Annotated in this window: 34 protein-coding genes and 1 pseudogene (1 of these 35 running past the window's edge); 18 read left to right on the forward strand and 17 right to left on the reverse strand. The window is 45.7% G+C overall.

The features are described 5' to 3' along the window. Nucleotides 1-1042: hypothetical protein (locus tag AAE02nite_RS26405; RefSeq protein WP_170252661.1), on the forward strand; the 1042-nt coding region annotated here is incomplete at its 5' end. A gap of 35 nt (nucleotides 1043-1077) precedes the next feature. Here AAE02nite_RS26405 and AAE02nite_RS21280 read toward each other — a convergent pair. From AAE02nite_RS21280 to AAE02nite_RS21305, 6 genes and pseudogenes are all read right to left on the reverse strand, one after another. Beyond that, nucleotides 1078-3480 carry an ABC transporter permease gene (locus AAE02nite_RS21280; protein WP_146902872.1) on the reverse strand — a complete coding sequence of 801 codons (2403 nt, stop codon included), beginning with the start codon at nucleotides 3478-3480 and terminating at the stop codon, nucleotides 1078-1080. Between the two features lie 343 nt (nucleotides 3481-3823). Then, on the reverse strand, nucleotides 3824-6247 hold the full coding sequence (locus AAE02nite_RS21285) for an ABC transporter permease (protein ID WP_146902875.1): 2424 nt from the start codon (nucleotides 6245-6247) through the stop codon (nucleotides 3824-3826). A gap of 400 nt (nucleotides 6248-6647) precedes the next feature. After that, a pseudogene (locus AAE02nite_RS21290) lies at nucleotides 6648-7007 on the reverse strand (ABC transporter permease); the annotation flags it as partial. 200 nt (nucleotides 7008-7207) lie between these two features. After that, on the reverse strand, nucleotides 7208-9580 hold the full coding sequence (locus AAE02nite_RS21295; protein WP_146902882.1) for an ABC transporter permease: 2373 nt from the start codon (nucleotides 9578-9580) through the stop codon (nucleotides 7208-7210). A 92-nt stretch (nucleotides 9581-9672) separates the two neighbouring features. After that, the gene (locus AAE02nite_RS21300) at nucleotides 9673-12051 is read right to left on the reverse strand and encodes an ABC transporter permease (RefSeq protein WP_146902885.1); all 2379 of its coding nucleotides are present in this window, start codon (nucleotides 12049-12051) and stop codon (nucleotides 9673-9675) included. A 215-nt stretch (nucleotides 12052-12266) separates the two neighbouring features. After that, nucleotides 12267-12956, reverse strand: coding sequence for an ABC transporter ATP-binding protein (locus AAE02nite_RS21305; RefSeq protein ID WP_146902888.1), 690 nt, complete (start codon nucleotides 12954-12956; stop codon nucleotides 12267-12269). A 105-nt stretch (nucleotides 12957-13061) separates the two neighbouring features. Here AAE02nite_RS21305 and AAE02nite_RS21310 point away from each other — a divergent pair, with 105 nt between their 5' ends. Beyond that, on the forward strand, nucleotides 13062-13421 hold the full coding sequence (locus AAE02nite_RS21310) for a four helix bundle protein (RefSeq protein WP_146902891.1): 360 nt from the start codon (nucleotides 13062-13064) through the stop codon (nucleotides 13419-13421). A 75-nt stretch (nucleotides 13422-13496) separates the two neighbouring features. Here AAE02nite_RS21310 and AAE02nite_RS21315 read toward each other — a convergent pair whose 3' ends face one another. Then, complete coding sequence (locus AAE02nite_RS21315) at nucleotides 13497-14759, reverse strand: efflux RND transporter periplasmic adaptor subunit (RefSeq protein WP_146902894.1); 1263 nt, start codon at nucleotides 14757-14759, stop codon at nucleotides 13497-13499. 952 nt (nucleotides 14760-15711) lie between these two features. Here AAE02nite_RS21315 and AAE02nite_RS21320 point away from each other — a divergent pair. The 5 genes from AAE02nite_RS21320 (at nucleotide 15712) to AAE02nite_RS21340 (ending at nucleotide 30346) form a co-directional block, all read left to right on the forward strand. Then, nucleotides 15712-23961: a T9SS type B sorting domain-containing protein gene (locus AAE02nite_RS21320; protein ID WP_146902897.1), complete on the forward strand. Its 8250-nt coding sequence runs from the start codon at nucleotides 15712-15714 to the stop codon at nucleotides 23959-23961. Between the two features lie 46 nt (nucleotides 23962-24007). Then, nucleotides 24008-24967, forward strand: a complete 960-nt coding sequence (locus tag AAE02nite_RS21325) for a PorP/SprF family type IX secretion system membrane protein (RefSeq protein ID WP_146902900.1) — start codon at nucleotides 24008-24010, stop codon at nucleotides 24965-24967. Nucleotides 24968-25332: 365 nt separating this feature from the next. Next, nucleotides 25333-26709 carry a sigma-54-dependent transcriptional regulator gene (locus AAE02nite_RS21330; RefSeq protein ID WP_146902903.1) on the forward strand — a complete coding sequence of 459 codons (1377 nt, stop codon included), beginning with the start codon at nucleotides 25333-25335 and terminating at the stop codon, nucleotides 26707-26709. Continuing rightward, nucleotides 26699-28051, forward strand: a complete 1353-nt coding sequence (locus AAE02nite_RS21335; RefSeq protein WP_146902906.1) for a sensor histidine kinase — start codon at nucleotides 26699-26701, stop codon at nucleotides 28049-28051. The genes AAE02nite_RS21330 and AAE02nite_RS21335 overlap by 11 nt, the downstream gene beginning before the upstream one ends. A 243-nt stretch (nucleotides 28052-28294) precedes the next feature. Then, nucleotides 28295-30346, forward strand: coding sequence for a M13 family metallopeptidase (locus tag AAE02nite_RS21340; RefSeq protein WP_146902909.1), 2052 nt, complete (start codon nucleotides 28295-28297; stop codon nucleotides 30344-30346). Nucleotides 30347-31089: 743 nt separating this feature from the next. Here AAE02nite_RS21340 and AAE02nite_RS21345 read toward each other — a convergent pair. Next, entirely contained in the window at nucleotides 31090-31809 is a 720-nt protein-coding gene (locus AAE02nite_RS21345) for a DUF4397 domain-containing protein (protein WP_146902913.1), read from the reverse strand. A gap of 452 nt (nucleotides 31810-32261) precedes the next feature. On the opposite strand from AAE02nite_RS21345, the gene AAE02nite_RS21350 reads away from it, so the two are divergent. The 3 genes from AAE02nite_RS21350 (at nucleotide 32262) to AAE02nite_RS21365 (ending at nucleotide 37587) form a co-directional block, all read left to right on the forward strand. Beyond that, on the forward strand, nucleotides 32262-33176 hold the full coding sequence (locus AAE02nite_RS21350; protein ID WP_146902916.1) for a cation diffusion facilitator family transporter: 915 nt from the start codon (nucleotides 32262-32264) through the stop codon (nucleotides 33174-33176). 250 nt (nucleotides 33177-33426) lie between these two features. Beyond that, on the forward strand, nucleotides 33427-34488 hold the full coding sequence (locus tag AAE02nite_RS21355) for a hypothetical protein (protein WP_146902920.1): 1062 nt from the start codon (nucleotides 33427-33429) through the stop codon (nucleotides 34486-34488). An 837-nt stretch (nucleotides 34489-35325) separates the two neighbouring features. After that, nucleotides 35326-37587, forward strand: a complete 2262-nt coding sequence (locus AAE02nite_RS21365; RefSeq protein ID WP_146902924.1) for a helix-turn-helix domain-containing protein — start codon at nucleotides 35326-35328, stop codon at nucleotides 37585-37587. Here the strand turns inward: AAE02nite_RS21365 and AAE02nite_RS21370 are convergent. Continuing rightward, the gene (locus tag AAE02nite_RS21370; protein ID WP_146902927.1) at nucleotides 37544-37927 is read right to left on the reverse strand and encodes a hypothetical protein; all 384 of its coding nucleotides are present in this window, start codon (nucleotides 37925-37927) and stop codon (nucleotides 37544-37546) included. The genes AAE02nite_RS21365 and AAE02nite_RS21370 overlap by 44 nt on opposite strands. A 306-nt stretch (nucleotides 37928-38233) precedes the next feature. On the opposite strand from AAE02nite_RS21370, the gene AAE02nite_RS21375 reads away from it, so the two are divergent. Both AAE02nite_RS21375 and AAE02nite_RS21380 read left to right on the forward strand, forming a co-directional pair. After that, nucleotides 38234-38734: an MOSC domain-containing protein gene (locus AAE02nite_RS21375; RefSeq protein WP_146902929.1), complete on the forward strand. Its 501-nt coding sequence runs from the start codon at nucleotides 38234-38236 to the stop codon at nucleotides 38732-38734. A 419-nt stretch (nucleotides 38735-39153) separates the two neighbouring features. Next, the gene (locus AAE02nite_RS21380; RefSeq protein WP_146902931.1) at nucleotides 39154-40176 is read left to right on the forward strand and encodes a rod shape-determining protein; all 1023 of its coding nucleotides are present in this window, start codon (nucleotides 39154-39156) and stop codon (nucleotides 40174-40176) included. Nucleotides 40177-40397: 221 nt separating this feature from the next. Here AAE02nite_RS21380 and AAE02nite_RS21385 read toward each other — a convergent pair whose 3' ends face one another. Then, a complete protein-coding gene (locus AAE02nite_RS21385; RefSeq protein WP_146902934.1) occupies nucleotides 40398-41072 on the reverse strand; it encodes an MCP four helix bundle domain-containing protein in 675 nt (224 codons plus the stop codon). 259 nt (nucleotides 41073-41331) lie between these two features. Between AAE02nite_RS21385 and AAE02nite_RS21390 the strand changes: the two genes are divergently transcribed. Further along, nucleotides 41332-42426 (forward strand): AI-2E family transporter, encoded by a 1095-nt coding sequence (locus AAE02nite_RS21390; protein WP_146902936.1) that lies wholly within the window; start codon nucleotides 41332-41334, stop codon nucleotides 42424-42426. Further along, nucleotides 42410-42553, forward strand: a complete 144-nt coding sequence (locus AAE02nite_RS26410; protein ID WP_170252662.1) for a hypothetical protein — start codon at nucleotides 42410-42412, stop codon at nucleotides 42551-42553. The genes AAE02nite_RS21390 and AAE02nite_RS26410 overlap by 17 nt, the downstream gene beginning before the upstream one ends. 33 nt (nucleotides 42554-42586) lie before the next feature. On the opposite strand, the gene AAE02nite_RS21395 is transcribed toward AAE02nite_RS26410, so the two are convergent. Next, nucleotides 42587-43456 carry a glycerophosphodiester phosphodiesterase gene (locus AAE02nite_RS21395; protein ID WP_146902938.1) on the reverse strand — a complete coding sequence of 290 codons (870 nt, stop codon included), beginning with the start codon at nucleotides 43454-43456 and terminating at the stop codon, nucleotides 42587-42589. Beyond that, entirely contained in the window at nucleotides 43446-44012 is a 567-nt protein-coding gene (locus AAE02nite_RS21400) for a hypothetical protein (protein ID WP_146902940.1), read from the reverse strand. Before AAE02nite_RS21400 ends, AAE02nite_RS21395 begins: the two co-directional genes overlap by 11 nt. Nucleotides 44013-44601: 589 nt before the next feature. On the opposite strand from AAE02nite_RS21400, the gene AAE02nite_RS21405 reads away from it, so the two are divergent. Both AAE02nite_RS21405 and AAE02nite_RS21410 read left to right on the forward strand, forming a co-directional pair. Next, nucleotides 44602-45054, forward strand: a complete 453-nt coding sequence (locus tag AAE02nite_RS21405) for a hypothetical protein (protein WP_146902942.1) — start codon at nucleotides 44602-44604, stop codon at nucleotides 45052-45054. A gap of 402 nt (nucleotides 45055-45456) precedes the next feature. Beyond that, the gene (locus AAE02nite_RS21410) at nucleotides 45457-46479 is read left to right on the forward strand and encodes a Gfo/Idh/MocA family protein (protein ID WP_146902944.1); all 1023 of its coding nucleotides are present in this window, start codon (nucleotides 45457-45459) and stop codon (nucleotides 46477-46479) included. A gap of 50 nt (nucleotides 46480-46529) precedes the next feature. Here AAE02nite_RS21410 and AAE02nite_RS21415 read toward each other — a convergent pair whose 3' ends face one another. The 5 genes from AAE02nite_RS21415 to ettA form a co-directional block, all read right to left on the reverse strand. Then, on the reverse strand, nucleotides 46530-47417 hold the full coding sequence (locus AAE02nite_RS21415) for a S1 family peptidase (RefSeq protein WP_146902948.1): 888 nt from the start codon (nucleotides 47415-47417) through the stop codon (nucleotides 46530-46532). Nucleotides 47418-47590: 173 nt separating this feature from the next. Beyond that, the gene (locus tag AAE02nite_RS21420) at nucleotides 47591-48088 is read right to left on the reverse strand and encodes a DinB family protein (protein ID WP_146902951.1); all 498 of its coding nucleotides are present in this window, start codon (nucleotides 48086-48088) and stop codon (nucleotides 47591-47593) included. 302 nt (nucleotides 48089-48390) lie between these two features. Further along, nucleotides 48391-50670 carry a TonB-dependent receptor gene (locus tag AAE02nite_RS21425; protein ID WP_146902954.1) on the reverse strand — a complete coding sequence of 760 codons (2280 nt, stop codon included), beginning with the start codon at nucleotides 50668-50670 and terminating at the stop codon, nucleotides 48391-48393. A gap of 187 nt (nucleotides 50671-50857) precedes the next feature. Further along, nucleotides 50858-53779 carry a TonB-dependent receptor gene (locus AAE02nite_RS21430; RefSeq protein WP_146902957.1) on the reverse strand — a complete coding sequence of 974 codons (2922 nt, stop codon included), beginning with the start codon at nucleotides 53777-53779 and terminating at the stop codon, nucleotides 50858-50860. A gap of 453 nt (nucleotides 53780-54232) precedes the next feature. Then, nucleotides 54233-55897 (reverse strand): energy-dependent translational throttle protein EttA, encoded by a 1665-nt coding sequence (ettA, locus tag AAE02nite_RS21435; RefSeq protein ID WP_146902961.1) that lies wholly within the window; start codon nucleotides 55895-55897, stop codon nucleotides 54233-54235. A 315-nt stretch (nucleotides 55898-56212) separates the two neighbouring features. Between ettA and AAE02nite_RS21440 the strand changes: the two genes are divergently transcribed. Then, nucleotides 56213-57517, forward strand: coding sequence for a DUF349 domain-containing protein (locus AAE02nite_RS21440; protein ID WP_146902963.1), 1305 nt, complete (start codon nucleotides 56213-56215; stop codon nucleotides 57515-57517). A 63-nt stretch (nucleotides 57518-57580) separates the two neighbouring features. Then, a protein-coding gene (locus AAE02nite_RS21445; RefSeq protein WP_146902967.1) for a porin family protein crosses the window boundary here: on the forward strand, nucleotides 57581-57671 show its start. The gene runs 707 nt beyond the window's last position; 91 of the gene's 798 nt are visible here — the first part of the coding sequence; the start codon lies at nucleotides 57581-57583; the stop codon falls past the right edge of the window.

Raw genomic sequence — 57671 nt, forward strand, 5'->3', positions numbered from 1 at the left:
TGTTTATGGGAGCGAGTTTAAAAAGAATTTACTTATTGAAATTGAAGATTATACAAACGATAGAATAGGCACAATTGGAGATTTGTACATTTCTGATACTAAGTTCGGGAATGGTTTTATACTTAAAGGGGCTAATAAAATAATCAACACCTTGCATTTAAAAGCTTCACCAATTTTAGCTGGCACCGTTTTATTCGATGGCTGTCTTTTTAATAAAGTGAAGATAAGTGGTGATAATCATAAAGGAAACATTATTTTTACAAGTAGCAAGTTTGAAAGCGTATCGTTTAACCACTTTTCCAATTATGGCAACATTTTATTTTCATCATGTGAGGCAATTTCAAAAGAAAATTCTGAGTTAAGAATATGGTTTTCAAATTTAGGTAAGGGCCAATTTTTTAACTTCTCATTCGATTCCTTTTCAAAAGTCGCTATTTTCGATTCCCAATTAAGTGAAATTATTACTACAGGAGTCACTTGGTTTAGTGATGAGAAATTAATTGTAGAATCTTATCCAAGACAAGACTTTTATATAAAAAAAAGAGAAGTATTCCGGCAGCTAAAACAATCTTCAGAGAAGCAAGGAGACAAAATACAAGCACTAGAATTTCAAGCATTAGAATTAAAAGCATTTAAACAATCTATTAAAACGAAAGAACATTTTTTTAAAAATGATAGAATGATTCTGTTGTTAAGCCAAACAAATGATTTTGGCTTAAACTGGCGAAAACCACTTTATTGGGTTACTGGAATCACAACATTATTCTTTATACTAATTGCAATTGATATATCACCAGAACTTGAATGGTTACCAGCTAGAAGTCTTCCAGATATTACAACAACGATTCAATGTATATCTGATAAACTTTTCATTTTTCCTCAACTTTTTAATCCTGCTAGATCTATTAACAGGATGTTTGACGGAATGAAAATAAAAATAGAATTAACTGCTTCATTATATTTTCTCGATGCACTACATAGAATTATTCTCGCTTTCTTTATAGTCCAAATTGTTTCAGCATTTAGAAAATATGTTAAGTAAATGATTAACCATGGAGGCAGAAGAATTAATACTACTTACTCATTCCGCAAGGCTTTTACCGGATTAGCCAAAGCCGCTTTTAGCGCTTGGTAACTCACCGTCAATAAAGCAATAATTACTGCCGCTAGACCAGCCAAAGCAAATATCCACCAGCTAATATTGGTACGGTAAGCATAATCCTGGAGCCAGCGGTGCATAGCCCAGCCTGCCAACGGCCAGGCAATTATATTAGCCAGTAAAACCAGCCGCAGAAAATCGGTGGTGAGTAGCCGAATAATAGTGGCGGACGAAGCGCCTAAAACCTTGCGGATGCCTATCTCCTTTGTCCGTTGCGCGGTGGTAAAGGAAATGAGGCCGTATAAACCCAGGCAGCTGATAAAAATAGCCAGCCAGGTAAAAACCTGCACTAGTTTAGCCAACATTTCTTCGGTGGCGTAAAAGCGGGCAATTTGCTCATCTACAAACTGGTATTCAAAAACTTCGGCCGGATAGGCGGCCTGCCACTTATCCCGGATTACCGGCAAGGTGGCGGCTAAGTTGTTTCCCTGCAGGGTAATGGCGGCAAATTGGTAGGTTTGGGGCGCGTTACCTATTACGCAGGGATCAATATCGGTGTGTAAAGAGCGCAGGTTAAAATCGCTCACTACGCCCACTACTTTACCCGGCTTGTCGCCCAACTCCCCGATAATTAGTTGTTTGCCAATTATTTCGTTAGCGTCCCGGATTTGCAATTTGCGCAGTAACGCTTCATTTACCAGAAGCTCCAGCGTGGAATCCCGGTCCGTAATATTGCGGCCGGCCAGCAGCTTCAGGCTGAAAGTAGCCAGGTATTCCGAATCGGCCCATTTGGACCGCACCGGGAAAATTTCCCAGTCGGGTCGGTTGTGGTACTTAAAGCTGCCCCCGTTATAAGTAGTAGAAGCCGGCGGCCGGAAGCAGAAACTAACCTGGCGCACGCCAGCGTGCTGTTTTAATTCGTGGTGGAAGGCTTCCATTTTGCTCGTATTTTGCGCCGGCAAAGGCACCATTACCACGGCCTCGGTCTCAAAACCCAAATCGGTAGTCCGGAAAAGCTTCATTTGGTTGGCTACCACCAGCGTACAGATAAGGAGCACCTGGGCAATGACAAACTGGGTTACCACCAGCGTCCGGCGCAGAGCCGCCATACTTATTTGGGGGGTGGCCACCTGGCCTTTTAAAGCCGCTACCGGGTTAAAGCCCGACAAGACAAACGCGGGGTAAAAACCCGCCAGCAAAATAATTATTAAAACCAGTACCACCAGGAAAAGCCACAGCAGCGGGTCTGTGGCCAGGTTGAGACGTAACGGGAGGTTAGTTAAGGCGTTCAGGTAAGGCAAAAAGACTTTGGCTAAGAGCAGCGAGGTAAAAGTAGCGGCTATTATTAGCAAAGCAGTTTCGGACATAAACTGCCCGAAGAGCTGGGCCGGCGAGCTGCCCAAAACCTTACGGACGCCAATTTCTTTGGCCCGGCGGAACGATTGCACCGTAGCCAGATTTACAAAATTAATGCCCGCAATTACCACCAGGAAAACCCCAACCAGGCTTAAGCCCCAGAGCAAAGGTTTCCGGATAACGCCTTTGTAACGTTCGTTAAAATGAATATCACTCAGGGGCTGCAAATGGTGGTGGTATACCTGGTCAAGTTCGCCGTGATATTTCCGGGAGAAGGCCGGCATAGCGCTATCAAATTCGGCGGCGGTGAAGTCAGGCGGCAGCAGCACAAAGGTTTCCTTGTTGCTGTCAATCCAGCCCCAATCGTTTTCCGGAAACTCCGGCCTTATTATCTTGTAGGTACTCAGCGACACCAACATATCGGCTTTTGTACCGGTATTTTCCGGATAATTCTGCAGCAAACCTGTTACCTTGAAAGTAAACCGGTTATTTATCTGCAATATCTTACCCACCGGGTTTTCGCGGCCGAAATATTTCCGCGCCCATTTTTTCGTGAGCACCACCGCGTTGGGTTCGGCCAGGGCGTGCTGCGGGTCGCCGGCCAGCCATTGGTAATCAAAGAGGCTAAACCATTCCGGGCTGACAAAGCTGATGCCTTCTTTTTCGAGGTAGCGATTGGGTTTATTTACACTGGTAGCCGGCACCTCCACGGTCAAAGCCTGGTTCCGGATAATAAAGGCGGTGGTATCAATATGCGGAAAATCGTTTTGAATGGCGCGACCCATCGGGTACGGACTGCCGGGGCCATATTCAATATTCCCTGCTTCCAGGTGTAAATCCGTAACTACCCGGTAAATACGGTCGGCTTTGGCATGGTAGCGGTCGGTACTCAAATGAAATTTAACCAGCAAAAAAATAAGAATTGCCCCCGTAATGCCCAGTGCTAAACCCAGAATATTTATTATTGAATGGCTGCGGTGCCGCAGCAGGTTGCGGAAAGCTATCTTGAAGAAATTGTACAACATGCTACGGTCAGGTTTATTAAAAGGTAACCACTCCACCCCCTCCGAAGCTAATTTTGTAGGGAAAACTGGAGACTCAACGTATAGTCAAATACTGCTTTTAGCGCTAGTGCGAGCTTGTAGCTCGTACTTATTTATCAGCCCGACCCTTTAAAAAGAATACGAACAAAGGTGAATTTAATTAAAAAGCTTCAACAATACTGCCATGTCCCGTTGTAAAATGGTGATACGAGCTACAAGCTCGCACCAGCAATTGTCTTTTCCTTTTTCCCTACCGAATTAGATTTAGGATGGGCAGTTATCCGGTTAAACCAGTATTATCATTACCCAAGTACCAAAATATTACTTACTCGCTTCGCAGAGAATTTACCGGGTTAGATAAGGCGGCTCGCAGGGCCTGAATGCTGATGGTGAGCAAGGCTACCAGCAGGGCGGCCATTCCGGCCAGCGCAAAAATCCAGAGGCTGATATGGATGCGGTATTCAAAATCCTGCAGCCACTGGTGCATGGCGTACCAGGCCAGCGGCCAGGCAATAATATTGGCTATTAAAACCAGCTTTAGGAAATCTTTCGAGAGTAAGGCTAAAATATTGGTTACCGAAGCCCCCAGCACCTTGCGGATGCCGATTTCCTTGGTGCGCTGCTCGGCCATAAAAATGGCTAAACCCAACAGGCCCAAACAGGCAATAAAAATGGTAAGTCCGGCAAAAATGGCCAGGATGGTACCAGTTTTTCTTTCGGTTTCGTAAGTAGCCTGGAAACGTTCATCCAGAAAAGAGTAAGTGAACGGAGCATCGGCAGTTAAACCTTTCCAGTTATTCTCCATAGAATTAAGCAAACCCGCCATATCGGTGGTTTTGGCTTTTACGATTACGGAACCGGAGTGCCGGCCCAGCACCATCATGAGCGGCGAAATGCGCTCGTGCAGCGATTTAAAATGAAAATCCTTTACCACACCAATAACCTGGTAATTCTTTTTTTCACCCTGGTTATTTACAAAATCAGTCAGGCGCCGGCCCAGCGGGTCTTTTTCCCAGCCGTAAGTGCGCACGGCGGTTTGGTTTAGAATTACCCCGAGCGAGTCGCTGGCCAAATCTTTAGAAAAATTACGGCCGGCTACCAGGTGCATGCCCAACGTAGGAATATATTGGTGGTCTACTTCGTACTTCAGGGTTTTGACTAATTGATTCGGATTGTCTTCGGTGTAGATCATGTTGTTGTTGCCGTAGGTAGGGCCAGCCGGCAAATAACCCGAAGCACTCATACTCACCACTCTAGGATCCTGGGCCAGTTGGTTCAGAAATACTTTCTCCTGTTGGCCCAATACCCAGGTTTCGGGCAGCACCAGCACCTGATCTTTGTTGTAGCCCAGTTCCTTGTTCCAGATATACCGCAGTTGCTGGTATACCAGCACCGTACTAATCATGAGGGTAATGGAAACGAAAAACTGAAAAACTACCAGGCCGCTACGTAAACTCAGGCTGCTCTTAGCCGTGGTTAGTTTCCCTTTCAGTACGGCTACCGGCCGGAAAGACGACAAAAAGAAAGCCGGGTAAGAACCCGCCAGCACCCCAATAAACAAGCCGAAAACCAGCAGCCCCGGCAACAAACCCGGATGCGCCAGCAGATTAAACGCTAAAATTTTACCGGCCAGTTGGTTAAATATTGGTAAGGCCAATTGCACAAACAAAACAGCCAAGCCTAAAGCCAACATCGTTACCAGGATAGATTCTAGCAAAAACTGCCGCACCAATTGCAACTTTACCGAGCCCAGCACCTTGCGGATACCTACCTCCCTAGCCCGTTTAGAAGCACCAGCCGTAGATAGATTCATGAAATTGATGCAGGCAATTAAAAGCATAAAAACCGCAATGGCACCGAAAACATACACGTACCGGATATCGCCTTTGGGCTGCATATCGTTGGTAGATTCTGAATGCAAATGAATACGGGTAACTGGTTCCAGGAACAAACCAATCTTGTTGCCTTTCTTACGAAACTCGGCCAGGTTCATGCCCATGGCTTCTATCATTTGGGGGCCCATGTATTTTTCTATGGCCTGCGGCAGCTTGGCTTCCAGCTTTTTGTAATCGTACCCTTTAGGCAGCACCAGGTAGGTGTAATAGTTCGATGTCATCCAGGAAGAAGATTTGGCATCCAGATCGGAGGCCAGCGAGGCAATCAGGTCGAAGTGGAAATGGGTATTGGCGGGTATTTTATCGAAAACGCCAGTAACGCGGTACGTTTTTTCCCAGGTTTTAAAGTTCAGCACCTTGCCAATAGGGTCGGCATTTCCGAAATATTTTTGCGCCGTAGCCCGGGAAATAACCACCGTATAAGGCTGCACTAGGGCCGTTTTCGGGTCGCCTTGCAGCAAGGGCAGCGTAAATACCTCGAAAAAGTTAGCATCTACGTGGGCCAGGGATGTTTCTTTAAAAGCTTTGTCGCCGTAGGTTACCATGGGTTCGCCTGCGTGGCGAATGCGGGTAGCGGCCTGCACTTCGGGGTAATCAGCCAGCAGGGTTTGGGCAACCGGCGGCATCACCACCGCTTCTTTTATTTTATCGCCCTGAATCGAGGCCCGGAACACGACCCGCACCAGCCGATCCGCTTTTTCGTGATAAAGGTCGTAGCTGAGTTCATGCGCTACAAACAAGGTAATAACCAGGCAGGTGGCAATACCAATGGCCAGGCCCAGAATATTGATAGCCGAGAAGGTTTTATTGCGCCACAAGTTGCGAAAAGCAATTTTGAGGTAATTTTTGAACATGGCCGTAAATAATTTAAATTGTCTTAACCAGGATTAAGCTGATTTTTATGATTAATATGATTTTTATTTATGTATTTAGAATTTGTACTGGATTTTTATTTAAATAAAAGATTACTTGAAACCTATGCTTTATAGCGATAACGCAGAAAGCTTTTTTATCTTAGTTGCGTAAGTTCCTCCCCTACCCCCTCCAAAGGGGGACTTTCGCAGGCTGGGCAATATTTCCTCGGAAAATTTTGCAAAAAAAATTCATAATCAATTCAATACCTTTTATCAATGCGTTTTCTTCAAAAACCGCATTACCCGAAAGCCCCCCTTTGGAGGGGGTAGGGGGAGGTTCAATTGACCATCATCCCCTTTTAGCGAAAAATCCCATTATTCACAAACTCTAATAATTTACTTACTCACTCCGCAGCGATTTTACCGGATTAGCAACCGCCGCCCGGATGGCCTGAAAGCTAACTGTAAACAAAGCAATTAAAACACCTAAGCCGCCAGCCAAAGCAAATATTCCCCAGCCCAAATCAATGCGGTAAGCAAAATCCTGGAGCCACTGGTGCATGGCGTACCACGCCACCGGAAACGCAATAAACGCCGCAATGAAAACCAGTTTCAAAAAATCTTTTGAGAGCATAATAACCACACTCTGGATGCTGGCCCCTAACACTTTGCGGATACCGATTTCTTTCGTGCGTTGCTCGGCGGCAAAAGTGGCCAACCCGAATAAACCTAAGCAACCAATAAAAATGGCCAACGCGGCCTGTACCGAATTAAAACTAAGGTTGAGTAAAGCAATTAATGCTTTCTGGCTTCTGGGTTCACACCAGATAAGTTTTACCATCAGATTCATTAAGACCACTTTCAGGCGCTGGGAACTAACCATCGGCAAAGTAATGCCGTCTGTAGCCTGCCAAATAATGGTTTGTAGTCCTGCCATTTTTTAATGCTCGAATTCACTGCTTACTGTTTTAAGCCATTAACCGGATTTGCCCTTGCCGCTTTATAAGCTTGTATGCCGACGGTTAACAAAGAGAGTACGGTAATAAACAAGCCGGCTTTGAGGAAGAGCAAAGGCGTGAGCGGAATCCGAAAAGCAAAGTTCTGGAGCCAGTGCCAAGCGGCGTAATAACTAAACGGAATGGCAATGATGAACGCAAAACCGAGAAGCAACAGATAATTTTTCGTGAGTTGTATTACCACCGTTAACTCGCCGGCACCCAGCACTTTTCGGATGCTGATTTCCTTGTACTTTTGGGTGGTATTATAAACTACTAAACCAAAAAGGCCGAGGCAGGCCACAAAAATGGTAAAGCCCGTAAAAAAGGTAAACAGCGTAGCCAGCTTTTCTTCCGATTTGTACATTTTATCGAAGTTCTCGTCCAGAAACCGGTAATCAAAAGGCCATTTGGTGTTAATTACTTTCCAGGTTTCTTCTAGATGCGCCAGGGTGGCCGGAACTTCCGTAGGCTTAATCCGCATGATTAAGGAACTATAATTACCCGGCGTAACATGCAGCACCACCGGTTCCAGGTTGTCCCGCATGCTGTTGAGCTGGATATCTTTTACAATCCCCACCACCTTTCCTTCTTTGGGCGCATCGTCGTCGGGCCAGGCAAGTGGGTGGTTTAGGGCATCGGCCGGATTGCTATAGCCCAGCACCTTTGCAGCGGCCTCACTCAGGATAAAAGCCTCGCGTGCATCGGAAGAAAAGTCTTTGGAAAAGCCCCGGCCGGCAACCAGTTCCAACCCCATGGTTTTTACGTAATCATGGTCTACGAACAGCATTTTTATACCCAGTTCCTTGTTTGTTGCCTTATCCACAATTGTCTCACCGGCATAGGCTTCGCCCGGCAGACCGTAACAGAGGGAAGCACTGAGGATGTTCGGGTGATTGGAGAAGAGCGCCTTGGTTGTTTCGGGTTTCTGGTTCATCTCATCCGTGAGTTGCACCACCAGGAGGTTATCTTTGTCAAAACCCATGTCCGTAGTACGCATGAACTTAAACTGCTGCGATACGGTAAGCGAGGCAATAATCAGGAAGAAGGAAAGGATGAACTGCAGCACAACCAGCCCTTTTCGCATCAGAGCCTTGCCCGCCCGCCCCGATTGTTTGTGCAACAGAATATGCGCCGGATTATAGCCCGAAATGTAAAAGGCTGGATAAGCCCCGGCCGCTATACCAATTATCAGGGCAAATATTAGGAGCATCAGCCCAAATTGTGGCTGGAGAAAAACGTCTATTGGTATGTTCTTGCCCGTAAAGGCATTCAACGAGGGCAATATAACGGCCGTGATCAGTCCGCCCGTTAGCAAAGCAATCAGCGCAATAACCATAGATTCGCTGATGAACTGATAGATGATTTGCAACCGGAATGCCCCCACTACTTTGCGCAGGCCTACCTCTTTCACGCGACTTACCGCCCGCGCAGTCGAAAGATTTACGAAGTTGAGGATGGATATGATTAGAATAAAAATGGCAGTGGCCACTAGGATGTAAACCGTCTGGATATTACCCCGTACGGCTATGTCCCATAACTGATCAGTAGCATGAAGATGAATTTTAGCAAGGGGCATTAAATGGGGTACATAAAAATTTTCTTCCCGGGCATTGCGTTCCACGAAGTCTTTCAGTTTGGCTTCCAGCAGCTCTGTATTGGTGCCTGGTTTTAGTTTGATATAGGTAAAAAACTGCGTCCATCCCCAGTCCTGCATGCGCTCAGGTTGTTGCTGCGCCAATTCTGCCATGGGGAGAAAATAATTCAACTGCAAGTGGTCGTGCGAAGAGAAATCTTCGAACACGGCCGCCACCCTAACGTTCTCGTTGTTTATTTTAATGCTTTCGCCCAAGGCCGGTTTATCGCCAAAATATTTTTGTTTCAACGTTTGGTTGATAGCAATGGTACCGGGTTCCTTTAAAGCCGTGTTCCTGTTTCCTTCCAGCAGTTGCAGGCTAAACATGTCGAAAATAGACGGATCGGCGAAGCCTCCTTTATCTTCGGTTACCTTTTTTTCGCCCACCTCAAATAAAGCCGGATCTATCGCATTTAAATATCTCGTGTAGAATTCTACTTCGGGGTATTCGGCAGTTAACCGCGGACCAACGGGGGGCGGTACCATGGAAAAAGGCTTGCTATCCTTTTTAAATTCTCCGTAAACCCGGTATTTAAGTTCGAAGTCCGCTACGTGTTTATCAAATTTCAGCTCATCATAGATAAAGAATGAAATAATGAGGCAGGAGGCCATGCTGATTGCCATTCCACCAATATTGATCAGACTAAAAAGTTTGTTTTTCAGCAAATTCCGAAAAGCAATTTTGATATAATTTTTCAGCATAAGTTTGTATGATAAACATTAAACTTTTAAACTTCTGTAATAGCTATGGGGTTAGCAGCTGATTTCAATTTCGCTAGTTTAAAGCTTGCTTTTTACTCCGTCCGCAGGCTCTTTACCGGGTTGGCTACCGCGGCTTTAATGGCCAGGAAGCTTATGGTGATTAAAGCAATAAATATTGCCAGTACCCCAGCCAAGGCAAACATCCACCATTGTATTTTTATCTGATAGGCAAAATCCTGCAGCCATATATGCATGGCGTACCAGGCAATGGGAGTAGCAATTATTATAGCAACCAATATTATCCGCACAAAATCTTTAGAAATAAGGGCTGTAATATCCAGCACACTCGCTCCTAACACCTTACGAATACCTATTTCCTTTACCCGGCGGCGCGTAGATAAAGCAATAAGCCCCAGCATACCCATGCAGGCAATGGCAATGGTAAGAAAGGCGACATAATTGGTTATTTTTAAAATGCCCGAAAGCAGATTATACTGCTCCCCTACCAGGTCATTCATATAATGGTAAGTAAAAGGTCTTCTGGCCGGCATACCTTTAAACTGCTTCTCGATGCTGGTCAAAACCGCTTTACTATGGCGCATATCCAGGTTTATGCTTAAATATTTACTATAGTCCAGGCCGGGTTTGCCGCGATACGCATGCACCAAAGGTTCGATAGGTTTTTGTAAATCACTGTAGTGAAAATCTTTCATTACTCCCACAATGGTCAATACTTCGTTGTCTCCGCCGTCCGGTCTTATTTGCTTCCCAACCGGATTGGTCCAGCCAAATGCTTTTACCGCGGTTTCATTCAGCATGATGCTTCTGCCTTCACTGGCCGCTAAATCATCCTTAAAGTTTCTACCTTGCGCAACTGGTATCTCATAAGTTCGGGCAAATCCGGCATCTACATTTGGTTGCCGTAGCTTTACCTTTTTGTTCGTTTCTACATCTATGTAATCATTATAATTCGACCAGTATTGGGTGGGGATTTCCCGGGTAGTTGAAAATGAATTTACATAAGGGTTGTTTCGCAATGAATTCAGGATTACCTCAAACTTGCCGGCTGCCGTCTTGGGATTTTTAAAAGCCAGATCCAGATTAATTACCACCACATTGTCTTTGTCAAAACCCAGCGAGGCCATTTTCATGAAACCTATCTGCTGATTTAAGATCAAGGCCGCGCCAATGAGAATAATTGCCAGAGTAAATTGTAAGCCTATAAAAGTATTCCGGACTGATTTTTTATCTCCCTTACTACTAATATTTCCTTTTATGGTATCGGTTACTTTTACGGAGGTTAAATGAAGGGCCGGATAGGAACCGGCTATCACAATCAGGACCAGAATACATAAGGCAAATAAGAGTACCAGCAAATAATCCTGTTGCCACTGAAATATTACCTCCCCGAAATTGGGGCTTATTATTTTATTCATTTGGGGCAGCAGAAAATTGGTAAATACCAGATAACCTGCCAGTAAGGAAACCAGCATAATCAATGCATTTTCTACACAAAACTGGATGATGATACTCCGTTTGCCCGAACCGAGCATTTGCCGCACGGCTACTTCTTTGGTCCGGGTAAACATGGTAGCGGCGTTGAGATTGAGGAGATTAACCATTACAATTAGCAAGATAAATACCGCCGCCGCCACGGCAACAATGGCGCTTATATTGGTATCTCCTTCCTGGGTAATCTGCGCAAAGGGTACCGTTTTAACCGTATTGGACTTTACTTCGGGAGGAGAATATTGCTGAAAAATGGTGTTTATTTTCTGATCTAACCTTTTGGGGTCGGAACCTTTATGAAGTAGCAGGTAATTAGAGGCAAAGGTATTGTACCAATTAGACCCTTGTTTAAAATCTTCTGTATCGCTAAGAAGCGCCATAGGAAGCAAGACCTCGGCCTTTATAGAAGAATTAGATGATATTTTTTCCAGTACCCCGGTAACCGTAAGCAGAATAGAATCATCGGCGGCTACAATTTTACCTAAACCTTTGCCTGCACCAAACAATTGCTTTTCTAAAGCTTCCGAAATAACAACGCTGAATTTCTGGCTTAATGCCGTTTCCCGGTTTCCGGACTTTAGTTTATAAGAAAATACTTTAAAAAAATCGGTATCTACATAAGCGGTATTTCCCTGCGCCTCGCGGCTACCATATTTCAGCCAGGGCCAGTTCCAACTTTGAATATGCGTAGCGGCTTCTACTTCCGGAGCGACTTTTTGTATTTCGTATAATAAAGGAAATGAAGTTTGGCTATAGCCGTTTCCATCGGGCGCATACGTTTTCAGGTAATACATCCGGTCTTTGTTTACCTGAATGCTATCTATGGTATAATACTGATAAACCAGTAACCCTAACGCCATTACGCTGGCTAACCCCAGAGACAAGCCGAGAATATTGATAAAAGCGTAACTCTTCCTTTTAACAAGGTTACGCACAGCAAATTTCAGATAGTTTTTGAACATAACAGCAGGCAATAAAGATCCGGGGAAGCGCCACCCGGTGCCTCCGGTATTATTTAACCAAATACATAAATATTGATTTTCAGGGCTTTATACCTGACAAATATCTATAGGGCTTTTGCCAATTGAGAAAGTTTACAGATTATCATCTCTTGTTTGTCCTCCCCCTACCTCCTCCAAAGGGGGACTTTTCAAATGCTTTGGGTATATTTTAGCTATCAGACTGTAAACTGCTCGCGCACGTTTTCCATTACTACTTCACCGTCGAGTAAGCGAATGATGCGGTGGGCATAACGGGCATCGTGCTCGGAGTGCGTAACCATAATTACCGTAGTACCGGCTTCGTTCAGCTCCGTCAGCAGTTCCATTACCTCGTTGCCGTTGGTCGAATCGAGGTTACCGGTGGGCTCATCGGCCAGGATTAATTTGGGGTTATTGATTACCGCCCGGGCCACCGCCACCCGCTGTTGCTGCCCGCCCGATAACTGCTGCGGGAAGTGGTTGCGCCGGTGCATGATCTGCATTTTCTCCAGTACTTTCTCTACTTTTTCTTTGCGCTCGGCGGCACTTACACCCAAATAAATTAATGGCAGCTCCACGTTTTCAAACACCGTCAGTTCATCAATCAGGTTGAAGCTCTGAAACACGAAACCAATATTTTTCTTGCGCAAATCGGCCCGGTTTCGCTCATTAAACTTACTAATTTCAGTACCAATAAATTTAAAGCTGCCGCCATCTGGTTCATCCAGCAAACCCAAAATATTCAGCAGTGTAGATTTACCACACCCCGAAGGGCCCATTATGGCTACAAATTCGCCTTCGTTTACCTCAATGGATACTTTATTCAGCGCTTTGGTCTCCACTTCTTCGGTCCGGTAAACCTTTTCCAAGTTTTCTATTTTAATCATTGCTAAGTGATTAGTAGTTAGTTATTAGTGGTTAGTTCTTCTAACCATTTTATCTGTTTTGAATTTTATTTTTCCCTTTTTGTTCTGTCCTCAAACGCTACTGTAATGAAGAATTTTAAGGATTTGTTAATCTGGCAACGAAGCCATCAGCTTACACTTAATATCTATAAAACTTCTGCATCTTTCCCCGCAGAAAAAAAATTTGGCCTCACGAGTCAAATTCGCCGTGCCAGCGCTTCCATTCCTACTAATATTGCCGAAGGTAGTGGCCGCCAAAGCTATGCTGAATTCCATAGATTTCTAACCATTGCCATGGGTTCTGCTTCCGAGCTAGAGTATCAACTTCTATTATCAAAAGACCTTTCATACCTTTCCGACTCTTCCTTCTCTTTGCTTAATAATGAACTAATGGAAATTAAAAAGATGCTAAATTCCTATATTCAAAAAGTAAAGAGTAGTTGTTAACTGTGAGTGATTAGATATTAGTAATTAGTGTTTAGTTGGGAAATTTTCGAAAAACTAATCACTAACAACTAATTACTAATTACTAGAATCATTAATCACCAACTCACCCATGTCTTCGTAGCTTTCGTAGCTGCTGGTTACTACTTTGTCGCCGGGGCTCAAGCCTTCCAGTACTTCGTAATATTCCGGGTTCTGGCGGCCCAGGCGGATGTCGGTGCGGTAAGCTTTTTTGCCGTTTTCGTCTACTTTAAATATCCAGTTGCCGCCGGTTTTCTGGTAGAAGCCGCCTTTGGCTACTAATACGGCCTGGGTCTGATCGCTCAGGGCTAAACGTACCTGCAGGGTTTGGCCGCGCCGGATGCCTTGGGGTACCTCTCTGGTAAATTCCATGTCTACCTGAAACTGGCCGTTGGTAACCTGAGTAAATATTTTCTTCACGCTGAGTTCGTAGGTTTTGCCGTTAAAAGCAAACTCGCCTTTCTGGCCGGTAAAGATGCGCGAGATGTAATGTTCGTCGATGTTGGCGCGTACTTTAAAACCATTCAGTACGTCTATCTGGCCAATGCGCTGGCCGCGGGTTTTGGATTCGCCAATTTCGGCGTTTAGAGAAGTAATCTGACCGGCCACCGGGGCTTTTATGGTTAAGTCGTCCATCTTTTTGCGCATCAGGTCCAGGTTGCTTTTCATGCGGGTTACCGATTCCTGCATCTGGCTGATTTGGTGCTGCATCGATACAGAATCCTGCCGTAGGGTTTGCCTGGTTAACTGGCGCTTGCGCATCTGATAATTGTAATTATTCTGACTTTCTAAATATTCCTGCCGGGGAATTACTTTATCTTCGTACAGCTTTTTATTCATGTCAAATACCCGTTTCGCTTCGGTTAGCTTAAAATCGATATCAGCCAATTGGTTTAATTGGGCTATCCGGTTTTGTTGCATCAGGTTGCGGGTGTGCTGCAAGTTGTTAATCAGGTCAAAAACAGCAGTTTCGCGGTTCACCATTTCCAGTTGCAAATCGGTGTTGGTTAACTGAATAATAGGTTGCCCCTGGGTAAGCGTGGCACCGTCTTCTACTAAAATATTTTGTACTTGTCCGCCTTCGGTAGCATCCAGGTAAATGGTTTTAATGGGCAGCACCACACCGTCGATAGGAATAAATTCCTGGAAATTGCCTTTGGTTACCTGACTAATGGTAATGCGTTGGGTATCAACATTTAGTTTAGATTTGCCGGTGGTGGAAAAGAAGCTGGCCAGAATAAGTACCGCCAACAGGGCTACCCCTGTAATGGTCAGGATTCTTTTGGTAGTCCATTTCTTCTTTTTGATGATAGTATCCATGGTAATGGTTTATAAGTGGGTATCGTTGCTTACCCGAAGAGTATATAGTAAGAACAATGCCAAAACAGCAAAGCTTTGTTTTTCAATCCATTAAGGCCTATTTTTTTATTATCTGCTTAAATATTGTCCGGTTTTGATACAACTGCATGTCCGCTTCTGAAACACCGTAATAAAGAGATAATTAAAGGAGCCGCTTTTGATTAAAAAGATAAAGTTAGTTATAAAGAATAATTGGCAAAACCCCTGCTAATTTTAAAACAAGTACTGTCGACGCAACAACCAAACTGCCGGGGCCTAGCCGCAAAGAAGCAAGTAAGGTTCCGTCTGATGCAGGTAAGTTATGCTATTGAAGAACGAAATTTAGTAAATGCTGCCTTTAGAATTACGGACCTAATCGCTGCCTAAAATTATTATAGCTGTTTTGCTAAAATATTTAAAGGGGTGCATCCTTAACTCTACAAGTATCTTCCTCTTACTACTCAAACCAGCTTCATTCTCCGATTAAAAAATAGCAATTGTCTCAATCGACTCTTAATTATATTTAAAGAATATATCTAAACCCGAACCTAGTTTATATCTGCTGTTAATTTTTAACATTAAGCAACCCTCATATTTAAACCTGTTCCTTATCCTGATTTATCCTTTAGGCAAACACACAATTTAAACAATTCAATTATTATAAGCTTAAATTAAAATCCACAAATATACATTGTCATAAAAATATTCATATTTAATACTGCTCTATATCAAATTATAAGCATTATAACATAGATTTAATTATTTTTTTATTTAGATTTTTAAAATCCTTTTTAAATTTAACTATATTTATACAGCAAAATATTAATTTAAATTCACCTACACTTCACAGATAGGAAAAACACCAAGAAGAGTGAATTATTTCTACCCCATAGTCCATGATTAATGCCTTAGTTACAATATTATTTTTTTGTGTATGACAATAACCTTTACTCGTGCATCTTCTTTAATATATTCAACTTTATTGTTTTGGTTCCTGCAACTGATCGTTACTCAGGAATTGTGCGCCCAGGGCAATAATAGTACACCCACCTTTAATGTAGATTTAACCGGCGACCCTAATGGCACCTGGACTTCGGAAGAGCTAACCAGAAGAGGACAATTATGCGGAGCCAGCACCAATGATAACTGTGTTCAGTTTAATATTACGCTGGATAAAAATGCCGGTGGGCTAGAGTTTGTTATCCTGAGCGGACCTGTGCCGTCCGGCTCCATGGGTTACCAGTTGGAATGCGGCATTCAGCAGCGGGTTGGTCAGCCTATTTGTGTAGATGGTCCCGGACCGCATAAATTAACTTTATGTATGCCGGGCAATGCCAAAGGCAGTTTCCAGATTAAATCTATTGCGGCGTTTTACCCGGCAGCCGATGTTTCGGTAACCAAAGGGTGTACGGCGATGCTGGAAGCACCTGCGGCTTTTCGGGCAGCAACCATTACCTGGAAAGACATTACCGGCAGCGGACAATATGATAAATATCTGAGTTTTCCGAATGGTAAAGCAAACCCGGTTATTACACCCGATGCCGATGCGCCGGCCTTTATAGATTACCAGGTTTGCGGAACCTCCCAAACATCGGAATGTGCTACCCTGCCCTATTGCGATGTTTTGCGGGTATATTTACACCCGGAGCCCATAGTTACCATTGGGCCACAGCCGGCCATCATTTGCCCGGGTACAAACGGGGTTTTGTTAGAAGGAAATGTAATAGGCGGCAATGGCAGTTTTAATTATATCTGGACCGATAACAACGGTAACCAGGTAGCCACCACTAAAAATTATTTAGCCACCACTGCGGGTATATATCACCTGGAGGTAAGAACCGAAAACTACCCCAATTGTAAGAAATTTTCCAGTTCTATTGCGGTAGTAAATAATTTGGCGGTAAATGCCGGACCTGACCAACAGGTTTGTTCATTAAATAATGTAACGCTGGCGGGTACGGTAACCGGTGCTACCGGCGGTATCTGGAGCGGTGGTGCCGGAACTTTCCGCGCCGGGAATACAGCTTTAAATAATGTTTATGAACCTACGCCTGCCGAACTGCAACAGGGATTTGTTAAGCTCTCCTTAACTTCTACGGGTAATGGTTCCTGCCCGGCGGTTAAAGACGAAATACTAATTACTTTTTATTCGGTAGAAGTAAGTATAACCGGGCCTGCCATTATTTGTGCGGGTAGTACGGCCAGCCTTAGTGCCCAGGTAACTGGTGCCGAAAGCCCCACTTACGCGTGGAATAACGGTGAAACCACGGCTACCATTACAGGAAAGCCCGCCGGTACTTATACCGTAACTATCCGGGATGGGAATAGCTGTACCGTAACCAAATCCTTTACCATAACCGCAAAGGCTGGTCCATCCTTTTTGGGGGCTACCCTAAAAGCTTCTACCTGTGACGCCAGTAACGGCGAATTAAAGATAACAGATGTAGCCGGCGGCACAATGCCATACATGTATAGTAAAGACGGCACCAATTTCCAAAGCCCTACTGCCTTCACCGGGCTTTCAGCAGGAGATTATGCCATTACCGTAAAAGATGCCAACGGCTGTACTTTCGTTAGAAGCTTTACCCTAACCAATATTGCCGGACCAACGGCAGTAACTGCTACCGCTCAGGCCACCAGCTGTAAAAACAACGACGGCACCCTTACCGTGGGTACGGTAACGGGCGGCACGGCCCCTTACACCTATGCCATCACCGGCAGCGGTTTTCAGACTTCTACCGCTTTTACGGGACTCGCGGCTGGCACCTATACCGTAACCGCCAAAGATGCCAACGGCTGTACCATAACCACAACGGTTGCCGTCGGGATGAATATTCCTACCAGCTTTACCAATTCTACTACGGCTGCCACCTGTGGCAGTAATAATGGCCAACTAACTGTTACAGGTGTAATTGGCGGTACGGCTCCTTATACTTACAGCAAAGATGGCACTACTTTCCAGACCGCTGCTACTTTTACTAGTTTAATTGCCGGCACTTATACCATCACGATAAAAGATGCCAACGGCTGTATTATTTCCGGAACAGTACCAGTAAATAATATTGCCGGGCCATCGGATTTAGCGGCATCGGTAAAAGCTACTACCTGCGGCGACAGCAACGGCGAACTGAATGTAACCAGTACTACCAGTGGTACGGCTCCTTATACCTTCAGTCTTAACGGAGCTCCTTTCCAAGCCTCGGATAATTACACCGGCCTGACTGCCGGCACTTACCAGGTGCGGGTAAAAGATGACAACAATTGTATTTATACCGAAGAAGTAGTAGTGCCAAATATTGCCGGTCCTGCTTTTACGCTAACTACCCAATCTACCACCTGCGGTAACAGCAATGGCAGCATTGCAATTGGTACGGTTACCGAGGGCATCGCGCCCTACACCTATAGCAAAGATGGTACAAACTTCCAGTCAGGCACGGCCTTTACAGCCCTGGCCGCGGGCGAGTACACCATCACTACCAAAGATGCCAACGGTTGCCTGGCTACTAAAAAAATAACCCTGAATAATATTGCCGGGCCAACTAACGTAAACCTGACCGCTGCTGCCGCTACTTGTGGCAGCAGCAACGGGACCATTACGGTAGGTGTTGTAACCGGCGGCACGGCCCCTTACACTTACAGCAAGGATGGCACCACCTTTCAGGCAGGTACTTCTTTTACCAGTTTACTTGCCGGAGAACACACCATAACCGTAAAGGATGCGAACGGCTGTTTAACTTCTAAAAAAGTAATGATTAGTGATGTAGCCGGTCCGACTGATTTAACAGCCTCCTTCAAGGCATCTACTTGCGGTAGCAGCAACGGCGAATTAAGCATTACGAGTGTTCCTGGTGGTACCGCACCTTATACTTACAGCAAAGACGGCACTACTTTTCAGGTTTCGGCTTCTTTTACGGCCCTGGCAGCCGGGAATTATACCATTACCGTGAAAGATGCCAACGGCTGTACTTTCGTGAAAACCTTTACCATAAATAATATTGCTGGGCCAACAGCTGTAACAGCGGCTGCCCAACCGGCTACCTGCGCCGATAATGACGGCACTATTACGGTTGGTACGGTTACCGGGGGTACGGAGCCGTACAAATTCGCCATCAACAACGGCAGCTTCCAGGCAGGCGTAACCTTTACCGGTATGGCTTCCGGTACTTATACCCTTACCGCCAAAGATGCCAATGACTGTACCGTAACCACAACGGTCTCGGTGGGCAAAAATATTCCTACGGGCTTTACCAGTGCTACTACTGCTTCTACCTGCGGCAGCAGCAACGGTGGGTTTACCATTACGGGCGTAAGCGGGGGCACTGCACCTTTTACGTATAGTTTAACCGGCGGCAATTTCAGCCCTACCACCACTTTTACCTCTTTAGCGGCCGGCACTTACCAGGTGCACGTGAAAGATGCGAATAATTGTACTTATGCCGGCACCGTACAGGTAAGCAACATCGCCGGGCCTGCTTTTACAACAACAACGCAGGCTAGTACCTGCGGTAATAGTAACGGCCGCATCAGCATTAGCCAGGTAAACGGGGGCACCGCCCCATATACTTATAGCAAAGACGGCACCAACTTTCAGGCTTCCTTAACCTTCGATGGACTAAAAGCGGGGGAATATACCATGGTTATTAAAGATACCAATGGATGCCTCAGCTCCAAAACAGTGCAGGTTCAGGATATTGCCGGGCCCAGCAGCTTTGCCCTAATAATTACATCAACCACTTGCGGTAACCGGAACGGCAGCATAGCCATAGGTGCGGTAACCGGGGGCACGGCACCTTACACGTATGCTATAGATAATGCTACGTTCCAGAGCGCGGCTACCTTTAACGCCGTAGCGGCCGGCGAACATACCCTAACCGTACGGGACGCCAACGGTTGTACCGCAGTAAAACAGGTTCTTATAGAAAATATTGCGGGGCCGTCGGATTTAACGGCCAGTACTATTTCCTCAACCTGCGGCGGCAGCAACGGAAAACTGGAAATGACCGGCGTAACCGGCGGCACTGCGCCTTACCTGTTCAGCCGGAACGGCGGCACTTACCAGTCTGCCCCCACTTTTACAGATTTAGTTGCCGGTCAGCATACCATCACCGTTAAAGATGCCAACGGCTGCACGTACACCAAAAGCTATACCATCTCGAATATTGCCGGCCCGACCGCAATAGCCGCTACAGCCCAGCCTGCTACTTGCGCGGACAATGACGGTAGTATTACGGCTGGAGAGGTAACCGGCGGTACCACGCCTTACCAATATTCTATCGATGGTATTAATTTTAAACCCGCTGTTTTATTCGGCGGACTGGCGTCCGGCACCTACACCTTGCTGGCCAAAGACGCTAATGGCTGCTTGATAAGCCAGCCAGTAAGTGTTGGGAAAGTTACGCCTACCCAGTTTAGCAGCACCACGGTATCATCTACCTGCGGCGGCAACGACGGCAAAATAACCATTACGGGCATAACAGGTGGCACCGCGCCTTATTCTTATAGCTTAGGCGGCACCACCTTCCAAAACAACAATACTTTTACCGCCCTGAACGCCGGCGCCCATGCGGTAACAATAAAAGATGCCAATGGCTGTACTTACACCGGCCAGGTACAGGTAAATAATACGGGTGGCCCGGCCGATTTAGTAGCAGCTGTTAAATCAACTACCTGCGGTAGCAGCAATGGCGAAATAAATATTACCCGTGTGAGTGGTGGTACGGCCCCGTACACCTATTCTTTGGATGGCCTTATCTTCGGAAGTACCGCTGTTTTCACAGGACTGACCAAGGGCAAATACCAGGTAAGTGTACAAGATGCCAACGGTTGCCGGTATACCGAAGAGGTCGCAATCGTAGATTTAGCGGCTCCTACTTTCACGGCAACAGCCCATAATTCTACCTGCGGCGATAGCAATGCCAGCATTATCATCAGTAACATAACCGGCGGCACGGCACCGTTCAGCTTCAGCAAAGATGGCCAGAACTTCCAATCCGGACTTACTTTAAGTGGCCTGGCGGCCGGCGATTATACTATCACGGCAAAAGATGCGAACGGCTGCGTACGTACCGTTTCGGTAAATATCCAAAATATTGCCGGGCCAACTGGCTTTACGCTGGCTGCAACTTCCTATACCTGTGGTAGTAACAACGGTCAGATTAGGGTAAGTGCCATCGCAGGCGGAACCTACCCTTATACCTACGCCATCGACGGCGTAAACTTCCAAACAGCCTCTGCTTTTGAAACGGTGTTTGCCGGTGAATACACGGTAACGGTGAAAGATGCCAACGGCTGTATGGTTACTAAAAAAATAAGGGTTGATGATATTGCGGGTCCAAATGGATTAGCCGCTTCAGTAAAATCTACTACCTGCGGCAGCAGCAACGGCGAGTTAACCATCACGGGGGTAACGGGTGGCACCAGCCCTTACCTGTACAGCAAAGACGGTGTAACTTACCAGGCTGCCGCTACTTTCGGTACGCTGGCTGCCGGTGAGTACGCCATTACGGTAAAAGATGCCAACGGCTGCACGTTCGTAAAAACCTTTACCCTGAGTAATTTAGCCGGTCCAACAGCTCTGGCAGCCAATACCCAGGCCGCCTCTTGTGCCGATAACGATGGTAGCATCAGCGTTGGCAGCGTAACGGGAGGCACGGCGCCCTACACGTACGCAATTAATGGCCAGGATTATCAGGCCAGCGCTACTTTCTCGGCTTTGGCTTCCGGTAATTACACCCTCACGGTAAAGGATGCCAACGGTTGTACCGTAAGTGCACCGGTTATAGTAGAAAAAAATATACCTAGCGGTTTTACCAGCAACACAACTGCCACTACCTGCGGCAAAAACAACGGACAGGTTACCATAACGGCGGTAAATGGCGGTACCGTTCCTTATATCTACAGCCTTGATGGAACAACTTACCAGCAGGCGGCTACTTTCACGGCCCTGGCGCCGGGTGAATACCAGGTAAGGATTAAAGATGCGAAAGGCTGTTTATACACCGGCAAAGTGGAAATAAATAGCATTGCAGCTCCTGCTTTCACGGCTACCGCGCAGACTGCTACGTGCAGCAACGATAACGGCCGGATCAGTATTGTTCAGGTAACCGGCGGTACCGCGCCTTATACTTATAGCCTAGATGGCACCCCTTTTCAGGCCGTTACCTCTTTTAGTAACCTGGCTGCTGGTACCTATAATGTTACTCTCCGGGATGCCAGCAATTGTACTTATACGGTTTCGGTAAAAGTAGAGAATATTCCCGGACCTACCAACTTCAGCCTGACTGCTACTACTGCTACCTGCGGAAATAACAACGGCCGCATCAGCTTTGGCCGGGTAACCGGCGGCACGGCGCCATACAGTTATGCTATCCAGTCGAGTACGCTGAGCGCTAATCCGTTCCAAAGCAGTCCTGATTTTGCAGGAGTAGCTGCCGGCACTTACACGGCTACCGTAAAAGACGCAAATGGCTGTATCTTACAAAAACAAGTAGAAGTAGGTAATACGGCCGGTTTGGCCAACCTGCGGGCAACAGCTACCCCATCGGCCTGCAGTTCCAACACCGGCAGCATTATCGTAGAAGCGGTAAATGGCGGCACTACGCCTTACACTTATTCGGTGGATGGCGTAAATTACCAGGCATCGGCTTACTTTGCCGCCCTGGCTCCCAAAACCTATACGGTATATGTAAAAGATGCAACCGGCTGCAGCACATCGGCCAACGTAACGGTGAGCACCAATGGTCCGCAGGATGCAACTTTAGCTGCTACCCCAACCACTTGTGCTAGCAACAGCGGCACGCTTACGATTACCGCAGTAACCGGCGGCACGCAGCCTTATACCTACAGCATTAACGGAAATACCTTCCAGACATCAGCCCAGTTTACCAACCTGGCCGTTGGTTCTTATACGGTTACCATCCGGGATGCCGGCGGCTGCACGCTTACCCGCACCCAGGCGGTAGGAACCATGGGAGGCGCCAACGCCTTTACCATTATTACCACAGTGGCTAATTGTAGCGGCACCAATGGCCAGCTTACCATCAGCAACATCAGCGGCGGCAGCAGTCCTTACACTTATAGCATCAACGGCACTACTTTCCAAAACAGTGCTTCCTTTAGTAATTTGGCTACCGGAGATTACCGGGTGTCGGTTAAAGATGCCGGGGGTTGTGTTTATACCCAGGCTGCTACCATTACAGGCAGTCAGCCCCTGGCCATTTTGCAGGTAAGTGTAACCCCGGTAGGCTGCAGCCAGAGCAGCGGCCAGGTGCTGGTACAAAACGTAAGCGGCGGCGCCAGCCCTTACACTTACTCGCTGGATGGCGTAAACTTCTCTGCTTCCGCCACCTTCAACGGGGTGCAGCCAGGCAAATATACCCTAACAGTTAAAGACGCCGGCAATTGTAGCATTACCGCGGCCGTGGAAGTAACCAGCGTGAGTAGCTCTTTGGCGCAGGTGAAAGATGTAAGTTGCTTTGGAGCGACCGACGGGGAAATTGCCATTGCGGCAATCGGCATAACCGACGAAACAGCATACAGCATCGACAATGGGGTAAGCTTCCATAAAAAAGCGATCTTCTCTAACTTAACCAAGGGCATTTACCAGGTTATTACCCGCTTCTCAGCAACCTGCACCATTACTATTGGCCAAGTTGAAATAAAGGGGCCGGAGAAAATCCGGGCAACGGTAACTCAACTCACCAAAACCAGTGGGCAGGAGAACAACGGCAGTGCTGCCGTTACCGAAATAGCAGGCGGTGCGAAACCTTACACTTACCAGTTAGATAACAGCGGTTTTACCCCAAACACCGAGTTCAAAAATCTGAGCGGTGGGGCGCATACATTGCTGGTGAAAGATGCCAATGGCTGTACCACGTCGGTTGACTTTACCGTTGAAGCCGCTACCGGAGCCATCACCGACCTTGAAATTCCGAACGGATTTACGCCTAACGGTGATGGCATAAACGATACCTGGGCCATCAAAAACCTTTCCCAGTTGTACCCCCGCTGCAAAGTATCGGTGTACAACCGCTGGGGCAACCTGGTATTTGAATCGGTGGGTTATTCCTGGGAGTGGGATGGCACTTACAATACCCAAAAACTACCGGTTGGCACTTACTACTACACCATAAAGCTCGACGACACCAAGCCGGTTCTGAGAAAATCGGTAACCATTATGCGCTAATCCTATTCGGCACCAAACCATTGTTTCGAAAAAATCAATAATCTGAATGAAAAAATTAAGTATCCTGCTTTTCTTCTCGCTGCTGGCTACAGTGGCAGTTGCCCAGCAGAAAGCCCTGTACAGTCAGTACATGAGCAATTATTACCTGCTAAACCCGGCCGTGGCGGGTTATAGCAAAAACCTGAATTTCAAAATGGGCTACCGCAACCAATGGGTCGGTTTTGAAGGGGCTCCCTCTACCATTTACCTGAGCGGCGAGGGTGCACTTTTTCAGAACAGCCGCAGCCGTAAACGCCGCGGCCGAGGAACACAGGCCTTTCACGGGGCCGGCGGGCACCTGTATAAAGATGCCACCGGCCCTACCAGCCGAACTGGTATTATGGCATCTTATGCCTACCATGTACCGCTTTCCAATACCGTTTTTCTTTCTTCCGGCTTATCTGCGGGCGTACAACAATATCTTTTTGATGAAAACAAAATTCACCTCGCCGATAACTCCAACGACTTGGATCCGGTTACCAGCGGCGGCAGTCAGCGTGTTTTTAAGCCTGATTTAAATGTGGGCACTTACCTGCACGCCAGCGAGTTCTATGTAGGGGTATCGCTGTTTCAGGCCCTGGGCAATAAGTTATTTAAATTCGATGACACGGCCGTTCCCAGTCGCCTGGCCCAGCATTGGTTTATCTCGGGCGGGTATAACCTGGCGGTAGACAAAAATTTTACACTGGCGCCTTCGGTGCTGCTGAAATATGTAAACCCCGCGCCGCTCCAGGCCGATATTAACCTGAAAGGTATTTACACTTTTAATAATCGCCGTAAAACCGAATACGATGACCAGTTTTGGGCTGGGGTGTCTTACCGGACCAAGGACGCCGTGGTCGCGCTAATGGGGCTGCAATTTATGGAGCAGTACCAATTTAGCTATTCTTACGATATCACGGTATCGCCCATCAGGCACTACAGCTCAGGTTCCCACGAAATTATGTTTGGCTTTCGTGTTAAATAAATGATAGCGGTCCGAAGTATTAAAATATTATTCCGAATTTGAGTTTACCTCTACCTAACAACCCTTAACTAAAATGCCTTTCTGCCCACTCTTGACGGTCATAAAACGCGGCAAGAGGGGGCAGAAAAGCTACCATCTACGCTTTTCCGGCGCTGAATAAATTTACTTTAGCATCAAGCCAACTCCTATATTTTCTTGTGCCACCCGGACTTTATGCCCTATCGAATATTCCCCTATTTGCCACTAAGCAGCTAATAGGCTCGGTTAAAATCCATAATAATTGCCATTACCCCGCCTTATTATTACATTTCGCGTGAATTTTTGTATATTGTTCTGATTTTTTCCATCCCTGATAAAACTAACCCATGATTTCCAAAAATGCGCGCGTGCTGGTAGTAGACGACGAAAGCGATGTGCTTTTTGCGGTAAAAATGCTGCTTAAAACCGAAGTAAAAGAGGTCGTAACCGAAAAAAATCCGGAAAACCTGACGTCGCTGTTAAACAAACAAAACTTCGATGTTATTTTCCTGGATATGAACTATAAAAGTGCTTTAAACACCGGCAACGAAGGCTTTTACTGGCTCAACCGGATTCTGGAGCGCGATAAAGAAGCTACGGTTATTATGATTACCGCTTATGGTGATATTGGTACGGCTGTGCGGTCTTTGAAAGAAGGCGCCACCGATTTTATTGTAAAACCCTGGCACAACGATAAACTTTTGGAAGCGCTGGAAACCGCCTTGCAGAAAAAGGCTGGCAAAGGTAAAAGCAATGCAGGTGCGCCTAAAACCGCTGGTACCCTACCCGGCTTTGATATGCTCGGCGAATCGGAAGCGATGCAGGATGTGTTTCATAAGATAGATAAAATTGCGCCTACCGAAGCCAATATTTTAATCCTCGGCGAAAACGGCACCGGTAAAGAACTAGTGGCCCGTGCGCTACACCAGAAATCGTTCCGCTCGGCCAAACCATTTATTACCGCCGACTTGGCTGCCATGAGCGAAGGCATTTTCGAAAGCGAACTATTCGGGCACAAGAAAGGCTCTTTTACCGATGCGAAAGAAGACCGGGTGGGCCGATTTGAGGCGGCTTCGGGCGGCACGTTGTTTTTAGATGAGATTGGGAATATTTCGTTGCCGCAGCAAGCTAAATTATTAACGGCTTTGCAAAACCGGCAGGTTATTCCGCTGGGCAGTAACGCTCCAATTCCGATTGATATTAGATTGGTATCGGCTACCAACGTACCTATTTACGAACTGGCCGCCAAAAACCAGTTCCGCAAAGATTTAATTTACCGCATTAATACCGTAGAAATTACCTTGCCGCCCTTGCGTGAGCGCGGCGACGATGTGCTGATGCTGGCGAAACATTTTGCCGGAATTTATGCCGAACGCAACCACAAACCTACCCCCGATTTCGACCCGGCTACCTTTAAAAAACTAAAGCAGCACACCTGGCCCGGTAATATTCGGGAACTGCAGCACGCCGTGGAGCGGGCCGTAATATTGGCCGAAGGCAACGTACTGAAACCGCAGGACTTCAGCTTCTCGGCCATGGAACAGCCCGTGCCGGTTACCGGCATACCGGTAATGGCGGATGGCCCGCTGCAATTAAACGAAGTAGAAAAAACCACCATTTTACGGGTAATCGAACGCAACAACGGCAATATTACCAAAGCCGCCAAAGAACTAGGTATTACCCGCACCGCCCTTTACCGCCGCCTCGAAAAACATGACATTTAAACGCCTCGAAATCGGAATATTTATCCGGCTGATTCTGCTTTTTGGCCTGATGTACGTAGCCGTTTATTACCTGGTGCACCCTTCGTACGTGCAGGTAATATTTGCGGCCTTTCTGATGGTTTTGCTGGTAGTGGAATTGGCGGGTTACGTAACGCGCAGCAACAACGAACTGGCTAAATTTATTCTGGCCGTTAAGTACCGCGACTTTTCGCAACAGTTTAACGAAAAACACACGAATCCCTCGTTAAAGCAACTGCACCACGCTTTTAACCAGATTAACAACACGTTTAAGCAACTCAGCTCCGAAAAAGAAGCCCAGTACCAATATTTGCAAACCATTCTGGAACTGATAGATACGGGTATTATTTCGTACGACGCCGAGGGCCAGGTAGAGTGGGTAAACGAATCGTTTAAGCAAACCATTGAGCTACCTTTCCTCAAAAATATTCATTCCCTACGCAAACGGAACGAGGTTTTGTACGAGGCGCTCATGAACCTGAAACCTGGCAACAGCACTTTGGTGAAACTAACCATCGGTAAAAAAACGATGCAGTTGTTATTATCGGCTACGCTGTTTATGCTGCACGGCCGGCAACTAACGCTGATTGCGTTTAAAAACGTAAGCCACGCCCTTGATGAGACTGAGACCGAAGCCTGGCAAAAGCTGCTCCGCGTGATGACGCACGAAATCATGAACTCCGTAGCGCCCATTGCCTCTTTAGCCGATACGCTCCGCCGCCACGTGCGGCTGGAAAAAGAAAAGGTAACCGAACCGCCCATGTACAATACCGACCTGCTCGACGATGTAGACGAAGGCATTGGCATTATTCAGCACCGCAGCGAAGGCTTGTTAAAGTTTGCCCAGATTTACCGCAATTTCAGCAAAATAACCAACCCTAATTTAACTACGGTTTACGTAGCCGAGCTCTTTAACAGCATCAGTGCGCTTTTAAAACACCAGCTCGAAGAAAAGAATGTAAAATTAGTTACTACCGTTACGCCACCCGATTTGGTTTTTCAGGCCGATTCGCAGCTCATGGAGCAGGTATTAATTAACCTGTTACTGAATGCCGCCAAAGCCGTACGCCACCGTGAGAACCCGGTAGTGCAACTGGTCGGCCGCATCGGCGAAAACGAACGCGTTGCTATTGATGTCATCGACAACGGCACCGGTATTCCGCCCGAGTTGCTCGACAGCATTTTTATTCCGTTCTTCACTACCCACAAAGATGGTTCGGGCATTGGCCTGAGTTTAGCGAAACAAATAATGCATCTGCACAAAGGAAATATACAGGTAGAATCTGTGGAAGGTGAAGGAACGGTGTTTCGGTTGCAGTTTTAGTTGTAGTAAGCCAATCGGGAGATTGGCTTACCGGAATATGCGTAGAGCGCTGTGCTAACTCCACGCATAACGAGGAGATTAGCTTTCTGATAAATGCGTAGCGCGTTGCGCTAACGATACGCCTAACCTGAAAAAGTGAATATGCTAAACCAATAGAATAAAGCGTTTTTATATGGCACTTTGGTATTTAAATAACCAACTACCAACTTTGCCTTTAAATCTTTTTTAAACTAAACCTAAAAGATGCTGAAACACCCCATTAAAATTTCAGGGATTGCCTTTCTGGCAGCAAGTTCCCTCTTAACCGTAAGCTGCAACAAATCGGGCACTACGGCGCAAAACAAAGAATTGCACTCCGGTATTATTCGCACCAACATGGATACCACAGTAGCCCCCGGTGATAATTTTACGGCTTACGTAAATGGCAACTGGGTAAAGAAAACCGCTATTCCAGCCGATAAATCAATGTACAACGTTTTTCTAATTCTCAACGACAAAGTACAGGAAGATGTAAAAGCAATTATTGAAGCTTCGGCTAAAGGCGATTTTAAGGAAGGTTCCGAAGAACAAAAAATCGGTAATTTGTACGAGTCGTACATGGATACAAAAACCCGCGATGCATTGGGCACAAAGCCCCTGGCGCCGGAAATGCAGAAAATCCAGGCGATTAAGGATTACAAAGATTTAGCCGGGTATTTTGCACACGCTAACAAATACGGCCTCCTGGTGCCGTTTAGTGTGGGCGTAATGGAAGACTTTAAAAATCCGAAGCAATATATGCTGTATACCTGGCAAGGCGGATTGGGCTTACCGGAGCGCGAATATTACTTCCTGAATGATGCCAAATCGAAAGACACCCGCACCAAGTATGTAGCCCACATCGAGAAAATGTTAACGCTGGCCGGAATTGCCGATGCCAAAGCGAAAGCAGCTAAAATAATGGACCTGGAAACCCAATTAGCCGCCAAGCACATGAAAAAGGAAGATACCCGTAACATTGTGGCGCTTTACAACAAATACGCGGTAAAAGACCTGAACAACTTAATGCCCGATTTTGATTGGAATACTTTATTGCAGCAAACCGGCGCCAAAGAAGACAGCATTGTAATTACGCAGGTAGCTTATACCAAAGATTTAAATAATATTATTAAAAACACTTCCCTCGATACCTGGAAAACTTACCTGCAGTGGGGCTTAATTCACGCGGCCGCCCCTTATTTATCAACCCCGCTGGACCAGGAGAATTTTGAATTTTACGGTAAAACCCTGAATGGTACCCAAGAACAGCGGCCACAGTGGCGACGGGCTGTAGATGCGGTAAACGGCAGTTTAGGCGAAATGGTAGGCAAAGTGTACGTCGAAAAACATTTCCCGCCGGAAGCCAAAGAACGGATGGATGCCCTGGTGAAAAACTTGTTAAAAGCTTACGAATCGAGTATAAAAGAACTGGATTGGATGAGCGAAGATACCAAAAAGCAGGCGCTGGATAAATTAAGCAAGTTTACGCCTAAAATTGGCTACCCGAAAAAATGGCGCGATTACTCCAGCCTGAAAATAGCCGCAGGCGATTTATTCGGCAATATTTTGCGGGCGACCGAGTTTGAGTACAACCGCAACCTGAATAAACTAGGTAAACCCGTCGATCGCGACGAATGGGGCATGACACCTCAGACCATTAATGCTTATTACAATCCGCCACTGAACGAAATTGTTTTCCCCGCCGCTATTCTGCAACCTCCCTTCTTTGACATGAACGCCGAAGATGCCGTTAATTACGGTGCTATTGGGGGCGTTATCGGGCACGAAATTGGTCACGGTTTCGACGACCAGGGCAGCACCTTTGATGGTAACGGCGTAATGCGTAACTGGTGGACCGAAAAAGACCAGCAGGAATTTAAAAAACGGACCGGCGCTTTAGAGCAGCAATACAACGCATTTAAAGTATTTCCGGATTTAACCGTAAACGGTGCTTTTACCTTGGGCGAAAATATCGGCGACCTGGGTGGATTGAGCATTGCTTTGAAAGCCTACAAAGCCAGCTTAAACGGCAAAGAAGCACCCGTACTGGATGGCTTTACCGGCGAGCAACGGGTATTTATTGGCTGGGGACAAGCCTGGCTGAACAAAGCGCGCGAAGAAGCGTTGCGTAACCAAATAAAAACTGATCCGCATTCACCTGCCAATTTCCGGGTAAACGGCGTAGTCCGGAACGTGCCGGAATTTTACACCGCCTTTAACGTTAAACCAACCGACTCTTTATATTTAGCCCCGGAGAAACGTGTTAAAATCTGGTAAGTAATCTGGATTAACCATAAATAGAATAGCCTGTTTATCTGCATAAACAGGCTATTCTATTTCTAATAGCAGGTTTAAAAAGCCGGAAGGAGAATTATGTTCCTCCAATCCAACGCATTAAACTACTTTTCCTAAATGGTATTCCATAGATGGGTTGATATTTTATCTTTTGAAAGATTCCATCTTTCAAGGTGCAGGTGCTAACTGGTAGTAAAAACCTAAGAAGCCTCCTGGCCGGCGGGCCCCGTTTGGTCATTCGGGCTGCTCATCTTTCCTTTCCTCCTGCGTCGGAATGCTGCGCACCGGAAAGCCAGAAGAGCATCTTCCAAAAGGCCATCATCGCCCAAACTGATGTAGTCTGCGCTTAGCCGCTGCTTTTGCTTATTTTACCTGTTGTTAATATTACCCCTTCTTGCTTCGGTATCCACGAACAGTCCCCCTTTGGAGGGGGTAGGGGGAGGATTAACAACAGCATATAAATATCAACCAGCAACAATATCCTAAATCATACCACCCTTGCCACTCCTTATCCAAGGAGGAGATCCAAGAGCCAGCGATTATCCGGCATGATTAGCCAAAGCAGGTGCAGCACTAATTATTTTATTATATAATTAGCGGGGTTGATAAGCTTGGGCTCTGCCGAACTCCTTCCCTAATTTAGGGAAGTTGCCCGCAGGGCGGAAGGGTTAAACTCATTCAGAAGAAAAGTTTGCTGCACAGGCGAAAGCCACCGAAATAATTGCCTAATAATTGGTAACAACCTGACCGCTTAAAATATTGGTGTTTCCGGTAGGTGGTGTCTGAAAGCCTCTCAAAAGCAAAGAATAAGATTTACCGGCGGTTAAAGCCACATCCGAAAGGGTTAGTAAAACCTCATTCGTGCCCGTTCTTTTTATTTGAATGGTTTGATTGCCCGTTGCCACATCTTTAAACAAAGTATGCTCTTTAAAATTTAAATTTGTAGTAATAGAAGTGCCGGTGGTACCGGTAGTAGCCACATCTACAGCCGGTGCATCCGGCGACAAATGAATAATGCGCATACCAGCCTTACCAGCGGCTGGCGTCATAACGGTATCGCTTACCACCAGCACCTCCATATCCTGCAGCCGGTTTACCGCAAATACCGAATAAAGCTTATTTTCTTTAAAGGTTAAAGTAGTATCTACATAAGAATTGGCGGCATTTACCGGTGTAAATTTAAACTTTCGGCTTCCGGTAGAAAAACGCAGGTAATCAGAGTAATTATTGTATTTAAAAGGCTGTGAATTTAACCGTTGGTTATCTACTAAAATATCGAACTCCGGGGCATCCGGTGCGCCGTGATATAAAGTTACATAAGCAACCGGCGTGGGTTCCGGCGCCTCGCCCTCCTTATCTAAACAAGAGGTTAAAGAAAAAGAAAATAGGCTTAATAAAATCAGACTGGTTTTGTTGATGAATTGGTTACTAAAAAAGCTTTTCATGAAAGGTGATAATTTGGTGATACATAATTTTTGTCCTTACCCATTAAACAGATGACCTTAGCTCTGCTTTACCTGGTACGAACACCAAAATGACCCGCTCGTTGTAAGATAGGTTGCAAGTGCCTGGCCCGTAAACAATAAATTTACCTTATCAGGCTAGTTTACAGGAATTTAAAACAGCAGTTTTTTCACCGACAAAAGGCTTTTAACAACGGGCAACGGTTTTAAAGAAAAAGTTTAGGGTAGGTCTTAGAATTAGGACGTTCCGGTTTACGCAAGAATATGATTTGCTTAAAATGGTGCCTACATCATCACCAACCGGGAGATTGGTTTTCTGCACACGCGTAGGGTGCTTTCGCTAATGCGGCACCTAATTGCAGCCTAATATAAGCACCCGCCTCAACCAATAGGTTAAAAAAGCAGTAATAACGAACTGTTTATTTACCCCAACGATGGCAGCGTCTAAAATTCCATTATACAGTGCTCTAGTGGCTAACCTAGCCATTGCCATTACCAAATTTATTGCTGCCGGCGCAACGGGTAGTTCGGCCATGATTTCCGAGGGTATTCACTCCTTAGTAGATACCACCAACGAAATATTGCTCTTATATGGCATTCACCGGAGTAAAAAGCCCGCCGATGCCCAACGTCCTTTTGGCTACAGCAAAGAATTATACTTCTGGGCATTTATCGTTTCAATCTTAATATTTGGCATCGGCGGAGGCATTTCCTTTTACGAAGGTGTCACGCATTTGCAGCATCCGTCTATTATTGAAGACCCGCATTGGAATTACCTGGTGCTGGGCATTGCTTTTGTACTCGATGGCTTTTCGTTTTTTACCGCCCAGCGCGAATTTACCCGCCAGCGGGCCGGTACACCGTTCTGGGCGGCCGTCCGGAAAAGCAAAGACCCATCTACCTTTGTGGTGTTGTTTGAAGACGCCGCTGACCTGCTTGGCCTTATTATAGCTTTTCTGGGGATATTTCTGGGCCATTATTACCAGAACCCTTATTTCGATGGCATTGCTTCGATGCTGATTGGTGTTATACTGGCTGCAATCGCAACCTTATTGCTGGTAGAAAGCCGGAGTTTGCTCATGGGCGAAACCGCCGAACCAGAAATATTGCAGCAGGCGGTGCAACTGGCGAGCAATAACCCGGCGGTTGCAAAAGTTGGACTGCCGCTCTCGATGTACATGGGGCCGGAAGATATTATTTTGGCTATTCCCATAACCTTCCGGGATGAGGTAACGGGCCGGGAAATTACCGAAACCATTGCCCACATCCGGCAAACCATTCAACAACAAATTCCGCCGGTTAAACAAATATTTATTAATCCTACCAGCCCGACGGCTATAGATAATTAAGTGGCAAGCCAATTATGTACATTTTTAAATTAAGTCTTTTATCTTCTTACAAACAGGATTCGTTTCGTAAAAGATAGAGAAGTGATATCTTGGTTGTAGGTCTAATTATTTTAACATCGCCAATCAGGAGATTGGCTTTCCAAAAAATGCGAAGAGCGCTTCGCTAACTCTACACATAACAGAAGAGAACTAATTAGTTTGAGTAAAAGCGTTATATTAAGATTTATAAACAATCAATAAAAAACAACAATTGAAAAAAGGTAGTTATTATTTTGTCATACAATTTCCTATACCATGGCCAGTAACCAAGAATTGTGTAATAATCAAAAGTCCTGTAGATTCTACAGAATTAATAATTTCTACCACCCCAAAGGGAAATTTAGAAGTATTAATCAATGAAAATACTGAAGATGAGATTAGGTTTAGTAGTCAGCCAATAATTTTTCAAAATTATTTTGTCATTCTTACAGTATTTTGGTCAGATAATAAAATCTCTCTTAGAATTAATGAAACTTACATAGGTCCTGTAGAATTGGTCACACCTGTTTTGGTGGAAGGTTTCAATAATGGCAGACAGGAAAACTTTCCTACGGATATAGGCTTGGTTTCATGGTTAGATGCAAAAGCTATTGACCAATGCCGAGTATGGATGGAATGGAGAATTCTAGAATACGGAAATCCTATTGCACAACCAGGCCCTAATCGAAGGTTAAAAAGCGTTCAAGAACAAACAGAAGAACTCTCCAAGGTTCTTGAACCCCTCAAATATTTTTTGCAACAACTTAAGACAGGCAATAATGTATTTTTGACAAGTCTTTTGCCGATTTTACGTTCCTTACTTTTTTGGCCGGATAGAAAAAGTAAAAATTACAAACCATTACTTCTTAGGATAGGGGCGCTAAAAAAATTACCCCTACCTGTTTATGCCCTTCATACAACTAAGAATTACGATAGGCCTGATTTCTTAAATATTGGGTATATCGAATATAAAAATAATATTCCAAGTATATATAAAAGTGTTAGAACTCCACAATTAATGGATTTTCAAGAATGGCTTCATACAGAATTAATTTTTAAACCTCAGGAACCTATCGTTTTAGGAAAAAATCCATTTAGAGTAAAAGATTTAATTTTTGAGGCAGCCAACACTATTGGAACTGCTCATTATGATCCAGACATTCCAATTCCAATTGATTATTTAAAGAACAGTTTCATCAATGAAAGAGAATTCTTCACTGAATTTATAATTAATATATCCTCTATAACTTTAGCTCTATCTAAATACGTTTTAGATTACAATAATGATAGCTAACCATAAATTATATTAATAGAATCCTTTTGCATTCTTAGTTGATATTTTCTCTTAGCTAGCTAGCTAGCTAGTGCTTATCCAAAATAGATTTTAGAAATAGATGAAGACTGAAAAATCAAAATAGCGCTTCTAACCTAAAATTCTTAATCTTTAATTTCAAATTTTTAATTTGGTGAAGCACTAGTTAAATGCCACCTGATGCTCTCGCTGGCGCGAGCGTGTGCCCCTCCGCTCAAACCAAATTAATTTCTAAAATACCTTTACTACCGGCATAATTAATAGCACTGCTATATTGCCAATGTTCGGGGGTCCGTTACAGACACAGCTTCTACTGGATTGTTATGGATGTAATATATTTTCTGGTCTATTACGGCCGCACTTCAAAGTTCTATGGGTTTATTGTGTTGCTGCCAAAAATGCCGGTTCTGAATATTACTATTCTTTAAACCAGCCCGTTCCATCATCCAAAGTAGCCACTCTCTGCGGCTTTCCTGAATATTTCCGGCTATAGCTGCTTGCAACTTCTTTGAAGTAAAAGTTTTCAGACAAACACATCGAGCTAATAAACCACTGCAAAACTGACAAAGTCCAAACCTTCTTTATTGTAAAACTTATACTTCCGGCTCATAAATACTTTTGTAATTTAAGTTTTAGGTACGAGCGACAAGCTCGCACCAGCGTAGATAAATAAGAAATAATTATATGTAGCTCGTTAAATATTTAAATATGGCAATATTTGATTCAGGAACGAGCTTTGCGAACCATGCGTAGAGATATAGCAGAAATTTACGTATTTAGTTGAAACTAATTTGGGCTTAGTTAGCCAGAGAACAAACCATGACCATCACCTCCACCGAAAAAGATATTGCCACTTTAGCCGCGCGTTTCGTAAACAACACGCATCGGCATGTATTCCTGACGGGAAAAGCCGGAACGGGTAAAACCACTTTCCTGCGCTATATCACCAGCCACACGCACAAGCAAGCCGTAATTGCGGCACCTACGGGCGTGGCGGCCATAAATGCCGGGGGCGTAACGTTGCACTCGCTTTTTCAATTACCTTTTGGTGCTTACGTACCCGATACCAAATTACCAGCCGGGCTGAACCAAAATATAAATACCCGCGAGTCGCTTATCCGGGGTTTACAAATTAGGGGCAATAAACGGCGGTTGCTGCAGGAACTGGAACTGCTGATTATTGACGAGGTGAGTATGCTCCGGGCCGATTTGCTGGATGCCATTAACACAGTATTGCAGGTGGTACGGCGACAAGGCAATGTACCGTTTGGCGGGGTACAGGTTCTTTTTATCGGCGATTTATTGCAGTTACCACCCGTGGTAAAAGACCAGGAATGGCAGGTGCTGCAAAGGTATTACAACAGCCCGTATTTCTTCGATGCCCAGTGTTTGCAAGGGCCGCACAAACCGCTCTACATCGAGCTCGACAAAGTATACCGGCAGTCCGACGATAAATTTATCCGGTTGCTGAACAACCTGCGGCATAACCAGTTACTGCCCCAGGATGCTGAACTGCTGAACCGCCACTACCAACCCGGTTTCCGGCCCGCTCCCGACGACCCTTATATCTTGCTTACCACCCACAACCACAAAGCCGATACGGTTAACCGCGAGGCGCTGCAGAAACTACCCGGTAAATCGTATTTCTTCGAGGCCGACATTGACAAAGACTATCCGGAACATATGTTTCCGCTGGAGGCCACGATGGAACTGAAAGCCGGCGCCCAGGTAATGTTTATCAAAAACGACCCCACCGGCGAAAAGCGTTTTTACAACGGCAGAATCGGGAAAGTAGCCGAAATAAACGACAATGGGTTCCAGGTGGAATTCCCGGACGATATGGTTAAGGTAAAGGTAGAAAAGTACGAGTGGCAGAATATTCGCTATCGCTTTAACGAAACCACGAACGAAGTGGAAGAAGAAGTGTTGGGTACCTTTAGGCAATATCCGGTGCGGCTGGCCTGGGCCATTACGGTGCACAAAAGCCAGGGGCTCACGTTCCGGAAAGCTGTTCTGGATTTAGGCGGGGCTTTTGCGCCCGGCCAGGTGTACGTAGCGCTCTCGCGGCTGGTATCGCTCAACGGGTTGGTGCTCAGTTCGCCGGTGCCGGCCGTGTTGCCGAACCAGGATCAGGCCATTACGGGTTTTGCCGGCAGCGCCGGTCAGGAGCCGCTGGAAGACGTATTGGCCACTGAGTCGCAGACTTACCTGAAAAATTCTTTACAAGGGTGCTTCGATTTTGGCCCTTGTGCCGGGCACCTGCGGCTACACCTGGCCAATTACACCAAAGACGAACAACGCTCGACCCGGCAAAAACATTTACTCTGGGCGCAGGAACTGGAAGCAGCTTTTCGGAAGGAAAAGGAAGTAGCCGATAAATTTGGGCAGCAACTGGCCGGGCTGGTAGCCCAACAGCCGCTGAACCTGGACCAACTGGAAACCCGGATCCGGGCCGCTACCGACTATTTCCGGCCCCGCCTGAAAGAACTCAGCCGCAGCGTACTAACCCAGGCCGGAAAAGTAGCCGAGGAGAAGAAAACAAAACAATACCAGGCCGAACTCCGGGAACTGGAATCGCACTTGTTTCGGGTACAGCAGCAACTGGAAAAAGCTGCGGCCTTGCTTACCTCTTTCCGCGAAGGCAAGGAATTTACCAAGCAGGCCCTGCCACCAACCGAAGAACGACAGCAATTGTTAGCGGAAAATAATCTACCCCCAAAGTCCAGAAGTCGGGCGCAACGCGCAACCGAACCCAAAGCACCCGGCGAAAAGAAAGAGAAAGGTCAGACCCAGGAAGAGAGTTATAAACTTTACCGGGAAGGAAAAAGCATTGAAGAAATTGCGGCTTTACGAGGTTTGGCGCACACCACCATCGAAGGCCACCTGGCCCGCTACGTCCAATCCGGAGCTATTCCGGTAGAGCAGTTCCTCGATCCGGTGAAACTGGAGCAAATCCTTACGGTAGCCCGCACCATCGATACGGACCAGCTATCGCCGATAAAGCAATTATTAGGCGATGAATTTTCTTATACCGATATCAGGTTTGCGGTCGCTTTTGCAAAGGGTTTAAAAAGTAAATAAGGAAAAATTGCCAGGCCTGGGCCCGGCTAAAACCAGCCAGGCCGGTAATTTCAGTTTTATTATTCTGTTGGGCACTTTCCTTTTCCCGCTCCAGGTAAGATTCGTTCCGGGCCAGAAAAAACCACTTTTTAAATCTTAAATCGCAACTGCCATCCAGCATGTAACAGAATGTTTTTCCGTTCCATTTCGAGAGTACGGCGCGTTCCGGCTTTAAAGAACGGTCGCGCACCCAAATCACATCGCCGTGCCGGAAATCGCGCATGCTTATCGCTAATTCTCTTCTTAAGTAAAACAATACCAGCAAGGCAATCAGAAAGATTTCGACCAATAATATTAGCATATTACTATATAATAAAAAGGATAAAACCTTGTATTTTTACTCAAATAAGAAAGAATATTCTTAAATACCAAATATAATATTCAGCATAAAACTACCGTTAAGTCTGGCATTGTACCTTTTACGCAAACCAAAACAAAGGTTGCCCAGACCATAAAAGCACCGGAAAGTAGCCTATTTATATTTCCTGATTTTTCTGGCTGTTATAGCTATTTACCGGCTTTTATTTTGTTTAATCAGCTTTTGTTAGCCAATTTAAAACATTAAGTTATCTAAGCTTGTATTCTTTAAAATGTTTAAAATTGTAGCATGGCATTTTTTTCTTCTGAAGGGTCGGTGTTGGGTAAGCTCATGGATACCATGCCCCAAACGGGTCACATCACCTGGATTGGTATCCGGCCGGAACGCCGCCAGTTGCCCTTACCGTTAACGGCTGTGGAGGCCATTACCGACCGCCACCTGGCCGGCGACCATTACACGGGCAAACCCGGCAGCAAACGGCAGGTTACCCTTATACAGGCCGAACATCTGGCCGCCGTAGCCGCCATCCTGAACATGCCCAACCTAGATCCCGGCTTAATCCGGCGCAACCTGGTAGTAGCCGGTTTAAATTTATTGGCTCTGAAAGACCGGCAGTTTTGGGTAGGCGAAGTTTTACTCCTTTATACCGGCCCTTGCCACCCCTGCTCGCGCATGGAAGAAAACCTGGGTCCCGGCGGTTATAATGCCATGCGGGGACACGGCGGCATTACAGCCCGCATTCTGCAAGGCGGCCAGATTAAAATAGGCGATACCGTACGGTTGGCATAAAACGGCGAATATTGTTACTAAACTTATTTTAAACCTGACATTTATTTCGTGCCTTACTGTTATTTATAATCAGGTTGAAAAGCCTTTAAATATTATTTATGGCTATTTCGTAGTGAACCGGAATATAAAAACAAGCGAACAGCTAACCTTTTGAGGCAAAAGCTTAAATATTTCGGGCATCAGGATAAATAAATTATATTTGCACTCACTGAAAGCAAGCTGGTATACAACAAGGGTGGCAGAAATATTTTCGTGGTGGATGCATAGTTATATTCCTCTGAATCAAATATCTGAACAATTGCCGCCGCCTGCATCCGGCTGCTGCTGAAGCACAAACGCTTATTATCATATACTATTCTCTCGCCGAACAGAGTTAGTACTGATAAGAAAATATCAATTACCGGTATAAAAAGTTTTGCATGGGTCTTTTCAATTTTTTAACGCACGATATAGCCATTGATCTGGGTACTGCTAATATTTTAATTATTTACCGCGATGAAGTAGTAGTAGACGAACCGGCTATTGTGGCGTTTGACCGTACCACCAACAAAGTGCTGGCCATTGGGCATAAAGCCATGCGCATGGAAGGAAAAACACACGAAAATATCCGGACGGTGCGGCCTTTAACCGATGGCGTTATTGCCGATTTTAATGCGGCTGAGCACATGATCCGGGGCATGATAAAAATGGTAAACATGAACCGGGGCTGGTTTTCGCCCTCTTTGCGCATGGTGGTGTGTATTCCGGCCGGTATTACCGAAGTAGAAAAAAGAGCCATCCGCGATTCCGCCGAAATTGCCGGGGCCAAAGAAGTTTACCTGATACATGAACCCATGGCCGCAGCCATTGGCATTGGCATTGACGTGGAAGAACCTACCGGCAACATGATTATTGATATTGGCGGCGGCACCACCGAAATTGCCGTAATTGCCATGAGCGGCATTGTCTGCGACCAGTCTATCCGGATTGCGGGCCAAACCTTCGACTCCGAGATAATGCAGTTTATGCGGCAGCAGCACAACCTCATGATTGGCATTCGCACCGCCGAAATGATTAAAATTTCGGTTGGTTCAGCATTAAGCGAACTGCCGGAACCACCCGATGATATTGCAGTATTAGGCCGCGACCTGATGTCGGGCATTCCGAAAGAGATTAAAATAACTTACTCCGAAATTGCCGAATGCCTGGATAAATCGATTGCTAAAATTGAAGAAGCCGTGATGAAAGCGCTGGAAATTACACCACCTGAACTATCATCGGATATTTACCAGAACGGCATGTACCTGACCGGCGGCGGCGCTTTGCTGCGGGGCCTGGATCGGCGCATCTCCCTCCGCACCAAGCTTCCGGTACATATTGCCCCTGATCCTTTACGCGCCGTAGCCCGAGGCACCGGCGTCGCCCTGAAAAATGTAAACCGGTTTAATTTTTTAATGCGGTAACTCCCGTTCCACTACTGTAAGCTCTATTTGAAGCCTTTCCAAAACCACCTTCTGACAAAACCTCTTCTCCCGGGCTTGTCCCCTGACAAGCCCACACAATATGATTTAATGTATTACTAACCAGAACCAGCAAACTTATCCCCTTATAATATTAGCCTGCGAAGAGGCTTTCTTTGCAATAGCAATCACTTACCACTTATTACTTAAACTTTCCACTTACTTTAATTCAGGTGGAATTTTTGGAATTTCTTGGGGATTAAACTGCGGGAGCTAAGCAGCAGGGCGTATACCACTATCATAATTACCACTACTACTGCCGTTTGCAGGTTACTAACCAGGTAAGCGCCACTGGAAATATTTTTAGATCCGTTGAGCAATTCTTTTCCCACACTCGTTTGAATACTGCTTAACTGCACCAAATCCTGGTGTATCGCATAGAACAAGGGCTCCATTTTTTTATCATAAGTATTCAAAGCCGATGTTGCTGCATTCGCTAAATGTTGTTCTTCTAACTGGTTGTACTGGCGCACACTAGTCTTAAAATGATGCAGGCTGGCACTTTCTTCGTCTACCAGGTAAGATGTTTCGTAAGCCAGAATTATGGAGTCAATCTGCGTGTTAAGGCCGGCCAATTGCTTTTTTACCGCCCCATAATCCTGCTGCGCGGGGTTTACCAGGTACTTCTCTAATAAAAGCCGCTTTTTGTACATAATATCGTTGGCATGAAAAAGCTCAGCCGCCGGTATCAGCCGGTCCTTATAAATAGACGTTACCGATTGGTTAATATCCGTAAAAAACTTTTTCTCTAAAAAATTACTACCCAAGATAGTAACAACCACTGCCAGTAATAATAAAGCGGTTTTGGATTTCTGTTGTATGCTATATATCCACTTCATAGTAAATCGCTGTAATAAAATAATTTATAATTTAAGACTTTTTTCTCTTAAAACCTCGAATTTGCGGTAATAATTCATGTACGCTGTAGCATTTACCAATCTATGCAGTGGTATCCATCGGAAAGCAAACTACCGGCCTTGCACCACCTGAAGCAGTTAATAAAGCTTTCATGATGAACGATTTACTATAATATTTAGCTTTGGATAACCAAAAAAGATACAATTAGTACACCCCAATAAACGCTTAACCTACACCAAAATGGCAAGGCCTACTACTCTGCAGAAATTTAACCGGGTTATGCTGGCCTTTTTGTTATTCTTTACTCTTTTACATCTGGGCGCTCCTTTTCTGAAGCCGCTGGCCATTGGCGGTTTATTTGCCATGTTACTGGTGCCGGTGAGCCGAAAACTCGAAAAATGGGGCCTTAAGCGGTTATGGGCAGCCATCATCAGTGTGGTTGCCATTGTAATTGTGCTGGTTATTCTACTCATTTTACTTATTCACCAGATTGGTAATCTCACCTCCGATCTCCCGGAACTGGGCAAAACCCTGGCCGATAAGCTGGAACAAGTGCATGCCTTTATCATAGAAAAGTTTAACCTGACGAATCAGCAGCAACTGGAATACATCCGGCAGGAACTGAAAATATCGGTGGAGCTGATAGCCTCTTATCTAAAAACCATTCTGCGGTTCTCGGGTACCATCCTGATAAAGTTTATTCTGGTTATGATCCTGACGGCCGTGTTTCTGTTTTACCGGACCAAGCTCAAAAATTTTGTTTTTATGCTATTTGGGGCTTACCAGCACCACGATCCGTATCTGATTGTGGCGGCGGAAGGTACCAGCCACCCCAGCGCCATTATTAATGATATTGCCCAGGTCGCCAATTCTTATATAGCCGGCGTTTTTCTGGTTACGCTCATATTATCGGTGGTGAATACGATTGGACTGATGGTTATTGGTTTAGAACATGCCTTGTTTTTCGGCCTGCTGGCCGGCATCTTAAATATTATCCCGTATGTGGGTTCGGTAGGCGGTAGCCTGATACCGGTAATTTACGCTTTACTTACCCGCGACTCCTGGTCTACGCCACTCATTATCGGGGTTTTCTTTCTGGTAGTACAACTAAGCGAAAGTTATTTTTTAACGCCCAATATTACTGGTGCCAAGGTGCGGCTGAACCCAATGGCTATTATTATCGGTTTGCTGCTGGGAGGGTTTATCTGGGGCGTAGCCGGCATGATCCTGGTTATTCCGTATCTGGGCATTGCCAAAGTTATTTTCGACCATGTAAATAAACTGCGGCCCTACGGTTACCTGCTGGGCAAAGACGAAAATGGAAACGGCACTTAAATATTCAGATGCAGACGCTAAAAGTAAAAACCAACATCGTAAATATCTAACCGAACAAAATGTTGTAATTTACCCTGCTCCTGCCGAAGCCACGCCTGAAATGAAGGTAACAAACCAGCATTTCTAATTCATAATTTCTAATTTTTAATTTAAAGGAGCCCTAATCCTGTAATATATTTATTAAAAGCGGAATATTATCGGTTTGGATGGCATCGGGGTTTTTCCGGATGGTGTTTACCAAGCCACTGCGCGATTTAATACCAAATAAAGTTACAAATAATCCCCGGCGGTGAGCTTCCTGCACTTGCGCGGCGGTAATCTCATTGTTAAAAACGGTAATACCCTTAATGCCCAAACGTGCCGCCTCCGGAATATCGGCGGCCGGATTCCGGGTGTAGAACGACAACCACAGGCGACTATCGCGGGCGTATAAAGCTTGCAGCAACGGCACCGAACTGCTCTCCACATGTGTCCAGGCGTAAGCATTATATTTATTAACCAGCGTGGCTACAGCCTCCGCAAAATCAGCCGGGTGGGGCGTTTGGGCGGGGTTGCAGGTATTCAGCAACTTGCAATCGATAAAAATAAGCGGCTTTTGGGGGTAGGCGGCAAATTTTTGCAGCACTGTTTCCAGCGTAATAATGGGTTCCTGCTCTTTTATCCTATTGCTCACATCCCGGTTATAGCGGCACTTTAATACTTCGTCCGCAGTCAGGCCCGAAATACAATCCGAGCAGTTGGTTTGGGTTTGCAGAAATTCGTCGTGGTATAAAACCAGTTTTTTATCGGAGGTGAGTTGCACGTCCAGTTCTACCCCGTCGGCGTGCAGACGCGCTACTGCGCTATTTATAGAAGCCAGGCTATTGGCCGGCAGTGGGTTAAAGTACGACTGAAAACCACTACCGCCGTGCCCGATTACCAGTATTTTCCCGTTGTTCAGGTTCTGGATGCTAGCTGGTTCTACTTGCTCGCAGCCGGCTAGTATCACCACAATCAGGGCTAGTAACAAGCTTAGCCTTCTAATCTTCATTCTTAAAATAATAAGCAAGCCCCAATTTTACCAGCATATTCAAACCCTGCACCTGCAAATTATCGTCGCGGAACCGACTGGCAACCGACTCGTGGTAGAGACCCACGTTAATGGCATTAAATACCGACAACCGGGTAGATAAGCCGTATTGCAACCCATAACCCAGGCTTACTTCCTGGGTAGTATTACGCTTGCCACGGCAATCACCGGTAGGGCAGTAAGGTCGCTGAAAAGAATTCTGGTAATCGAGATTGGCAAAACCCTGTAAACGCCGACTGGCGGAAAATGAGGTGTAATAATAGAATGCCGCCGCGCCTCCCCAGGGGCCGGAAGCCAGGCGGTAGCTATCGGTTAGGAGAAACCGCGGCCCCAACAAGAGCGCCAGGTTATTCCATTTAACGCCCAATCCGGCCGAAACGCTCAGGCCGGTATAAGATAAACTGGTACTAACCGAGCTGCCCAACTGAAGTTTGGTTGGTGCCTGGGCCCAGGCCTTTGTTTGTTTGGCCGATATTCCCAACAGACAGACTAATAAAAAAAAGCGGATTGTCTTCATGAATATTTCAGGATTGACGAAGGTAAGCCGGTAAGCGCCATTTCCGGCGTCAGGTATATTTTTCCAGTACAGGCTTCTACAGCGTTGCTTAAAGTCTTCGTGCCTCTTGTCTAATCTGCCGCAAAGGTAAAAGATTAAATCAAGAATTTAACCCGGCGGCACTACGGCAACCCAGGTTAATCAGCGTTCCAATTGCCCAGGTTGGCAACCCGCAGGCCGGAATTATGACACTTAATTGCTGTTAAAGCTGCCGGCGCTACTTTTCTACCAGGAACTTAGCGTGAATGGCAGTTTCATAAACCCGATTTAACTGCATTTCTTGCAAAATATAAGCTAAATACAATTTGTATTTTTAAATATATTCAATTTCACCATTTTTTTACCCCAAATCATCTACCGCCTAATAATAAAATTAGAAAATATACGGTGAAAACGATGTTCAATTCAGGAGCATGTAATTAAAGACGTCAATTTTATTATTTTATTAAACAATTTCGATTTATTTTAAATTATATTCAAATAACTGGCCTAATATTTGACCACTACGTAATAAACAACCTATATTTGTAACGAAAATAAATTTAACATTATGAAAAAAGTTATTTACACCGCCTTATTGATGACAGGGTTATCGATAGGCACATTTGCCAAAACCGTTAACGACGAAGGAAAAGAAGCTAAAAACAATGCTCCCGCTAAAGTTAAATATTCGAGCGAGCTTGCCGATGCCGAAAACGTGGTATGGTCTTCCTCTCCAAGATTTAAGAAAGCTACTTTTGTGAAAGACGGCGTTCAGACAACTGCTTTTTACAACCGCTTGAATGAGTATGTAGCAACTACCCAATTGGTAGAGATTACCACCTTATCGCCGGCCGCTATCAAAGCCTTAATTAAAAATTATCCGGGATACCAAATGGGCGAAATCATCAAATACACTGGTACTGACGAAGCTTATTTTGTAAACCTGAGAAACGACAAAGAAAACTTCCTCGTAAAAATCTCTTCTGATTCAACTATCGGTTATTTTAAAGATTTGAAATAACCAGCTAGTATGAACAGAAAAGCCAGAAAAATGCCTGAATCCTTACCAACTCGAAACTGGTAAGGATTTTTTTTATTTCATCTTTTCGCTCCTTATCGCATTCAATTTCACCCTTCACTCTCAATTGCCTTCCTCATTCGGCAATTCTTATCTCTTTATAGTAAATCATTTTGTGCTTATTCTTTAAAAGACTACATCTTTTAATGTAAAGACGCTAACCGTTAGTTCCTGTCTAAGTTTGTTCAAGGCCGCAGACTCCGTTTGATCACTTGGGCTGCTCATCTACCTGCCTACAGCAATATTAAAATACCCTGCCTGGCGGGGTTGTAACTAAGCGTTCTTTATTCCGTTTTCAGAAACGCTGTGCCTGGCTCCCCTGCTGGTAACTACAAGAAGAAAACTATGGAAAACAAAAAACTGGGCTGGGCCATTGTAGGCTTAGGAAAATTCGCCACCGAACAATTAATACCGGCTTTTAAAGATTGTAAATATTCTGAACTGGTGGCTTTGGTAAGCGGCTCGCCGGAGAAAGCTGCCCAAGTTGCCGCCGAATACGGCCTGAACACCCCGAATATTTACAACTACCAGAACTACGATACTTTAAAAGATAACCCCGCGGTAGATGTTATTTACATTGTACTGCCCAACAGCCTGCACGCCGAATTTACGGTGAGAGGAACCCAGGCGGGCAAGCATATTATGTGCGAAAAGCCCATGGCTACCAATGTAGCAGATTGCCAGAAAATGATAGAGGCCTGCCAACAAGCCGGCAAACAGCTCATGATTGGGTACCGCGCACAGTACGAAACCTACAACCTGAAATGCATAGAATTAATCCGGGAAGGTAAAATTGGCGATTTAAAACTGATTACCTCTGACCACGGCCGCCCCTTAAAACCCGACAAGCCGGAAGATAAGTGGCGCGCTGATAAAAAGCTGGCCGGCGGCGGCTCGCTTATGGATATTGGCATTTACAGTTTGCAGGCTTGCCGCTATTTAACCGGCGAAGAACCCGTAGAAGTTTCAGCGATGATGCATAACACACCCGGCGACCCGCGTTTTAAAGAAGTAGAAGAAAATATTACGTTCAGTTTACGCTTTCCGGGCGGTGTATTGGCCAATTGCAGTTCCAGCTACAGCTTTTTCGAAACCAAACGCTTTCAGGCTTTCGGCTCTGCCGGCAATATTACCCTCGACCCCGCCACCGATTACAACGAGCATTACCTTACGCTTAAAACCGAAGAAGGAACCGAAGAAATAAAACTAAAAGGCAACAACCATTTTGCCGCCGAAATCGATCATTTCTCCGAATGCATCCTGGAAAACAAAACTCCTAAAACCCCCGGCAAAGAAGGCTTGCGGGATGTAAAACTGATGATGGCGATTTACGAAGCCGCCGAAAAAGGCCAGCCTGTCAAGGTATAAGAACTAATTTTATATTTGCGCTCCTGATAAAACCGGTGTCGTCGGGAATATTAATCGGCCTCGCTGAAGCTAATCTGGTGCTGGGTTAAAAATTCTTTAATTTTATCTACGTGTACGCATAAGCCCACGTGCAGGAAAGGGTAGTTAGATACTTTGGTCTTTTTGCCCTCGTTTATTATTTCTCTTTCCTTTATATCAAAACCCAGGTGCAAATGATTGGTGGCGAACTGCATGCCGTAAATTCTGCCCTCCGTATCGAATAGTGGGCCGCCACTCTGGCCTTTCAGGCCTGGGGTACTCATCTCAATACCGGTAATGCCCTGGTTGGGGTCGCCCAAAAAACGGGTAATAATACCGTCAATCGGGAAGGTGGGCGAAGTCTGGTGGCCGGTAGAGGTCCATTCTATATCATCGGTGGCGGGGTTGTGTTGGAAATTATTAAACTCCGGAAACGGGTAGCCCACCCGGCACAAATATTTCCCTTGCTTTATACGGCTGCTGTCTTTTACAAACGTGGCGTGCGAATTATAGAGCACCTGGTTAAAGCCTTTAAACTCCAGAATAGCCAAATCTAACGTGGGATGCACGTGGCAAACAATCTGTTCGAGCTTATCGAAGCAGTTTAAAAAGTTATGTTTTAGCTGCACAGTCATTTCTTTGCCGTACTTATACCGGAGCTCCAGCCCCTGCAGATATTTATTAAACTTACCATCGCGCGCCAGCCTATCGCGCTCAGCTTTAAATTTTACATAGGTTGCATTTATGTTCTCGGCGGCCGGTATCATATCGGCTACATGCTTACACGTAATAGCAACGCCCTGGTCGTTCACAAAAAAGAAAGTAGCCGTGCCGGGCAAAACCAATCCGCCGTAGGTTCTGGCAATGGAATGCAGTGGGCGGGTAAACTGGCTCATTTTTTCTAAAGCAACTTCGAACATAGTGCAGAATTTCCGGAATGAGTATTCAATAAAGGTAGCTATAAAAGTATTACAGGGGAAAGAAATTCCAGAACCCAATCTTGCATAGCTAATCTGGTTATTTAGGCCGGTCCTTTTCGGGCTCAGGATAGAAAGAAAAAGGCTGCCTTTAATGAGGGCAGCCTTTTATAATTTTAAAAATTCATTTCATCGGCACTTGGTCCGTAACTGCCCGGTATGGGTATATTCAGCAACCGCAGGTACACGCCTAATTGGGCCCGGTGGTGAATAATCTGGCTAAAAGCCATCCGGATTACTTCGGCTTTGGAAGTAGTACTGTAAATTTCGTCGCCGTTGCGGAGCGTCCAGGGTTGCTCCAATGGTTCTTCGGTAGCCTGGGCCAAAGAAGCTTTACCGTCGGCCAAAGACTGCTCAAAGTAGGCCAGTAACTCATCGGTGTTGTTAATATTTACGGGTTGGTAGGGGTTATTCGCAAAATCCAGCTCATCGGTGGTAAGCGCCATGGTTACCCACGAAGGTAATTCGGCAATGTGGGTCGCCAGCCGTTTAATGGTCATGCTTTTGGGGTGCGGCTGCCAATCGTATTTGTCGTTGGGTACGAGCGCTAACATTTTGCGGGTGGTTTGAGCTTCCTGCTCCAGCTCTTTCGAGAACATTTTAATTACATCCATAGTTTTTATTGCTTTTATGAAGCAAAGAAAGCCACTTCTACTGACAACCCTATGGCAGTATCTTTCCGGTAAAGTAAAAAATATTATTATTTATTTCCGGAGTGGGGTTAATAATAACTACACCGCAGCATAAACAAGTGATGCCGCTGGATGAAAAGGAAAGGTTAAAGTGCATGTTCTCTCCCGCTTCCAACCCTATCCCAGATGATTCCCCAACCTGTAAGATTATAGATGATAATACCAGTACCCTCTTAATAATCAGGACGCGCAATAATTGCTAAAAAGCACTTAGCTTTGTGAATCTATCTTGCCCAAAACAAATATTTTACCTGCAACCCAGTGTAATAATTACGGCCCGGCGCAGCCTGAAAATACCGGTTACCAAAACCATTCAAATCATTGCCGAGGCTATAGGTTTCATCCAGGACATTGTCTACGCCGCCGTAAATTTCGGTTTGCCAGTGCTGACTTAATTTTCTTTTAAAACCGGCGCGGGCACCCAGCAACACAAATTCATCGGCGTAAACCGTATTGGCATCGTTCAGCGGCAGGCGCGAGGTGTAGTTACCTGTAATATTCAGGTAAAAGCCCAGGCGGCTTTCGGCATCCAGGCCGGCCGTAAGCACGTGCGGCGGTGTACCGGTCAGTTCATTGCCGGAGTAATCCTGATCGTCGCGTTGGTAATCCTGGAAACGGAAGTGGCTGTAGGCGTAGGTGCTCCAGGCTTTTAACAGCGAAACGGGCAGCGTGGGCGCCTGAATAATATTATACGAAACGGCTGCTTCTACGCCCTTCTGGTCCGTAGCGCCGGCATTGTTAAACACCACTACGCCCGTAGAAGTAGCGCGGCTCACAATGGTTTCGTTTAGCTGGAACTGGAAACCGGTTAAGTCAAACGTAAACTTCTCGTTAAATAAATTTCCGCGTAGGCCTACCTCGTAGTTAACCCCTTGTTCGGGATTTAAACTGGTATTGAAGCTGGCATCCGAGGGCCGGATTTCGGCATCGGTGGGCGGCGAAAAGCCGGAACTAATGCTGCCGTGCGCGGCGAGCTGCGGCGAAAATACTTTTACCAAACCTACCCGCGGCGAGAACTGCGGATCAAACTGACGGCGGTTCTCCATAATATTAGTTTGTCCCGGGCCGGTAACCCGGTCCAGCCGGTACTGCATATCGTTCAGGCTGGCTCCCAAGGTAAAAATAAAGTTCTTCGGTAAATCGGCTTCGGCCTGGGCAAAAACAAAACCCTGCTCCAGCGTAACCTCGTCGTCGAAATTCAACTTACCCGATATGCCTTTAATATTTTGGTAGTGGCGGGAGTTTACAAAGCTGCGCTGCCACTCGCCGCCCAGCATAAAGCGGGTACCTACCCCACCAATAACTGCTTTGTAAGTAGTTTTGGTACGGCCGCCAAAAGCCTGGTTGGTGTTGCGTTCGTAGTCGTTCGTAAAAGGGTGGTTCAGGAAACTAAACACCCCAAAAACCGAAGTACTGTTGCTCACCTGCGGACTAAAATCGTATTTGTGATTCAGGCCAATATTTACCCCGTTTAGGTTCAGCGAGGCATTCTGATCGATGTTAAGTTGGCGGGCCTGCCGCGGATTTGCGGCGTACTGTTCGCGGGTAAGCGCGCCGGGCAACTCGTAATACAAATCAGAATAATACCCGTGGAAAGAAAAAGTTTGCTTATCGGAAGGATACAACTGGCCGGAGATTAACAACACATCGCGGTCCATGGCGCTTTGCTGGCGGTAGCCTTCCAGTTGTTGTTTAGTGTACCGCACCAGGAAACTGGCTTTATCGGAGCCGGTGGCTACTGTGGCATTGTAGCGGCGCAAGCCAAACGAACCTACCATGGCGCCTACTTCGGTACTGGTTTCGCCGGCTGGTGCCCGTAGTGTTTCCAGTAACACGGTGCCGCCGGTGCCGGCCCCGTAGGTGCTGCCGGCCGGTCCTTTAATTACTTCCATGCGGCCAATGGTAGCGGCATCTAATAAATTCAGCGGAATAGTACCGTTGGCTTCTACCAGCGGAATTTCGTTCAGGTATAATTTTACATTGCGTACCCCGAAAGGAGCCCGCAAACTGCTGCCCCTTATTGAGAGCCGGTAACTGGCGGTGGCCCGTTCTTCCATGCGTACCCCCGGCACCATATTTAAGGCCGGCACCAGCGTAGTCGTATTAAAACGGTTGATATCGCGGGCCTGGAGCACGCCAATAGCCCCGGCCGTTTCCATCAGGGGGCGGTTGGTTTCGTAACCGGTTACTTTAACTTCGGCCAGGAGCGCGTTGGTGGTTTGCAGCAATATGGTAATATCCCGTTCGGTTCGGGGTAATTTTACACTGCGCATCTGGTAGCCAATCATCGAAACAACCAGGCTGTCGGTTTCGGAAGGAACAGTGAGCGTGAAACGGCCACCTTCGTCGGTAATAGTACCCGCACCGGTATTTAGTATGCCGACCGAAGCACCTACCAATGGCTGCCGCAACTGGCTATCTAAAACCCTGCCTGCTACCTGGCGCTGCGCCCAGGCATTAAACCCAATACTACACAAAACAAAAAGCAGGAAAATCTTTCTCATAAAACAAAAGCAAAATTATTTGAGCAGACGAGTATCCGACAATTAAAGTTATTTTAATAGCACCGTAACCTAAGCTTGCAGTAAAGGCTGACAAATAAAACAGCTTTACTTCACACTTACAAAACAAAAAGGCAGCTTAACTGGCTGCCTTTTTGTTTCACAATAATTTGTTTTGTTCTTCTGTTGATTAAAATTCTCCGCGGTCGCGGCCGCCGCCATTCCAGCCGCCACCACCTGGACCTCCGCCTGGTCCGCCCGGGCCAAACCGGCCTCTTTCGCGCATGCCGTCTCGCTCCCCAGGCGCCGGTGCGTTGCCACTACCATTACCAAATTTGCGGATGTTGTAAGTAAAGGTTAGCATTAAATAACGCTGCAGTACCACGCTTTGCGTTTCTTGTAAATAATTATTATTTACATTTTGCTGGAAGCCTTGGTTCTGGCGCAAAGCATCGTAAACCGATAACCGGATATCGCCGTTCTGCTTTTTAAACAGCTTTTTACCAATGCTCATATTCCACATCAGGTAATTAATATTACTACCCCCTTCTACTACCGTGGTATTCAAGCGGTGGGTAAAATCGGTATTGAAGACAACACCTTTGTAAATTACCCAATTAAAACGAACCCGGCTGAATTGGTTATAATAGGTGTTTTTCTGGCTTGAACTTAAGGTATTATAAGCATAACTGTAATTACCCCGGGTAGAAATATTAAAATCTAAATTCTGGCTAATATTACTTGATAAGGTAACGCCGGCACCATAATTCTGAGAATAGGAAAAGGTGTTAATTGATTTAATCGGCTCTCCTACGTTAATTGGGGTGGTAATACCCGGCGTACGGCTAATATTGGCAGAAAGATCGAAATTAAGATTTGACTTAATAAATTTTAAGGGCAGGCTATAACTCACAAAAGAACGCAGACTGTAATTACCGTTCAGGTTTTCGGCCCGCGAAAGCGAGGCCCGGTTAATCAGCGTATCCGCAAAGAAATTACCAATGGTGAATATGGTATCGTTGGTATTATTAACAAAACGATTATTTACAATTTGGTCTTGCGTAAGCGAACCGCTAATATTGGCTATAAACGTGGTTGATTTTTCGGTGTTGGCGGCCGTATAACGAAAGTTCAGGAAATTCTGGTAAGCCTGGTCTAAGTCGGGGTTACCAATTCGTAAGGCTAAAGGATTGGTTTTATCCAGTACGTCCTGCATTTGATCCAGCGATGGATTTTGGGTATTGCCATTGTAGAAAATACGCAGGTTTTTAGACCGGGTAAAGCGGTATTGAAAACTGGCATAAGGAATGAACCGAACAAACCCCTTAGTCATTTGGCGTTCTGTAGGGAGTAGTCGTTGGTTATCCAGTTCTGAATACTGGTAAGAGGCCCGGGCATTAAAATTTACTTTAGCATTAAAGTAGTTATATCCCAAACCCGCCTGGTGCGAGAAACTGTTGTTATTAAACGTATTGGAAACCGATCTGTTTAAGGAAGTATAAGCCTGATCGGCTTCTGAATAATCATAAGTCCGGGTATCCGAATCGTTTTGGTTTATATTGTAATTATAATTCAGGCTGATATTGCTGGTTTTGGTAAGTGGCTCAATGTAAGACAGGTTAGTACCCATATTAAAGCCCTGGCTTTCCCGGTCCATGAAGCGGTCGGTATCTATGTAAGTTATCTCACCTGTTCTGAAATTATACGTTTCGCCATCCAGGGTAGTATAGGTATCGCTGTTGTTTTCATTCGACGACAAGTTTACCCCCACCGAGGCACTCCGTCCGCGCTTTGCAAATTGGTGCCGGTAAATAACTTCGGTACCCAGATTATAGCCAGCTAAATCATTACTCGTGTTATTTCCCGATTTACTAACCGGGCTGGCAAGATAATTAACTGAATCGGCGGCATTAGAAAAGCCATTGTTCAACTGAAAACTTAACCTGGGCTGAACAAATAAAGTATTGGCCGAATCTATTTTATATTCAAAACGGGCATTCAGGCGGTGATTCGTATTGCTTCGGCCATACTCCTCCGTTTCATAAGCCTCGCTTTTCTTTTCTAATTCCGGCTGAAAATAACTTAAATACGAGCTGGTATAACCAACATTATCGGTGTAGTTACCAAAGTAAGATGCACTTAAAGTAATTTTCTTACCCCATTCTTCGGAGTAATTAATACCGGCATTATGGGTTGTGGTAATACCGCTACCCCCAAAACCGCCACTACCCCGGTTACCACGGCCGCCGCCAAAACCGCCACCTAAGAAATCTTCCATGCCAAAGCCTTGCTGGTTTATGTTATTGGTGCCACCTAAGAAGGTAACCCGCCGCTTGGGTTTAAATATATTAATGGTACCACCGGCCTGGTAGCGTTCATCGGTACCGGCTCCGGCCATTACCCGGCCAAAAGTACCGTTGCGGCGGTCGGGTCGCGTCACAATATTCATGGTCATGTTGCGGTTACCATCGTCTATACCCGATAAGCGCGATTGCTCGCTTTGCTCTTCTACCAACTGAATTTTATCTACCACATCGGCCGGCAAATTCTTAAGGGTAGCCATCGCGTCATCGCCAAAAAATTCTTTGCCATCTACCCGTACTTTTTTTACGTCCTGGCCCCGGGCCGTTACTTTGCCGTCCTGAATCACCACCCCCGGTACTTTCTCCACGAGTTCATCGGAGTTGGCATCGGTGTTTACTTTCATGGCCTTGGCATTAAACTCGGTGGTATCGCCTTTCTGCACTGCTGTTGGTACTCTTTCGGTTATCTGTACTTCCTTTAAGGCAGTAGTATTTACCTGTAAAGCTAAATTACCCAAGGCAATTGGCTTATCGGCAACTACCACGCGCCGTTGCAGCGTCTGAAAACCCAGAAAGCTCGCCCGCAGCAAATATTGGCCCGCGGCCGGTTGAAAATTAAAAGTACCCTGGTTATCGGTGATAGAAACACTCCGTGCGGAATCGGGCAGCCGGATAAGCATTACCGTAGCTCCCGGTAGTGCCGAATTGTCTTTGGCATCGGTTACTTTACCGGTAACCGGAAAAGTCTGGGAAAAACCCGGCAGACTAAGGAAGGAAAATAGGAGAACGAGTAAATGTTTTGGTTTCATCTATGATAGATTTAACACCTCATATTTTGGCTGGTGTTGTTTTTAGATGGTGCGACTTTGAATAAGTTTAAATCTCTGTCCAAAAAAATTAAATATTTTAAATATTTATAACCAAACTAGCTAAAGCGATTAATTTATTCGTTCGCTCACCGGATTTAAAGCCTCATTTTTAGAATTTTAGTAATAAACCGGTTTAATGCGATAAATGAAGCACTGCCCAGTGGTTTACTGTTCTTTTGATGTTTATAAGTTCTTGCTCTCTTGGCCAATTTTTAATAGCCATTTTGGGTAATTGCTAAAACCACCGGCAATAAAAAAGGCAGCTTTACGGCTGCCTTTCTCTTTAAATATTAACTTTTAAAGGACTTTCGCAAAATTATTGAAAGTCCCCCTTTGGAGGGGGCAAGGGGGAGGATTTACAATGTTTAAAAATTAATTTGCGAAAATCCTGCTTTAATCTACCAGTTTTTTGTACCGAATGCGCTTAGGTTCTACATCGCCGAGGCGTTTGCGTTTGGCTTCTTCATAATCCGAGAAGTTACCCTCAAACCAAAACACCTGCGATTCGCCTTCAAAAGCCAGAATGTGGGTAGCAATTCTATCCAGGAACCAACGGTCGTGGGAAATAACCACGGCACAACCGGCAAAGTTATCCAGCGCATCTTCTAAGGCCCGGATGGCATTTACGTCCAAATCGTTCGTGGGCTCATCTAGCAACAATAAATTGGCGCCTTGTTTTAAGGTCATGGCCAAATGTACGCGATTGCGCTCGCCACCCGATAATACGCCCACTTTTTTCTCCTGGTCGGAGCCGCCAAAGTTAAACTTGCTTACGTAAGCCCGCGAGTTAATCTGGCGGTTGGCCAGCAGCATGGTTTCGGTACCGCCCGAGATGGTTTCGAACACCGATTTATTAGGGTCTAAAGATTCGTGCTGCTGATCGACGTACGCAATTTCTACGGTTGGGCCTACAGTAATATTACCGGCATCGGGTTTCTCGCGCCCAGTTAATAACCGGAATAAGGTAGATTTACCCGCACCGTTGGGGCCAATAATTCCCACAATACCAGCTGGCGGCAGCGAGAAAGTTAAATTCTCAAATAATAATTTATCGCCGAAAGCTTTGCCCAGGTTCTCGGCTTCGATTACCACATTACCTAAACGCGGACCATCCGGAATAAATAATTCCAGTTTCTGTTCTTTTTCGCGGGCGTCCTCGCTGGCCATTTTCTCGTAGTTACCCAAACGGGCTTTCGATTTGGCTTGCCGGGCTTTCGGCGACATCCGGGCCCATTCCAGTTCACGCTGTAAGGTTTTTTGACGCTTGCTTTCTTGTTTTTCTTCTTTGGCTAAACGGGCAGCTTTCTGCTCCAGCCAGCTCGAATAATTACCTTTCCACGGAATGCCTTCGCCGCGGTCGAGTTCCAGAATCCAGCCGGCTACGTTGTCCAGGAAGTAGCGGTCGTGGGTTACAGCAATTACGGTGCCTTTGTACTGCTGCAAGTGCTGTTCCAGCCATAGTACCGATTCGGCATCCAGGTGGTTGGTAGGCTCATCCAATAATAATACATCCGGCTCCTGCAACAACAAACGGCACAAGGCCACGCGGCGCTTTTCACCACCCGATAGATTGCCCACAATGGCTTCGCCGGGTGGGGTACGCAGGGCATCCATCGCGCGCTCCAGTTTATTATCCAGTTCCCAGGCGTTATAATGGTCCAGTTTTTCCTGTACTTCGCCCTGGCGGGTTAAAAGTTTGTCATAGTCGGCATCAGGGTCGGCAAAGGCTTCGTTTATTTCATCGAACTCTTTCAGGAGCGCCACTACCTCGGCTACGCCTTCTTCTACAATTTCCTTCACCGTTTTGGTTGGGTCCAATTGGGGTTCCTGCTCCAGATAACCTACCGAGTAGCCCGGCGAAAAAGCAACTTCGCCCTGAAAAGCTTTGTCTACGCCGGCAATAACTTTTAGCAGGCTCGATTTACCGGAACCATTAAGACCAAGCACACCAATTTTGGCGCCGTAAAAAAAGGAAAGATAAATATTTTTTAATACCTGTTTCTGGGGCGGGTAAATTTTACTTACGCCGGCCATCGAAAAAATAATGGTTTCGCTCATAGTCGTTTTCTTCGTACAATATTCGTTTATCCGGGCCTAACCAATTGAGTAGTTCTGCGGCTAAAATAATAAGCCACAGCACAAAACAATTTTTAAAATATATTAATTGGTTGAGGTTGGCGCACAAAATTAAGATACTTCGGACTAGGAAAGAAGCATCTACGCGAGTTTAAAAAACTTTTTAATCTGCATTAAGTATATTTTAAGGCCTATATTTTATAAAAATTCCTGTACAAATATCATAAAAAACAGGCGCAATCGATTTTTGGAATAGTAGAAAGTAGTAAACTTGTAAAATTTTTTTACATCCGGTAAATGGAAAATAAAGACTATCTGGAAGAGGCCCGCCAATTTGGTTATGTTCAGAATAACGAAATATGGCTGAAACCCTTCATGAATTATCCGACCCGTAAGGTTGGCGAAGTAAAAGAGGTGGAGGAAGAGTCGTTGCAATATTTTGCCTATCGTTTCGAAATGTTTCGGGAGAAGGTTAACGCGCTGCTGAAAAAAATTGAAGAATCGGAAAACAAAGGTTCTTTCCTGATGAAGGTAATGCACCTGAAGGAGCAGGTAGAAAAATACGATGCGCTCGGCGACTTTGAAGCTATTTACAACCAACTTTCGCAAGCCGAAAACGAAATTAAGGCTTCTATCAGTCGCAACCGCGATAAAAACCTGAACGCCAAAGTAGCCCTGATAACCGAAGCCGAAGAACTGCAGGACAGCATCGACTGGAAAGGCACCACCGAAAAGCTAAAAGAACTGCGCCAGAACTGGATTAAAACCGGCCCGGTAGACAAGGCTATTGCCGACGAAATTGAAGAGCGGTTCCGCAACGCCGTAGAAACCTTTTTTACGCGCAAGAAAGAATTTTACGAAGACAAGCAAAGCCTGGTAAACCGCACCATCGATAAATACCGCGACCTGATAGCCAAAGCCGAAGCCATTCAGAACTCCGAGGATTGGGACGTAGCCACCGCGAAGCTGAAAGAATACCAGACCGCCTGGAAACAGGTAGGCGGCAATTTACCCCGCAAAACGACCAACGACCTTTGGAACCGTTTCCGGAAAGCCAACAACCACTTTTTTGAGCGCCTGAAAAACCGGATAACGCAGACCAAAACCGAATCGAAAGAAAAATATTTTGAGGATAACCTGGCGAAAAAACGCGCTTTGGTAGAAGAAGCCGAAGGTTTGGTAAACGTGGAAGTACAAAAAGCAGTGCCGCGCGCCAAAGAGCTGCAGGCGGCCTGGAAAACCGTAGGCCCGGTAAAAGGCGAAGAATCGGACCGGTTGTGGGAGCGCTTTATTATTGCCTGCGATAAGGTTTTTGAACTGAGCAGCCTGGAGCATTACCTGCGTAAGCGGAATATGGGGGCTAAAATTGCGCCCAACGAGCAGGTTACAGCGCGGGTAAATGCGCTGAAAGATTTTATTAAATCGGATAGGCAAGAGTTGGAAGTGCTGGAAACCAATTTGGGCAAGCTGGCCGATACACCGGGCAACGAAACTTTCCGGAACATGCTGCAAAGCAAAATAAGAGGCTTTAACCGCAAGATTAAAACCAAGCAGGAACTGATAGATTTAATTAAAAATAAACAGGTAGCCGGTAACGAGTAGTTGTAAATTATTTATCCGACAATTGCCACTAAAAACTGCTTTGTCTTGCATACTATTTACACCATGAAAAAATTTAAGCTTTCTTTTTTCCTGCTGGGCATTTTAGCTTGTTCGTGGCAGGCACAAGCCCAGACCGATTCGCTGACGAACCAAA

It is taken from the genome of Adhaeribacter aerolatus, from assembly GCF_007991635.1.
In the GTDB taxonomy this organism is placed as follows: domain Bacteria; phylum Bacteroidota; class Bacteroidia; order Cytophagales; family Hymenobacteraceae; genus Adhaeribacter; species Adhaeribacter aerolatus.

What these genes read in the sequence shown, in the direction of transcription:
- AAE02nite_RS21400 (WP_146902940.1), bottom strand. Translation starts at nt 44,012, where the DNA reads ATGAAGACAATCCGCTTTTTTTTATTAGTCTGTCTGTTGGGAATATCG.
- AAE02nite_RS21310 (WP_146902891.1), top strand. Translation starts at nt 13,062, where the DNA reads ATGAAGAATTTTAAGGATTTGTTAATCTGGCAACGAAGCCATCAGCTT.
- AAE02nite_RS21295 (WP_146902882.1), bottom strand. Translation starts at nt 9,580, where the DNA reads ATGCTGAAAAATTATATCAAAATTGCTTTTCGGAATTTGCTGAAAAAC.
- ettA (WP_146902961.1), bottom strand. Translation starts at nt 55,897, where the DNA reads ATGAGCGAAACCATTATTTTTTCGATGGCCGGCGTAAGTAAAATTTAC.
- AAE02nite_RS21390 (WP_146902936.1), top strand. Translation starts at nt 41,332, where the DNA reads ATGGCAAGGCCTACTACTCTGCAGAAATTTAACCGGGTTATGCTGGCC.
- AAE02nite_RS21345 (WP_146902913.1), bottom strand. Translation starts at nt 31,809, where the DNA reads ATGAAAAGCTTTTTTAGTAACCAATTCATCAACAAAACCAGTCTGATT.
- AAE02nite_RS21315 (WP_146902894.1), bottom strand. Translation starts at nt 14,759, where the DNA reads ATGGATACTATCATCAAAAAGAAGAAATGGACTACCAAAAGAATCCTG.
- AAE02nite_RS21320 (WP_146902897.1), top strand. Translation starts at nt 15,712, where the DNA reads ATGACAATAACCTTTACTCGTGCATCTTCTTTAATATATTCAACTTTA.
- AAE02nite_RS21330 (WP_146902903.1), top strand. Translation starts at nt 25,333, where the DNA reads ATGATTTCCAAAAATGCGCGCGTGCTGGTAGTAGACGACGAAAGCGAT.
- AAE02nite_RS21375 (WP_146902929.1), top strand. Translation starts at nt 38,234, where the DNA reads ATGGCATTTTTTTCTTCTGAAGGGTCGGTGTTGGGTAAGCTCATGGAT.
- AAE02nite_RS21440 (WP_146902963.1), top strand. Translation starts at nt 56,213, where the DNA reads ATGGAAAATAAAGACTATCTGGAAGAGGCCCGCCAATTTGGTTATGTT.
- AAE02nite_RS21325 (WP_146902900.1), top strand. Translation starts at nt 24,008, where the DNA reads ATGAAAAAATTAAGTATCCTGCTTTTCTTCTCGCTGCTGGCTACAGTG.
- AAE02nite_RS21300 (WP_146902885.1), bottom strand. Translation starts at nt 12,051, where the DNA reads ATGTTCAAAAACTATCTGAAATTTGCTGTGCGTAACCTTGTTAAAAGG.
- AAE02nite_RS21380 (WP_146902931.1), top strand. Translation starts at nt 39,154, where the DNA reads ATGGGTCTTTTCAATTTTTTAACGCACGATATAGCCATTGATCTGGGT.
- AAE02nite_RS21340 (WP_146902909.1), top strand. Translation starts at nt 28,295, where the DNA reads ATGCTGAAACACCCCATTAAAATTTCAGGGATTGCCTTTCTGGCAGCA.
- AAE02nite_RS21430 (WP_146902957.1), bottom strand. Translation starts at nt 53,779, where the DNA reads ATGAAACCAAAACATTTACTCGTTCTCCTATTTTCCTTCCTTAGTCTG.
- AAE02nite_RS21335 (WP_146902906.1), top strand. Translation starts at nt 26,699, where the DNA reads ATGACATTTAAACGCCTCGAAATCGGAATATTTATCCGGCTGATTCTG.
- AAE02nite_RS21415 (WP_146902948.1), bottom strand. Translation starts at nt 47,417, where the DNA reads ATGTTCGAAGTTGCTTTAGAAAAAATGAGCCAGTTTACCCGCCCACTG.
- AAE02nite_RS21395 (WP_146902938.1), bottom strand. Translation starts at nt 43,456, where the DNA reads ATGAAGATTAGAAGGCTAAGCTTGTTACTAGCCCTGATTGTGGTGATA.
- AAE02nite_RS21365 (WP_146902924.1), top strand. Translation starts at nt 35,326, where the DNA reads ATGACCATCACCTCCACCGAAAAAGATATTGCCACTTTAGCCGCGCGT.
- AAE02nite_RS21410 (WP_146902944.1), top strand. Translation starts at nt 45,457, where the DNA reads ATGGAAAACAAAAAACTGGGCTGGGCCATTGTAGGCTTAGGAAAATTC.
- AAE02nite_RS21285 (WP_146902875.1), bottom strand. Translation starts at nt 6,247, where the DNA reads ATGTTCAAAAATTACCTCAAAATTGCTTTTCGCAACTTGTGGCGCAAT.
- AAE02nite_RS21385 (WP_146902934.1), bottom strand. Translation starts at nt 41,072, where the DNA reads ATGAAGTGGATATATAGCATACAACAGAAATCCAAAACCGCTTTATTA.
- AAE02nite_RS21370 (WP_146902927.1), bottom strand. Translation starts at nt 37,927, where the DNA reads ATGCTAATATTATTGGTCGAAATCTTTCTGATTGCCTTGCTGGTATTG.
- AAE02nite_RS26410 (WP_170252662.1), top strand. Translation starts at nt 42,410, where the DNA reads ATGGAAACGGCACTTAAATATTCAGATGCAGACGCTAAAAGTAAAAAC.
- AAE02nite_RS21305 (WP_146902888.1), bottom strand. Translation starts at nt 12,956, where the DNA reads ATGATTAAAATAGAAAACTTGGAAAAGGTTTACCGGACCGAAGAAGTG.
- AAE02nite_RS21350 (WP_146902916.1), top strand. Translation starts at nt 32,262, where the DNA reads ATGGCAGCGTCTAAAATTCCATTATACAGTGCTCTAGTGGCTAACCTA.
- AAE02nite_RS21280 (WP_146902872.1), bottom strand. Translation starts at nt 3,480, where the DNA reads ATGTTGTACAATTTCTTCAAGATAGCTTTCCGCAACCTGCTGCGGCAC.
- AAE02nite_RS21405 (WP_146902942.1), top strand. Translation starts at nt 44,602, where the DNA reads ATGAAAAAAGTTATTTACACCGCCTTATTGATGACAGGGTTATCGATA.
- AAE02nite_RS21420 (WP_146902951.1), bottom strand. Translation starts at nt 48,088, where the DNA reads ATGGATGTAATTAAAATGTTCTCGAAAGAGCTGGAGCAGGAAGCTCAA.
- AAE02nite_RS21425 (WP_146902954.1), bottom strand. Translation starts at nt 50,670, where the DNA reads ATGAGAAAGATTTTCCTGCTTTTTGTTTTGTGTAGTATTGGGTTTAAT.